General features: G+C 67.3%; 48 protein-coding genes and 1 tRNA gene. 26 read left to right on the top strand and 23 right to left on the bottom strand.

Going from position 1 to position 43,275, the window contains the following annotated elements; genetic code table 11:
* The first annotated feature begins 243 nt into the window (after nt 1-243).
* Entirely contained in the window at nt 244-1,236 is a 993-nt protein-coding gene (locus tag VI056_11440; protein HEY6203643.1) for a LuxR C-terminal-related transcriptional regulator, read from the top strand.
* Nucleotides 1,237-1,442: 206 nt separating this feature from the next.
* Here the strand turns inward: VI056_11440 and VI056_11435 are convergent, their stop codons facing one another.
* From VI056_11435 to VI056_11425, 3 genes are read right to left on the bottom strand one after another with little or no spacing between them, the layout of a single operon-like run.
* A complete protein-coding gene (locus VI056_11435; protein ID HEY6203642.1) occupies nt 1,443-1,772 on the bottom strand; it encodes a cyclic-di-AMP receptor in 330 nt (109 codons plus the stop codon).
* Between the two features lie 29 nt (nt 1,773-1,801).
* A complete protein-coding gene (gene tmk / locus VI056_11430) occupies nt 1,802-2,440 on the bottom strand; it encodes a dTMP kinase (GenBank protein ID HEY6203641.1) in 639 nt (212 codons plus the stop codon).
* Nucleotides 2,437-3,954, bottom strand: a complete 1,518-nt coding sequence (locus tag VI056_11425) for a R3H domain-containing nucleic acid-binding protein (protein HEY6203640.1) — start codon at nt 3,952-3,954, stop codon at nt 2,437-2,439. Before VI056_11425 ends, tmk begins: the two co-directional genes overlap by 4 nt.
* Before the next feature lie 107 nt (nt 3,955-4,061).
* On the opposite strand from VI056_11425, the gene VI056_11420 reads away from it, so the two are divergent.
* Nucleotides 4,062-4,235, top strand: coding sequence for a hypothetical protein (locus tag VI056_11420; protein HEY6203639.1), 174 nt, complete (start codon nt 4,062-4,064; stop codon nt 4,233-4,235).
* Nucleotides 4,236-4,242: 7 nt separating this feature from the next.
* Here VI056_11420 and VI056_11415 read toward each other — a convergent pair whose 3' ends face one another.
* Genes VI056_11415 through pdxS form a run of 3 tightly spaced genes read right to left on the bottom strand, consistent with a single transcriptional unit; the run spans nt 4,243 to nt 6,815 of the window.
* Nucleotides 4,243-5,199 (bottom strand): hypothetical protein, encoded by a 957-nt coding sequence (locus VI056_11415; protein HEY6203638.1) that lies wholly within the window; start codon nt 5,197-5,199, stop codon nt 4,243-4,245.
* 36 nt (nt 5,200-5,235) lie between these two features.
* Complete coding sequence (pdxT, locus tag VI056_11410; GenBank protein ID HEY6203637.1) at nt 5,236-5,865, bottom strand: pyridoxal 5'-phosphate synthase glutaminase subunit PdxT; 630 nt, start codon at nt 5,863-5,865, stop codon at nt 5,236-5,238.
* A 35-nt stretch (nt 5,866-5,900) separates the two neighbouring features.
* On the bottom strand, nt 5,901-6,815 hold the full coding sequence (gene pdxS / locus VI056_11405) for a pyridoxal 5'-phosphate synthase lyase subunit PdxS (GenBank protein ID HEY6203636.1): 915 nt from the start codon (nt 6,813-6,815) through the stop codon (nt 5,901-5,903).
* A 39-nt stretch (nt 6,816-6,854) separates the two neighbouring features.
* Here pdxS and VI056_11400 point away from each other — a divergent pair, with 39 nt between their 5' ends.
* From VI056_11400 to ricT, 5 genes are read left to right on the top strand one after another with little or no spacing between them, the layout of a single operon-like run.
* Nucleotides 6,855-7,388, top strand: coding sequence for an HNH endonuclease (locus VI056_11400; protein ID HEY6203635.1), 534 nt, complete (start codon nt 6,855-6,857; stop codon nt 7,386-7,388).
* 40 nt (nt 7,389-7,428) lie between these two features.
* A complete protein-coding gene (locus tag VI056_11395) occupies nt 7,429-8,571 on the top strand; it encodes a glycosyltransferase family 4 protein (protein HEY6203634.1) in 1,143 nt (380 codons plus the stop codon).
* Between the two features lie 10 nt (nt 8,572-8,581).
* The gene (locus VI056_11390) at nt 8,582-9,721 is read left to right on the top strand and encodes a glycosyltransferase family 4 protein (GenBank protein ID HEY6203633.1); all 1,140 of its coding nucleotides are present in this window, start codon (nt 8,582-8,584) and stop codon (nt 9,719-9,721) included.
* Between the two features lie 21 nt (nt 9,722-9,742).
* Nucleotides 9,743-10,777, top strand: a complete 1,035-nt coding sequence (locus tag VI056_11385) for a DNA polymerase III subunit (GenBank protein HEY6203632.1) — start codon at nt 9,743-9,745, stop codon at nt 10,775-10,777.
* Nucleotides 10,777-11,784 carry a regulatory iron-sulfur-containing complex subunit RicT gene (ricT, locus tag VI056_11380; protein ID HEY6203631.1) on the top strand — a complete coding sequence of 336 codons (1,008 nt, stop codon included), beginning with the start codon at nt 10,777-10,779 and terminating at the stop codon, nt 11,782-11,784. Before VI056_11385 ends, ricT begins: the two co-directional genes overlap by 1 nt.
* Before the next feature lie 92 nt (nt 11,785-11,876).
* Here ricT and VI056_11375 read toward each other — a convergent pair whose 3' ends face one another.
* Genes VI056_11375 through VI056_11360 form a run of 4 tightly spaced genes read right to left on the bottom strand, consistent with a single transcriptional unit; the run spans nt 11,877 to nt 16,204 of the window.
* Nucleotides 11,877-12,338, bottom strand: a complete 462-nt coding sequence (locus tag VI056_11375) for a DinB family protein (GenBank protein ID HEY6203630.1) — start codon at nt 12,336-12,338, stop codon at nt 11,877-11,879.
* The gene (locus tag VI056_11370) at nt 12,335-13,315 is read right to left on the bottom strand and encodes a polyprenyl synthetase family protein (protein HEY6203629.1); all 981 of its coding nucleotides are present in this window, start codon (nt 13,313-13,315) and stop codon (nt 12,335-12,337) included. Before VI056_11370 ends, VI056_11375 begins: the two co-directional genes overlap by 4 nt.
* 51 nt (nt 13,316-13,366) lie before the next feature.
* On the bottom strand, nt 13,367-15,724 hold the full coding sequence (locus tag VI056_11365) for a transglycosylase domain-containing protein (GenBank protein ID HEY6203628.1): 2,358 nt from the start codon (nt 15,722-15,724) through the stop codon (nt 13,367-13,369).
* A gap of 45 nt (nt 15,725-15,769) precedes the next feature.
* Complete coding sequence (locus VI056_11360) at nt 15,770-16,204, bottom strand: hypothetical protein (GenBank protein ID HEY6203627.1); 435 nt, start codon at nt 16,202-16,204, stop codon at nt 15,770-15,772.
* Between the two features lie 95 nt (nt 16,205-16,299).
* Here VI056_11360 and VI056_11355 point away from each other — a divergent pair, with 95 nt between their 5' ends.
* A complete protein-coding gene (locus VI056_11355; GenBank protein HEY6203626.1) occupies nt 16,300-17,478 on the top strand; it encodes an ATP-binding protein in 1,179 nt (392 codons plus the stop codon).
* A gap of 16 nt (nt 17,479-17,494) precedes the next feature.
* Entirely contained in the window at nt 17,495-17,686 is a 192-nt protein-coding gene (locus VI056_11350; protein ID HEY6203625.1) for a hypothetical protein, read from the top strand.
* 2 nt (nt 17,687-17,688) lie between these two features.
* On the opposite strand, the gene VI056_11345 is transcribed toward VI056_11350, so the two are convergent.
* Together VI056_11345 and VI056_11340 are read right to left on the bottom strand one after the other, a co-directional pair.
* Nucleotides 17,689-17,952, bottom strand: coding sequence for a GlsB/YeaQ/YmgE family stress response membrane protein (locus VI056_11345; GenBank protein HEY6203624.1), 264 nt, complete (start codon nt 17,950-17,952; stop codon nt 17,689-17,691).
* 64 nt (nt 17,953-18,016) lie between these two features.
* A tRNA-Arg gene (locus tag VI056_11340) sits at nt 18,017-18,088 on the bottom strand.
* A gap of 36 nt (nt 18,089-18,124) precedes the next feature.
* Between VI056_11340 and tatC the strand changes: the two genes are divergently transcribed.
* Nucleotides 18,125-18,847: a twin-arginine translocase subunit TatC gene (tatC, locus tag VI056_11335; protein ID HEY6203623.1), complete on the top strand. Its 723-nt coding sequence runs from the start codon at nt 18,125-18,127 to the stop codon at nt 18,845-18,847.
* Here tatC and VI056_11330 read toward each other — a convergent pair.
* Nucleotides 18,753-20,096 (bottom strand): replication-associated recombination protein A, encoded by a 1,344-nt coding sequence (locus tag VI056_11330; protein HEY6203622.1) that lies wholly within the window; start codon nt 20,094-20,096, stop codon nt 18,753-18,755. The two genes, tatC and VI056_11330, sit on opposite strands and share 95 nt — an antisense overlap.
* Nucleotides 20,097-20,145: 49 nt before the next feature.
* Here VI056_11330 and VI056_11325 point away from each other — a divergent pair, with 49 nt between their 5' ends.
* From VI056_11325 to VI056_11260, 14 genes are all read left to right on the top strand, one after another.
* Nucleotides 20,146-20,412 carry a metal-sensing transcriptional repressor gene (locus VI056_11325; GenBank protein HEY6203621.1) on the top strand — a complete coding sequence of 89 codons (267 nt, stop codon included), beginning with the start codon at nt 20,146-20,148 and terminating at the stop codon, nt 20,410-20,412.
* On the top strand, nt 20,409-20,777 hold the full coding sequence (locus VI056_11320; GenBank protein HEY6203620.1) for a hypothetical protein: 369 nt from the start codon (nt 20,409-20,411) through the stop codon (nt 20,775-20,777). The genes VI056_11325 and VI056_11320 overlap by 4 nt, the downstream gene beginning before the upstream one ends.
* On the top strand, nt 20,761-21,114 hold the full coding sequence (locus VI056_11315; GenBank protein HEY6203619.1) for a hypothetical protein: 354 nt from the start codon (nt 20,761-20,763) through the stop codon (nt 21,112-21,114). Before VI056_11320 ends, VI056_11315 begins: the two co-directional genes overlap by 17 nt.
* A gap of 66 nt (nt 21,115-21,180) precedes the next feature.
* Nucleotides 21,181-21,477: a metalloregulator ArsR/SmtB family transcription factor gene (locus tag VI056_11310; GenBank protein ID HEY6203618.1), complete on the top strand. Its 297-nt coding sequence runs from the start codon at nt 21,181-21,183 to the stop codon at nt 21,475-21,477.
* On the top strand, nt 21,474-22,124 hold the full coding sequence (locus VI056_11305; GenBank protein HEY6203617.1) for a CDP-alcohol phosphatidyltransferase family protein: 651 nt from the start codon (nt 21,474-21,476) through the stop codon (nt 22,122-22,124). Before VI056_11310 ends, VI056_11305 begins: the two co-directional genes overlap by 4 nt.
* Before the next feature lie 8 nt (nt 22,125-22,132).
* Nucleotides 22,133-23,269, top strand: coding sequence for an inositol-3-phosphate synthase (locus VI056_11300; protein HEY6203616.1), 1,137 nt, complete (start codon nt 22,133-22,135; stop codon nt 23,267-23,269).
* Nucleotides 23,269-24,180 carry a lysophospholipid acyltransferase family protein gene (locus tag VI056_11295; GenBank protein ID HEY6203615.1) on the top strand — a complete coding sequence of 304 codons (912 nt, stop codon included), beginning with the start codon at nt 23,269-23,271 and terminating at the stop codon, nt 24,178-24,180. The genes VI056_11300 and VI056_11295 overlap by 1 nt, the downstream gene beginning before the upstream one ends.
* 50 nt (nt 24,181-24,230) lie before the next feature.
* Entirely contained in the window at nt 24,231-25,028 is a 798-nt protein-coding gene (locus VI056_11290) for a lysophospholipid acyltransferase family protein (GenBank protein ID HEY6203614.1), read from the top strand.
* Nucleotides 25,015-25,737, top strand: a complete 723-nt coding sequence (locus VI056_11285) for a PHP-associated domain-containing protein (GenBank protein ID HEY6203613.1) — start codon at nt 25,015-25,017, stop codon at nt 25,735-25,737. Before VI056_11290 ends, VI056_11285 begins: the two co-directional genes overlap by 14 nt.
* Nucleotides 25,734-26,861 carry a glycosyltransferase family 4 protein gene (locus tag VI056_11280; GenBank protein HEY6203612.1) on the top strand — a complete coding sequence of 376 codons (1,128 nt, stop codon included), beginning with the start codon at nt 25,734-25,736 and terminating at the stop codon, nt 26,859-26,861. The genes VI056_11285 and VI056_11280 overlap by 4 nt, the downstream gene beginning before the upstream one ends.
* Before the next feature lie 69 nt (nt 26,862-26,930).
* Nucleotides 26,931-28,583 carry an ABC transporter substrate-binding protein gene (locus VI056_11275; protein HEY6203611.1) on the top strand — a complete coding sequence of 551 codons (1,653 nt, stop codon included), beginning with the start codon at nt 26,931-26,933 and terminating at the stop codon, nt 28,581-28,583.
* Nucleotides 28,584-28,624: 41 nt separating this feature from the next.
* A complete protein-coding gene (locus VI056_11270) occupies nt 28,625-29,572 on the top strand; it encodes an ABC transporter permease (protein ID HEY6203610.1) in 948 nt (315 codons plus the stop codon).
* Nucleotides 29,573-30,517 carry an ABC transporter permease gene (locus tag VI056_11265; GenBank protein HEY6203609.1) on the top strand — a complete coding sequence of 315 codons (945 nt, stop codon included), beginning with the start codon at nt 29,573-29,575 and terminating at the stop codon, nt 30,515-30,517.
* A gap of 2 nt (nt 30,518-30,519) precedes the next feature.
* On the top strand, nt 30,520-31,242 hold the full coding sequence (locus VI056_11260) for an MBL fold metallo-hydrolase (GenBank protein HEY6203608.1): 723 nt from the start codon (nt 30,520-30,522) through the stop codon (nt 31,240-31,242).
* A gap of 33 nt (nt 31,243-31,275) precedes the next feature.
* Here VI056_11260 and VI056_11255 read toward each other — a convergent pair whose 3' ends face one another.
* The 10 genes from VI056_11255 to VI056_11210 all read right to left on the bottom strand — a co-directional run bounded on the left by VI056_11255 (nt 31,276) and on the right by VI056_11210 (nt 41,209).
* Entirely contained in the window at nt 31,276-31,515 is a 240-nt protein-coding gene (locus tag VI056_11255; protein HEY6203607.1) for a hypothetical protein, read from the bottom strand.
* 33 nt (nt 31,516-31,548) lie between these two features.
* Nucleotides 31,549-32,091 (bottom strand): hypothetical protein, encoded by a 543-nt coding sequence (locus tag VI056_11250; protein HEY6203606.1) that lies wholly within the window; start codon nt 32,089-32,091, stop codon nt 31,549-31,551.
* 14 nt (nt 32,092-32,105) lie between these two features.
* Entirely contained in the window at nt 32,106-32,879 is a 774-nt protein-coding gene (locus tag VI056_11245) for an enoyl-CoA hydratase/isomerase family protein (protein ID HEY6203605.1), read from the bottom strand.
* Nucleotides 32,876-34,072: a CoA transferase gene (locus tag VI056_11240; protein ID HEY6203604.1), complete on the bottom strand. Its 1,197-nt coding sequence runs from the start codon at nt 34,070-34,072 to the stop codon at nt 32,876-32,878. Before VI056_11240 ends, VI056_11245 begins: the two co-directional genes overlap by 4 nt.
* Nucleotides 34,073-34,168: 96 nt before the next feature.
* Complete coding sequence (locus VI056_11235) at nt 34,169-35,299, bottom strand: hypothetical protein (protein ID HEY6203603.1); 1,131 nt, start codon at nt 35,297-35,299, stop codon at nt 34,169-34,171.
* A complete protein-coding gene (locus tag VI056_11230) occupies nt 35,296-36,210 on the bottom strand; it encodes a M48 family metallopeptidase (GenBank protein HEY6203602.1) in 915 nt (304 codons plus the stop codon). Before VI056_11230 ends, VI056_11235 begins: the two co-directional genes overlap by 4 nt.
* 5 nt (nt 36,211-36,215) lie before the next feature.
* Nucleotides 36,216-36,779 (bottom strand): LemA family protein, encoded by a 564-nt coding sequence (locus VI056_11225; protein ID HEY6203601.1) that lies wholly within the window; start codon nt 36,777-36,779, stop codon nt 36,216-36,218.
* A gap of 34 nt (nt 36,780-36,813) precedes the next feature.
* Nucleotides 36,814-38,310: a gluconokinase gene (locus VI056_11220; GenBank protein HEY6203600.1), complete on the bottom strand. Its 1,497-nt coding sequence runs from the start codon at nt 38,308-38,310 to the stop codon at nt 36,814-36,816.
* 17 nt (nt 38,311-38,327) lie between these two features.
* Nucleotides 38,328-39,347, bottom strand: coding sequence for a HAMP domain-containing sensor histidine kinase (locus VI056_11215; GenBank protein HEY6203599.1), 1,020 nt, complete (start codon nt 39,345-39,347; stop codon nt 38,328-38,330).
* 2 nt (nt 39,348-39,349) lie between these two features.
* Nucleotides 39,350-41,209, bottom strand: coding sequence for a transketolase (locus VI056_11210; GenBank protein HEY6203598.1), 1,860 nt, complete (start codon nt 41,207-41,209; stop codon nt 39,350-39,352).
* Nucleotides 41,210-41,276: 67 nt separating this feature from the next.
* On the opposite strand from VI056_11210, the gene gnd reads away from it, so the two are divergent.
* Both gnd and zwf read left to right on the top strand, forming a co-directional pair.
* Nucleotides 41,277-42,173 (top strand): decarboxylating 6-phosphogluconate dehydrogenase, encoded by an 897-nt coding sequence (gnd, locus tag VI056_11205; GenBank protein HEY6203597.1) that lies wholly within the window; start codon nt 41,277-41,279, stop codon nt 42,171-42,173.
* A gap of 15 nt (nt 42,174-42,188) precedes the next feature.
* The coding region (zwf, locus tag VI056_11200) for a glucose-6-phosphate dehydrogenase (GenBank protein HEY6203596.1) at nt 42,189-43,275 on the top strand (1,087 nt) is incomplete at its 3' end.

Here is a 43,275-nt window from a genome sequence, read left to right as displayed (position 1 = left end):
CACTGGGCGCAGCGCATCGCGAACTACTACCCAGATCTACTTTTCAAGCGGGACGACATCCCGATCGGTAGGCACCTCCGCTACCGGCGGTTGCACGACACGCTTGAATTGGCCATCGGCGAGGCGCAGGGCGGACGGCTCGAGGTTGCGCACGCGCTCGCGCACGAATCGCAGCGCCTGGGCGACGAGGGGGAGCCGCTACGCGTCGTCGCACACGATCTAGCGAAGCTGGTTCGGCTCGGCATGGGCGAAAAGCATGAGTTCGAGCTCGCGTTTCCTGCGCATGCGTGCCGCCCGACGGGGCCGTCGCCACTGGGCGTCTGGGAGATGCTCTTCTATCTCATGCCGTTCCTCGCGCTGCGAGATGACGACTCACTCGGGTGGGCGGCACACGTCGCAGAGCGCATCGCGGTGCGGCTGGCGGCGCCCCGCGCCGAGCTGCAAGGCATCTCATGGATCGTGGCCAGTGAGCTTCGCGCGGGACGGCGCAGTCGAGATACCGAGCTTGCGGGACTTCTCGCAAAGGCGCGACGCGGCACGCCCGGTCTCCGAGGCCTGCCCGTGTTCCTCTCGGGCTACGCCGAGCGGAACTACGACGCCTTCCGCGAAGCCGAGCACCTTGCTCGGCGCGCAGGCAACGTGTGGCTGCAGATCAGTGCCTTGGTGTGGATGCTCGCGATCGAGCCGCAGGGCTCGACGGCGGGCCGCCTCCATCGGCTCCTCGACATCACCGCATGGCGGCAGCCGATCCTCACTCCGCCAGATGTCGCGGCGGATGCGGCGCTAGCGATGACGGTCACCGGCGAGCGCGGCCGATCGATCCTCGAGCTCGCGCTCACGGCGGGCAGGCCCGCGGTCACGACGGAGGTCGTCATGCGCCACCTGGACGACCCAAACGTGGCGAGCGCCGCGCGCACTGCGGCCGTCGACGTCCTCGGGCTCGTCGGCACGATGCAAGCGCGGGACATCCTCGCGCGGCTCGCGAAGCGCAACGACGACGTGGGCCGCTCCGCCGCGAAACTGTCTTCGCACGCAGGGCCGACCATGACCCTGAGCGAACGCGAGGTCGAGGTGTTGTCGCTGGCGGCGGACGGCCTCACGAATCGCCAGATCGCGGAACGCCTGTACCTCAGCCCGCACACCGTCGCGCGTCATCTCGCGAATGCGCGCGCCAAGCTCGGCGCGTCGAACCGCGCCGAGGCCGCCGTCCGACTGGAGAAATCGCGCGAGCTGTAACGCCGTCCCGTGCTAGCGGCCTAGACCAGGACCGGTCGAACGACCTCGACAGCGCGCCGCCGACCACGAACCAGCACCAGAACGAACGCTTCGGGCATCGTGCGGCAGCCTGCATGCGGCCCGGCCTAGCTCACATCCCCAACAATGACCAACCTCGATTGACTATCGCGTCGGTCGGCATTGACCATCGCGACCGACCTGCGCGACTAGAGGCGTTCGTAGCGGGCCACGTCGAGGACGAAGACGGTCGCTCCCCCGAAGGTGACCTCCACGGGGTAAGGCATGTAGAACTCGCCCGGCTCCATGATCGGCGGCATCGGGCTGATGTGCTGCGACCGGGCGTGGCAGGTCTCCCGGATCGTCGCGATGACGTCCTCGACCTGCGCCTCCTCGACGCCGACGAGGATCGACGCGTTGCTCGTCTTGAGGAAACCGCCCTGCGAATGAAGGCGCGTTACCCGGTACTCCTTGTCGGTCAGGGCATCGACGAGCGCACCGGCGTCCTCAGGGTGAACGATCGCGACCACGAGCTTCATCCCGGCGGGACTATACCCTCGCCCTCCAGCTACGCCGGAGCGCCGAGCAGCGCGTCCACCTCGCGCCGGATGTCGCCAGCCACGGCGGCCTCATCGCGATCGGCCGCAATGACGACGAAGCGTCGCGGCTCGGCTGCGGCGAGGCGGAGATACGCGTCGCGGACGCGGAGGTGGAGCTCGGTCGCGTCGGCCTCGAACCGGTCCCACCGCGCCTCCGCGCGCCAGCCGGAGCGCGCGAGCCCGACCTCGACCGGCACGTCGAGGAGAAAAGTGCGGTCCGGCACCAGCGTACCGACCGCGACCGCCGTCACCTCGCGGATCGCCTGCAGCGAGACTCCCTGGCCGTAGCCCTGATACACGACGGTCGAGTCGAAGAACCGGTCGGCGATGACGATCTTCCCCGCGTCGAGGGCCGGGCGGATGACCTCGCGCACGAGCTGCGCACGCGCGCTGCTGAACAGGAGCGCCTGCGCCTCCGGGCTGAGCGGGATCTCGCGGGCGTGCAGGAGGATGTCGCGGATGCGCTCACCGGCCGCGGTCCCGCCGGGCTCGCGCGTGAGAACGACGTCGCGGCCTCGTTCGGTCAGTGCCTCCGCAAGGCGGCCCGCCTGCAGCGATTTCCCAGAACCCTCGCCACCTTCGAAGGAGAGAAAGAGGCCGCGCTTCACCGATAGATCTGCACGCGGCGCACGGGTTCATGGCCGGTCGATCGCGACGAGAGGCTCGCGCGCTCCGCGAGCTCGTGCTGCAGCCGCCGCACATAGGCGTTCTGTGGCGAGAGCTCTATCTCGTCGCTCTGCCCGCCCGCGACCGCCTCGATCGCCTCGCGAGCCTCCTCGAGCGCCTGGTCCTCCGGACCGCGGCGCAGGTCGATGACGCTCGCGAGGGCGCTCGCGATCTGGCTCGACGAGTTACTGCGCGCGATGTAGATCGGGATGCCGGCGGACTCGGCATTACGGAGACGCGGCGTCTTGCGGCGGTAGTAGTTCTTCAGGGTCAAGACCACGTCGGCATCCTCGGGTTCGCGAACGATGGCGACCGGCATCCCGAGGCCGCGCGCCGCGTCCTCGACGCGCGTCCACGACAGGCCGAAGGGATACACCTTGATCGTCTCGCGCATCCCGTCGTCCAGTGGCAAGCGCGGCGTGCTGCGACGCTCGACCGCGTCCGCCGGAGCGCGCGTGGGTGCCTGCGTCCTGCGCGCGATCTCGCCACCCTCGGTGCGCTCGCGAATCTCCGGCGCGACCGGCATCCCGAGGAGGATCGCGTCGACGGTCTGCGACACGTCGTTGTAGATGGCGACGCGCTGATAGGCCTGGATCTCGACGAGCACCTGGAACGTTGGCGGTGCCTTTCGCTCGAGCACGGATTTCTGCGTTCCGCGGCGCCGCGCTTCCTCGTCCGACAACGTGACTGTTTGGATCCCACCGACGAGGTCCGTGAGCGTCGGGTTGAGCATCAGGTTCTCGAGCGTGTTGCCGTGCGCTGTCGCGATGAGCTGCACGCCGCGCTCGGCGATCGTGCGCGCCGCTGCGGCTTCCTGCTCCGTCCCGATCTCGTCGATGACGACGACCTCGGGCATGTGGTTCTCGACCGCTTCGATCATGACCGCGTGCTGCAGCGACGGTGTCGGTACCTGCATGCGCCTCGCGCGGCCGATGCCCGGGTGCGGGATGTCGCCGTCGCCGGCGATCTCGTTCGACGTATCGACGATGACGACGCGCTTCGCCAGGTCGTCAGCGAGGACGCGCGCGACCTCGCGGAGCATCGTCGTCTTGCCGACGCCGGGCCGGCCGAGAAGAAGGATGCTGCGTCCTGACTCAACGATGTCGCGGATGATCTCGACGGTGCCGTAGACGGCGCGGCCAACTCGGAGCGTCAGGCCGACGACCTTCCCGGCGCGGTTCCGCAGCGCGCTGATGCGGTGCAGGGTCCGCTCGATACCGGCGCGGTTGTCGCCGCCGAACTGCCCGATGTGCGAGATGACATACGCGAGATCCTCGGCGGACACCTCGCGCTGCGACAACATTTCTTCGCGGCCCACGAAGCGCGCTTCAGGGGGACGACCGAGATCCATCACGATCTCGAGGAGACCCTCGAGTCCGTCCAGCGCGCGCACGCGCTGCGCCAGGTCGGGTGCAAGTCCCCGGAGCAGCGCCTCGAGCTCGTCGCTCTGCTGCATTCACTAAAGAGCATATCGATGCCGCCTTGGCATCCGGCCGGTGAGGCAGGTGGGGAGCGGGCGCCTGTAACGCTGGACGTGAGCGATCGCGATGGGGTCCTGCAACTGTGCGAGGCGCTCCGAAAGAAGCGAGCTACGACGCCGAACACATGCGACCGATGCGTCGTGCCGACGGCGACAGCCTGACGCCACGTCCCGCCGACATTCCGATCATCCTTCGGATCCTTCCCACCGGCGAGCGGATGGAATTCAACTTGCCGCGGGCGCCTGTGATCACCTAGCTCGGTACTAGCGCACCACCGCCGGCGCAAGCGCCGGCTCTTCGACGCGGACGGCGAGCTCTTTCACGAAGAGCATCGCCGTCGCCGCGTCGCGGAAGCCCTCGGATAAGAGCGCGCGCGCCACGTGCTCCTCGTACGAACGCACCGGTGATGTGACCGGCCTGCCCGGTGGCAGCGTCCGCACCGCGGCGCGAACGAGATCGCGCGCCATGTCGACGTCGCCCGCGTCGGTGCGCACCTTGAGCACGTTGGGATGGCGCTCCATTCCGGCGAACGCGAGCGCGACGGCGTACGGCTTCGATTGCTCGTGGTCGATGAGCGCCATGCGAAGGCTCATCGCCAGCGGATTGCCTCCGATGAGATGCGGCGGGTCGTACGCGCCGCCGCGCCGGCCGACGTCGAAGTCACGCATCGAGAGCTGCTCGGCGCGCTGCACGGCGTGCGGCGTCGTCATGGCGTAGAAGCGGAACAGGTCGTGGGCGTCGACGGACGTCGCCGGTCGGGCGCGCATGCGCTGCGAGGGCGCCAGCAGCGCCGCGCGCGCGGCCGCGTACCAGGTTTCGCGTGTGTACGAGTAAAAGCCGGCCTGGAAGAACGTCTCGCGCGGACGCGCTTCGTCGGGCACGGCCGCGAAGAGACGCTGCATCCCCGAGCGCGCGGCCGAAGCGCTGATCCCCGACAGGAGGCGGAACGCGCTATCGGTTCCGCCGGGCTCCGGGAGCGCCGCTAGCACGAGAACGACCCATTCCGGTCGCTGACCGTCGTATACGAGCGCGGTGCTCCGCAACTGGCCACGGTATTCCTCCAGGTAGATGCGGAGGCGCCCGCCCAGACCGAACAGTCCACCCATCAGACCGCGCCACCCACCGACCGCGCCGCCAGCGAGCGGTACCGGCAGCGCCGACGCGACGATACCCTCGCGAGTCCGCAGCGCGGACTCCAGCAGCGCCGAGATACGACGCATGTCGAATGGCGTTGCCGCGCGCGCGGGCACCCGGCTTCAGCGCTTCCCGAGCGACAGGAAGAGACGGTGGAAGCGCTCATCGTGCGTGAGCTCAGGGTGGAAAGACGTCGCGAGCACATTGCCGTCGCGTGCCGCGACCACGGTGCCGTCTTCAAGCCGGGCGAGCACCTCGACGCCTGAACCGATGCGCGTGATCTTCGGCGCACGGATGAAGACGGCGTGGAACGGACCGCCCGACATGCCCTTCACGTCGAGATCCGCTTCGAACGAGTCGATCTGCCGACCGAACGCGTTGCGCTCGACCGTGATGTCCATGAGCTCCGCGAGCGGATGCGGATGACCCGGCACATCCTTCGCGAGGAAGATCGCGCCGGCGCAGGTGCCCCAGACAGGCATGCCGTCCTTCGCGCGCTCGCGAAGTTTCGGGATGATCCCGTACTTATCGGCGAGCTTGCCGATCGTCGTGCTCTCGCCGCCGGGGATGATGAGGGCCTCGATGTCGTCGAGCTGTTCCGGCCTGCGCACGTCGACGCCCTCGGCGCCGATGCCTCGCAAGGTGCTGAGGTGCTCGCTGAAGTCGCCCTGGAGGCCGAGGACGCCGACGCGAGCCACGGCGAGGGCGGAGCCCTTACTGACTAGCGAGGCGGAGTGCGGGAGCTTGCTCACGCACGGAGACGAGCGAAGTCAGAACGCCGAAGGCGTTACCAGCCGCGGACGGCAAGGCGTTCGCCGGCGGGGATGGTCTCGAGGGTGATGCCGCGCATCGGCTCGCCGAGACCGCGCGAGACATCGGCGATGAGCTTCGCGTCGGTGAAGTGGGTCGTCGCCTCGACGATCGCCTTCGCGAAGCGCGCGGGCTCTCCCGACTTGTAGATCCCCGAGCCGACGAAGTTTCCTTCCGCCCCGAGTTGCATTGTCAGCGCGGCGTCGGCAGGCGTGGAGATACCGCCGGCACAGAAGAGGACGACCGGAAGACGCTGATTCGTCGCGACGTCGCGCACCAGTTCGACCGGGACGCGGTATTCCTCGGCCTTCGCGTCCAGCCCCGTGTCCTTGAGCTCGGCGAGCGCGCGGATCGCGGAGGTGATCGCGCGCAGGTGCGTGACGGCCTCGACGATGTTGCCGGTGCCGGCCTCGCCTTTGCTGCGGATCATCGCAGCGCCCTCGTGGATGCGACGAAGCGCCTCACCAAGGTCTCGCGCGCCGCACACGAACGGCACCTTGAAGTCGTGCTTCTGAACGTGGAATTGGACGTCCGCGGGCGTGAGGACCTCGCTCTCGTCGATGTAGTCGACGCCGAGCGCCTGGAGCACCTGCGCCTCGGCGAAGTGTCCGATGCGACACTTCGCCATGACCGGAATGGTCACGGCGCCCATGATCTCGATGATCTTCTGCGGGTCGCTCATCCGTGCGACACCGCCCGCTGCGCGGATGTCGGCCGGCACGCGTTCCAGGGCCATGACCGCGACGGCACCGGCGTCTTCCGCGATCCGCGCCTGATCGGCAGTGACCACATCCATGATCACGCCGCCCTTCAGCATCCGAGCGAGCCCGCTTTTCAGCGTCCAGGTACCGGTGGAACCGTTCGCGCCGTTGGTGTTCTGCGGAGAGGCCATGTGTACGCAATCGTAACGCCCTGCCCGTAGAATCGGAACATGGCGGTCGTCGACGCGAACGTACTGGTGCTCAACCTCGACTTTCAGCCGCTGAACGTGTGCAACGTGCGGCGTGCCGTCGTCCTGCTCTCGAAACAGAAGGCCACGGTCATCGAGCAGAACGGTCACATCGTGACGAGCGAGCGCCTCAGCTTCCAATCGCCCTCGGTGATCCGCCTCGTCTATCACATCAAGCGGCCGCGTCCGGTCGTGAAGCTCACGCGCAAGGAGATCCTCCAGCGCGACGACCACACCTGCCAGTACTGCGGCAAGCGAGGGAACGACCTCACGCTGGATCACGTGATGCCGCGTCATCGTGGCGGGCAGCACACCTGGGACAACGTCGTTGCCGCGTGCCGCGGCTGCAACCACCGCAAGGGCGGGCGCACGCTGTCGGAGTCGCATATGACGCTCCTCCGCCAGCCGAAGCGGCCACCGGCCACGCCGACCTACCTGTACTCGTCGTATGTTCGTGCGGGCGAGCGCGCATGGGCGAAGTTCATCGGTATGGACGAGACCGCGGCCGCATCCTGACCGGCGGGGCGGCAGCGACTTTGCACGGGAGCGTCTTCGCATGAAGGTCCTCTTCACGAAACGCACGTACGCACCGATGGGTGGATCGGAAAGCCTCACCTACCAGTGGGCCACGCGTCTTGCCGCGCGCGGTCACGACGTTCGCGTTGTCTGCGGTCAAGCGTTCGACGACCGGCCTCGCTTCGAGGACCGCGGTGTCGATGTCATCCAGGTGAAACCGCGCGGTGGCTTCCTCGGGCACGTCGCCGACGCGTCCACACTCGTGGACCTCATGCGCATCGAGGAGCTCGAGCGCTACGCCGAGGATCGCGACCTCGTCCACAACGTCAGCCGCGAGTACCTTGACAGCTCGCTCAATGTCGCGGACGAGCTCGACCTTCCGATCGTCCTGACCCCGCTGGCGCATCCCGGCCAGTTCCATGGCGGCGACACGCCCGCTGACTTCCTGCGCTATCGGCGTGCATCGGTCATCACGACGATGACCGAATGGGAGCGCGCCTGGTTCGGTGGGCTGGGTGTCGATCCGTATCGCGTGATCACGACGGGCACGGGCGCGAACGCGCTGCGTTCTCACGATGGCGTCGGATTCCGCGCGCGTCATCGGATCCCAGCGGACGCGCCCGTGATCCTCTACATCGGGCGACGCGAGCGCTACAAGGGATACATCCACCTGCTCGACGCTGCGGAGCTCGTGTGGCAGCGCCACAACGAAGCGCGGTTCGTCTTCATCGGCGTGCCCGGCTTTTACGGCGCGATGGTCGACGAGTTCGCGCGCTATACCGATGACCGGATCATCGAGATCGAGCGCGCCGGCGCGGCGGAGAAGTCGGCCGCGCTCGACGCGTGCGACCTGTACGCGATGCCATCGGTCCACGAGACGTTCGGCATCGGCTATCTCGAGGCGTGGCTGCACGAGAAACCGGTCATCGGTGGCGACATCCCGCCGCTCCGCGAGGTGATCGCGGACGGCGTCGACGGTCTGCTCGTCGCGCAGAAGGTCGCCGACATCGCGAGCGCGGTGACGCGTCTGCTCGATGATCCGGCGCTGCGCGCTGCGATGGGCCGCGCAGGCAACGCGAAGCTGCACGAGCGGTGGGATTGGGATCGCGTCATGGACCGTGTCGAAGACGCGCATCGCCGCGCCGTCGGTGCTCATCTGCCGGCAGACGAGGCGCTCGCCTAGCCTTCCACGCGTGCGCATCGTCATCGCGAAGAAGCTCCTCTCGACGATCGGTGGATCCGAGGCCCTCGCGCGTTCCCTTGATCGCGAGCTGCGAGCGCTCGGCCACGACGTGACCCTCGTCGGTCTGCGGCCGGCCTGGACGCGACCCGGCGTGCCGCGCGAAACGCTCGCGGCGCCGCCCGGACCGGTGACGATCCACTCGAATGGAGCGCACTTCGTGTTCCTCCCGGCGCGCGGCGGTCGCGTTGGAGCGGCCATCGACGGACTGTTCCCCACCGCGCTGGTCGATGCGGAGGATCTGCGTCGCGTCGTGGCCGGAGCGGACTTGGTGCATTCGATCGCGCGCGAGTGGGCGGGGCCCCTCGAGCGCGCGGCACGGGCCGTCGGCGCCGCGTTCGTTGAGACGCCGCTCGTCCACCCTGGGCAGCCGTTCTCCGGCGCCGGCCGCGGCGACATAGCGCGTTACCGCCGTGATGACGCCGTCATCGCGCTGACGGAGTGGGAAGCCGGCTGGTACCGCGAGCGCGGTGTCGGCCAGGTGCACGTCACAGGCGTCGGGCCGAACCTGCACGCACTGCCCGAGACGAGGCGCGAAGATGCGACGATCCTCTTCGTTGGGCGACGCGAGCGCTACAAGGGTTATCACGCGCTGCGCGCGGCGGCGCCGCTTGTATGGGCGGAGCGACCGGACGCGCGCTTCGTCACGATCGGACAGGCGGCGTGGAACGCGTTCCTGGACCGAGGCCTTCATGACGCGCGCTGGATCGATCGCGGGATCGCGACCGAGGGCGAGAAGGCAGAGGCGTTCGCGCGCGCAACGATCTTCGCGATGCCATCGGACCACGAGACGTTCGGCCAGAGCTACCTCGAGGCCTGGAGCGCCGGCCTCCCGGTGATCGCGGGCGACATCGCGCCGCTGCGCGAGGTCGTCCGCGAAGGAGTCGACGGTCTGCATCTGAAGAACGAGCCGCGCGCGATCGCCGACGCGATCCTCGCGCTGCTCCGCGATCCCGAGCGAGCTCGCGAGATGGGAACGGCGGGACGAGAACGCGTATCTCGCGAATTCTCATGGCCGGCGGTCGCGCGGCGGACGGAGGTCGCGTACGCGGCGGCGGTGGAGGTGCGCGACGGGCGGCGCGCGCGGACGTAACCCATACAATCCTGGCGTCCCGTGCGAGATGTGATCGGGCAGCGTCGCCTGCTCGCCAGGCTTGGCGAGCGAGCGGTCCGCGGCGACGTGGCCCATGGATACGAGCTCAGCGGTCCGCGGTCGATCGGGAAGCACACGCTGGCACTGCGGTTGGCGCAAACATTGAACTGCGCGACGCAGCCGGCGGTGCCGGGCGGATGCGGTGTTTGCGTCGCCTGCCGGAAGATCGAGCGCGGTCTGCATCCGGACGTCCGCGAGGTCACACGACTCGTGGATCAAGCGAAGCGCGACGACCGCAAGAACATAACGATCGAGCAGATCCGCGAGATGCAGCAGGACCTGGCGCTGCGTCCGCTCGAGGGGCGAAAACGCTTCGTGATCATCGACGACGCCGCCGACCTGTCCGAGCACGCCGAGGTCGCGCTCCTCAAGACCCTCGAAGAGCCGCCGCCACACGCCGTGCTTCTGCTGATCACCCCGACACCTTCCCGGCTCCTCGAGACGATCCGGTCGCGCCTGCAGCCGCTGCCGTTCCGTTCGGTCGCTCGTCTGGACATCGAACGCGCGTTGGTCGCGCGGTTCGGCCAGGACGCGGCCCGCTTCGCCGCACCGGCGGCCGGGAAGCCCGGCATCGCCTTCGCACTCGCGACGGACGAGAGCGCGCGCGCGGCGCGCACACAGTCCGAGGCCGAGTTCTACCGTCTTGTTGGAAGCAGGCTGACCGAGCGCTTCGCATGGGCCGCGGCACTCGCGGACGAGCGCGATTCCCAGAAGCGCGGCGAGCTCATCGAAACGCGTCTTGTGAACTGGAGCGAGCTCGTCCGAGATGCCGCCGTCGCCGCGACCGGCGTGGCCGATCGCGCGATGCGGCCAGATCGCGCTGACGAGAGCCGCCGTCTCGCGGCGAAGGTCACGACACGCGACCTCGTGGACCTCGCGCAGCGGATGGAGCGATGGCGCCGCGACGTCGTCGAGACGACGGTCAGCGCGCGCATGCTGCTCGAGCTCTTCGCGCTGCGACTCCCGTACGACGAGACTTTCGCGGAGGCTGCCTGATGCGTACCGTCGTCGGCGCTCGATTCATGAAGGCCGGACGCATGTACTTCTTCGACCCCGGACCGGTGGTCGACTACCGCGTCAACGACTGGATCATCGTGCGCACCGAGCTCGGCGTTGACGCCGCCCGCGTCCAGATCCTGCCGACCGACTCGCCCCTCGTGCAGATCGACCCGCCACTCGGCACCGTTGTGCGCAAAGCGACGGTCGGCGACGTGCTCGAGATCAACAAGCGCGAGCGCATGGATGCCGACGCGGCGCTCGTCGCGGCCGAGATGGCCCGCGCGAGATCGCTCCCGATGAAGATCCTCGGGACGGACTGGCAGTTCGACGGATCGGCGCTGACGATCTTCTACTCGATCGACCCGTCGGGGCGCGGGCCCGCCGACGGCGACCTCGCGGAGCTGAGTGACGCCTTCGCGGCGCACTTCGGAACTCGCGTCGAGCTGCGTCGCCTCGGCGCACGCGACGAGACGAAGGTGATGACAGGTGTCGGCACGTGTGGCCGCGAGCTCTGCTGCTCGAGCTGGCTCGACAAGTTCTCCAACATCTCGATCCGGATGGCGAAGGAGCAGGACCTTCCGCTCAATCAGTCGAAGCTCACAGGCGTGTGCGGCCGTCTCAAGTGCTGCCTCATCTACGAGCTCGAGACCTATCAAGAGGTGAAGGGCAAGCTCCCGAAGCTCGGCGAGACCTTCCACATTCCCACCTGTGTCAGCGGTTCGTGCGGCACGTCGGGGTGCGCGACGACACAGGGCGTCAACGTCGTCAAGGAGTCCATCGTGGTCGGACTCATGGACGGCGGCCGCGCGGAGTACACCGCCACGGAGCTCGGCGTGACGTTCGATCCGGTCACCGCGCACACGCGCGGCGTTGGGTCGTACGGCGGCGACGAAGTCCTGCGACAAGAGCGGCCTACGCCAGTCCAAGACGGCGGAGCAAAGCGAAAGCGCCGCCGCCGCGGACGGCGGGGCGGACGCGACCGCGGGAGTCCGCCAGCGAGCTAGCGGCGGCGCGGTCGGGGGCTAGGGCCGTGGGTGACGCGGCGAGCGAGAACCTCGAGCCGCGGCAGGACCCGCGGCGCGGGCGCTTCCGACCTCTAGCCGCGCTCCTTGACGAGATCGCGCGTCAATTCCGCTTGTCCGGCGTGCTCGGCGGCGTGCGCCACCGCGTGCACGAGCACTCCGTGAATCGTGCGCAGGCGCGACGGCTTCGGGACCTCGTCATCGAGGCGTCCGGGTGGCAAATTGTCGATCGTCTCGACGATCTTCCGACGCACGGTGTCCCAGTGCGCGCGGATCGGCGAAAGGTCTCCTCGCGCCGCGAACTCCTCCTCACGCGTCCCGCTCACCTCACCACCGCCGACGGTGCGGACCACGTGGCGTTCGGCGGCTCCAACGGTGTGCGCGGCGAGCACGAGCAGGCTGTTGGCTCCCTTCGTCTTCGGTGTCCATGACAGCTGCGTCGCGTCCAGACCCTCTGCCGCGCCGAGCACGCGCTCGACCTCTTCGAATAGGCGGTCGCGCATCTCCGCGAGCGCGGGTTTCGGTACTGGACTCACCGCACGCGGCTGACGACGAAGTCGGCGACCGTTCGCAGCGCTTCACGCTCGCCACGCGCCGGCAGACCGTCGAGCGCGCGGAGCGCGGCGTCGTGGAACGCGAGGGCACGCGCACGCGCGCGCTCAGGCCCGCTGCTGGCGCGGATGATCCGCAGGAGCTCGACCACTTCGCCGCGTGACTTGCCGGGCGCGACAATGCGACGCGCGAGCTCGCCGTCCTCGCCACCGGACTCCGCAGCCGCATAGATCATCGGCAGCGTCGCCATGCCCTCCTCGAGATCGCGCCCAACGGCTTTGCCGAATTCAGCCTCGTCACCGACGAGATCGAGGATGTCGTCGGTCATCTGGAAGGCGAGCCCGAGATTCGTGCCGAACGCGCCGAGCGCCGCCACATGCTCTGGATCCGCCTCGGTCAGCAGCGCGGCACCCTGGCAGCACGCGGCGTACAGCGACGCGGTCTTGAGCTCGATGCGCTCGAGGTACTGCGCCTCGGTCGGCATCGTCGGAGGCGACGTGACCTCGTTCAGCTCGCCGTCGCATAGCGCGAACACCGTCTGCGCGACGATCGCTATCACCTCGGGCTTCGGCAGGACGGCCGCGAGCGCGTACGCCTTCGCGAAAAGGTAGTCGCCGACGATGAGCGCGACATCGCCGTCCCACATCGCGTTCACGGTCGGGATATTTCTGCGGACATCGGCGCGATCGACGATGTCGTCATGGACAAGCGACGCGGTGTGCACGAGCTCGAGCGACTCGGCGAGGTTGAGCACCGTCTCACGATCGTCGCGCGTCCCGAAGCGCGCCGACAGGAACACCAGCGTCGGTCGGAGAAGCTTTCCCGGTGTCTGGAAGACGTGCTCGACCGCGGCCTGGAACGTCGGATGTCCGCCCCGACCCACAGCCAGAAGCCGGCGCTCGAGTTCCTGGAGCTCACCTTCAACAGGCGCATAGAAGGCCGCGCTCGACACCGCTCCCATGAGTTGAGTCTATGTGCGAGACGACACGATGACCCGCGGCGCGCAGGTCGACTACGGCCGCTTGGTGGGTCTAGGTTGCGGTGTCGGGATCGGCGTGCGGCCGACAGGTGGCGGCGTGAAGTTCGGGTTCGACGGCCCACCGGATGGACTCGCCGACGGTTTCGCCGCGAACCCACAGATCGTCCAGCTGAAGCGGCCGTAGCTGTACGAACCCGAGACAGCGCCCGAGGCCCACGAGTTGTAGTACGGCTGCCAATCGGCGAACGGCGCGACGAGGCGGATGCCGCACGAGGTGTAGAAATCAGCGTCGTTCGTCTTAGGCTCGGTGCCCTCGACGTAATGCTCGGTGAAGCGGTAGCTGGCGGGACAGTTCGGTCCTGGCAGAACGCCGGAGCCGTTGCCACCCATAAGCGATGGGTTCACGCATACGACACGGTCGACGATGCCCGCGGGCTTGTCGTACCAGGTGGCCGGCAGACCGCCGACGACCGTTTTCATGTAGTCGCGCCAAAGAATGCCCGGGCCGAGCGCGGACGAGATCCCACGCATCTCGGAGTTGTCCGAGTTACCCATCCAGATCGCCGTGAGCCGCTGCGGCACCCATCCGATGGCGAGGACGTCCTGGAGGTTGTCCGTCGTTCCGGTCTTCAGCGCGGCGGTGCGCCCGATGTTCGTCCACGGCCCGAAGACGAACGAGCCCTGCGGGTTGGTGTTGTCCTTCAGGATGTCGGCCAGGATCCACGCCTGTCGCGGATCGATGACCTGCTTTCCCTCGGCCTTCGACCAGTCCCGTACGACCTTGCCACTTGGATCGAGGATCTTGTAGATCATCGTCGGCTCCACGCGCACGCCCATGTTCGCGACGACCTGGTAGGCGCTGGCCATGTCGATGAGGCGCATCTCGCCGGCGCCGATGCCGAACGAAAGTCCGAGCTGCGTGCGGTCCCAGTCGCGATCGATGCCGAGCTGATGGACCGTGTCGATGATCGCATCGACACCGACCGTCCGCGTGACCTGGAGCGCGGGTAGGTTGAGCGACTCGCGGAGCGCCTGACGCATCGTCGTCGGGCCGTGCTGCTCCTTCGTCGCATCCTGGGGCTTGTACACGGACCCGCTGCCGTCGCCCATCTGCCACCCGATGTCATAGAGCCGCGTCGATGCGGTCATGCCTGCTTTGAGCATGCCAGTGAGATACGTGAACAGCTTGAACGTCGAACCGGGCTGCCGGTACGCGATGCCGGCGTGGTCGTAGTCACCCTGCATCTTCGGTGTGTTGCCGTAGTAGTCGTAGCTCCCGACGTAGGCGAGGACCTCGCCGGTCGTCGGATCCATCGTGATGAGCGCGGCGTTGTTCACGTTGAAGCCCTTGAGGGAGTCGACGTGATCGCGGACTTCCTTCTCGGCGAGCTGCTGCATGTTCCAGTCGAGCGTCGTGAAGACGGTATAGCCGCCGCGATACGCGGCCTTCTCGCCCAGCTCGCGGATGATCTGCTCCCGGACCCGGAATGTGAAGTGCGCCGCGTAGAGCGATGTCGTCGCCGCCTTCACGACGATCGGCTCGGCCTTTGCCGCGTCGGCCTCGCTGAGGGTGATGTAGTTGCTATCGACCATCGCGTCGAGCACCTGCCCGCGCCGTGCCTTCGCGGCGTCCGGGTTCTGAACCGGGTCGTAGTCCGACGGACGCTGCGCGAGTCCGGCGAGCATCGCCATCTGACCGATCGTGAGCTTCATGAGGTCAGGCTGATCGAAGTAGGTCTTCGACGCCGCCTCGACCCCATACGCCTGATTGCCGTAATAGATCTGGTTCAGGTACATCTCGAGGATCTGCTTCTTGCTGAAGGTGCGCGTGGCCTCGATCGCGAGGATCGCCTCTTTGATCTTGCGGGTGAAGGTCGGCTCGTCGCTCAGCAGCCGCGTCTTGATGAGCTGCTGCGTGATCGTCGAGCCACCTTGAGAGATCGTCCCGCTCGACGCGTTCGCGTTCAGCGCGCGGACGATCCCACCGATGTCGACGCCGGGATTCGTCCAGAACGACTTGTCCTCGATGGCGATCGTCGCTTCCTGCATCTTCTGCGGGACGGCGTCGAGGCTGACCAGCTCGCGACGCTCATCCTCGAGCGTGTAGAGAAGATGCTCTCCCGAGCGGTCGTAGATCTTCGTTGTGAGGGGGACGGGGACATTGACGAGGTCCTGAGCGGACGGGAGATCAGCCGAGAAATAGCCGAAGACCGCGGCCGCCGCGACGCCCCCCATTGCGAGCATCGCCAGGAAGAAAGCGCCGATGCCGCCGGCGAGCGGTCCCAGGCGCTGCCCGCCGCCCGGGCGGCGCGACAGGCGCCCGCCCTTCCTCAGTGGGAAGCGGTACGAGCGGTAAGAGCGTCCCAGGGTGGACCGGCCGGTTACTGCCATGCGCAAGTTGTAACGAATGCACGGTTCGTGCCATTAGCAGGGCGCTCACCGCCTGCTCGGCAGCACCCCACGCAAACGCTTCAGCAGCGCTGCCAGTGGCGACATTTGCGGCGCCGCAAGCGCTTCCCGAAGCCGACGCTGGGCTGCGCGAGCATCGCCCTCCCACGTCTCGATGAGCATGCGATCGTCGTCACGGAGGGTGTTCGCGGGACCGCGCCGTTCCATCGCCGACTCGGCGTCGGGGACGCGGGCATAGAGATCATTCAGCATCCCGTACGCGGTCTTCAGGCCGACCTCGATCGTCGCGCGGTGTCGGATGAATTCGCCGTTCTCCAGCACCACCGCCTGGTGGGTCTGATCGAACATCGACGTCAGCTCGAGATTCGCGGCGAGCTCGCGATCGATGTCGGCAGCGGCGCGTTCCAGCCGCCGTCGTTCCTCGGGGTCCGGCTGACGCAAGAGCCGGCGGAAGAAGCCCACACGTCGATGCTCCCACAGTCGCGTTGACGCATCGCGTGCTTCCTATTGATACATCCGATGTATATTCACGGTAGGTGCCAGGACCGTTCGGGCGCGTGAGCGCTCCCCCGCCCCACTTCCCGGTCGGCGGGCCGGTGCCCGCATCCGACCTCGTCGGGCGCGAGACATACATCCGTCGTCTCGGCGAGCGCCTCGGTGATGGCAATCACGTCCTCGTGGCAGGGCCGCGGCGCATCGGCAAGACCTCGATCATCCTCGAGGTCCTTCGGCGACTGAAGCGCCGAGGCGCGCTCACCGCGTACGTCGATTGCCTGGGAGCGACGGATATCCGGGGCCTCGGCGAGCGGCTGATCGATGCGGTGCTCGAGAACGTCTCGGGCGTCGAGCGGAGCTTCGAGCAGGCCAAGGCGGTCGCGGCGGGGATGCGCCCGTCGGTCAAGGTGAGGTACGAGCACATCGAGCTGGCGTTGCAGCTCGCGCGCGAAAAGAACGCACAGCGCTTCTTCGAGGGAGCGCTCGACCTGCCGCGAGCGCTCGCGACGCGGACCGGCAAGCGCGTGGTCGTCGCGTTCGATGAGTTCCAGGCCGCCGGGCGGCTCGGCCCGCGCGTGTTCGATGTCATGCGGACGCATTTCCAGGCCCAGAAGGGCGTCGCCTACGCGTTCCTCGGCTCGGAGGAAGGGATCCTCGAACAGCTCTTCAGCGAGAAGGGCCGGGCGTTCTACCGGTTCGCGGTCCCGATCGATCTCGCCGAGGCCGGCGGGCATCGCTTTGGCATCGCGCCAGACGACTGGCTGACATACCTGCGCGAGAAGTTCGCCGAGAAGAAGATCGCCATCGACGACACGAGCGTCGATCGCCTGCTCGACGCCACCGGAGGACATCCGCAGGATACGATGCAGGTCTGCGCCGCGCTCTATTACCTGATGCGTGACGCTGCGCAGCGCGTCGTCACGGCGGACCTTCTCGCGATCGCGTACGAACAGGCACTTCGCGAGCTAGAACGGCCATTTGCGCTGCACTGGTCGGAGCTGGGACAGCAGAAGTACCTTCAGCTGGTCGCGACGCGCGTCGCGCAGGGCGCGGTGCTGTTCGGGTCGGATACGACGCCCCCGGTGCCGCGCCCCGAAGTCCTACGCGCGCTCGAATCGCTGCGGGCTCGTGGACTCGTGACACGCCTCGGCCGCGGGCGCTACGAATTCGTCGAGCCGATGTTCGGCGAATACGTGCGACGGGTGGCGGGAACCGAAGCCGCTATCGTTCCCAAGCGTTGAGAGCACCGAAACGTTGATGGCAACTCTTGAGCTACGGAAAGGCGCGCAGGTGCTCTACAGATCTCCCGTCGCGGACATGTGGCAAGAGGGCGAGCTGGTCCGTGGTTCGACAACGGGTGAGGAGTGGCTGGTCAGGAACCGCTTCGGCCAGTACTGGGTGCCCGTGACCCAGCTGCGACCCGCATCGGGGCCGCAGCCGGGTCACTAGGTCTAGACCGTTGTCGTCGCGCGACTGCCGACCGCTCGCCAGATCAACAGCACGATGATCGAGCCGATGATCGAACCGATGAGACCGGCAGCTGAGACCTCGAGGGTCCCGCCGAACAGCAGCGCTGCCAGCGTTCCACCGACGAGAGACCCGACGATGCCCAGGACCATCGTCCCGAGCCAGCCCATTGGGTCCGGACCGGGCACGAGCGCGCGAGCGATGAAGCCCGCGACGAGCCCGATCAGAAGGAATGCAATTAGGCCCATGTGAACACCTCCGCAGAAATATCAGAACCAGTGGGTGCAGAAGGCGTGCCGCGGGCGATTTCTGTACCCCCGAGGCGGATCGAACGCCTGTCTACGGCTTCGGAGGCCGCCGCTCTATCCACTGAGCTACGGGGGCGAACAGGTCAAGTGTACCTACGCTAGCGTGACGCGGATGTCCGAACGCGACAAGGAGCTGTCCCTCGTCCAGCATCTGAAAGAGTTCCGCGACCGCCTGATGGTCGCGTCCATCGCGGTCGTGGCGACGACGGCGATCTCGTTCCTCTTCGCGACCGACATCATCAGGATCCTGCTGGTCCCGGCGGGGGTCGATCATCTCATTGCCCTGAGCCCGACGGAGAACTTCACGACGTACATGCGGGTCGCGCTGTTCAGCGGCATCGCGCTCGCGATGCCCGTGATCCTGTTCGAGATCTACGCGTACATCGACCCGGCGCTGCACCCCAACGAGCGGCGCTTCGCCCTCACGGCCGGTCCGTTCGTGCTCCTGCTATTCGTCGCGGGAATGCTCTTCTGTTACTACGGCCTCTTGCCGAGCTCGCTGAAGTTCCTCGTGAATTTCGGCAGCCCGGTGATCGAGAACCAGCTGCGCGCGTCTGAGTACCTCTCCTTCGTGACCACGTTCATCCTCGGGATGGGCATCGTCTTCGAGGTGCCGGTGCTCATCTACGCGCTCGTGCGCGTTCATGTCCTCAACCGCGCGTGGCTAGCGAAGCAGCGTCGCTACGTCATCGTGATCGTCCTGATCATCGGCGCGATCATCACGCCGACCCCCGATCCTTTCAATCAGCTCCTGGTCGCGGTCCCGATGTACCTGCTGTTCGAGCTGGGTCTCTTCCTCGCACGCTTCGGCGGAGGTCCTCGAGCCGCGCCTTGAGCTTGGCCTCGGCTCCGAGCTCGGTCGGCACGTAGTAGCGACGGCCTTCGAGTGACTCGGGCAGATAGCTCGTGTCCGGTGCGACGTGGTCCTCGTAGTCGTGCGCGTACTTGTAGTCCTTCCCGTACCCCAGCTTCGACATGAGTGGCGTAGGCGCGTTGCGCAGGTGCAGCGGCACGGGATCGGCGCGGGTCTCGGCGAGGTCCTTCTGCAGCTCCCCGAGCCCGCGCTTCAGCGAATCCGACTTCGGCGCGAGCGCGAGGTAGACCGTCGCCTCCGCCAACGGGAACCATCCTTCGGGGAACCCGATGAGATGCGTCGCCTGCTGAGCCGCCGACGCGATGACCAGCGCCTGCGGATCAGCTAGCCCGATGTCCTCGCCGGCGAGGATCACGATCCGGCGAGCGATGAACATCGGATCCTCACCTGCGTCGATCATCCGCATGAGCCAGTAGAGCGCAGCGTCGGGATCCGAGCCGCGCACGCTCTTGATGAACGCGCTGATGGTGTCGTAGTGCATGTCGCCGGCGCGGTCGTAGAGCAGACTGCGCCGCTGCATCGCCTCGCGGACGTCGGCCAGATCGATCGCGCGCTTTCCGTCCGGGCCAGGTTTGATCGCGTCGAACGCGAGCTCGAGCGCATTCAGCGCCACCCGCGCGTCGCCGTTCGAGACCGCGATAAGGGCGTTCTCCGCATCCGGCGTCAGCACTACCTTTCCAGCAAGTCCGCGCTCGTCCTGCATCGCGCGCCGAACGATGGTCCGCACGTCCTCTTCGGAGAGCGGCTGCAGGACGTAGACGCGCGAGCGCGACAGGAGCGCGGAATTGACCTCGAACGACGGGTTCTCGGTCGTGGCACCAAGGAAGGTGACGTCACCATTCTCGACGTACGGCAGAACGACATCCTGCTGCGCCTTGTTGAACCGATGGATCTCGTCGATGAACAGCACGGTGCCCTGGTTGGTCAGCTGTCGTAGCTTGCGCGATTCCTCGATGATCTTGCGCAACTCAACGACGCCGCTGGACACAGCGGAGATCGCCACGAATCGGGCCTTGGCCTTTTGCGCGGCGATCGCGGCGAGCGTCGTCTTTCCGGTGCCGGGCGGGCCCCACAGGATCATCGAAGGGATCTGCCCGGCATCGATAGCGCGGCGCAGCATGCGGCCGTCGCCCACAAGGTGCGGCTGTCCGACGAACTCGCCGAGGTCGCGCGGCCGCATGCGCGCGGCGAGCGGTTGCGCGGAGGCCATCAGCGGATTCTGACACCGGACCCCCTCCACCCGGGGGTACGATGCGGCCGTGAATGAAGAGAGCCGCAAGGACGTCAGCGCGAGACTTCGCTCGAGCACCGGCCACCACAAGGCGGTGGAGCGAATCGTCGAAGAGGACAAGTACCGCGTCGACGTCCTCAAGCAGACGATGGCGATCGAGAAGGCACTGGAACGTGTCGACGCGCTCGTGCTCGAGCGGCACCCGGAGACGTGCGTCGCCGACGCGTTCCGTCAGGGAGGCTCGGAGACGACCAACAAAGAGCTCGCGGAGATCTTCAGCACCGCTCGCAAGTGACGCTGCTGTACGCGATCGGTGCCGGCGCGCTGACGAATGTCGCCGTCTCGATCATCGGCCGTCTCCTCCGTCTCGTGAACGTGCGGTTCGATCCCAGCGGCGAGTCCCTCGTGGTGGGCGTGGCCGCCGCGGTCATCGTCGCCGCTGTTGGGCTCGGAGCGCGCCGCGAGCTCGTCAGGCTCGCGCTGCTCGGCCTCGCCGCTCACGCGGCGCTCGTGATCAACCGGTTCCTCGGGGTGGCATTCACCGGACGCACTCCCACTGACGGCACCACTGACGCGTTCCTTTTCACGCCGCTCGCGCTCGGGCTGCTCGTTGGCGGACTGGCCGGCGCCCTTCCTGGCCCAGGTGCTCGGCGACACTGAGCTGGGCACCGCTCTGCTCTCACTGCCCCTCATCCTCGCCGGGCCGCTGGCCGGCGGAGCGCACGCTGCGCGGGCCGGAGCCGACTACCGCTCCATCGCCTTCCTCGGTACCTACATGACCTTTCCCATCATCATCGCGCTCGTGGCTGGGACCGTCGGCGGCGTCGGTGCGCTCAACGACCCGCGCTTCGACAGCGTGGCCGGGCACGTACGCGGCACGATCGTCCTGTCGTGGTTCCTCGTGCTCATGCGCCTCGCAGGATGGCCGCTTGGAGCGGCATTCGCCCAGGGGTTCCTCACGACAGAGCCCTCCGCGCGCGCGGAGCATGCCCCCTAGGCGACACTTCAACTTTTGTTTAAGATGCGTAGCGGGCGGTCATCGTGGCGTCCATGAAGGGGAGCGATGCTCAGTCAGTCGTACCTTCGCGAGCTCAAGGCATTCCATCGCGCGCTCGGTGATGTCACGCGCCTGCGGGTCGTGCAGATCCTTGCGACCGAAGGTGAGTTCCCGGTCTCCGAGCTCGTACGCCGTCTGCGGATCAGCGCGCCGCTCATGTCGTGGCACCTCCGGCGCCTCACGCGAGCCGGCATCGTGCGGACCGAGCGCGTTGGTCGGGAGGTGCGCTGCTCCTTCGATCGACAGCACTTCACGCAAATGCAGGAGCGCAGCTTCCGCGCGCTCATGAACCGAGTGTCGTGAGCATCGTCCCGGATCGTCTCGCGAAGACGACGCGTGGCGGCATCGCGCCCGTCGCGCGCTGGTTGCATGCGCTCGGGGTCAGCGCCAACGCGGTCACGGTGCTGGGCTTCCTCATCACGGTCGCTGGCGCCGCGCTGCTGTCGACCGGCCAGCCCTGGCCCGCGCTCGGGGTCTTGCTCGTCGGGACGCTCAGCGACACGCTCGACGGTCAGATCGCGCGCGCGGCCGGCGGTGGCACCCCCTTCGGCGCGTTCCTTGACTCGACGCTCGACCGTCTCTCCGACGCGGCGCTCGCGATCGCTGCGGTCCAGCTTGGGGCCTCGATGTTCGAACCGTTAGATCCCTTCTTCGTGTCGCTCGGCACGGCGGACATCCTGTTCTGGGGCGGCCTCCTGCTGCTCGTCGCGTCCTTCGTGGTGAGCTACATCCGCGCCAAGGCCGAGTCGCTCGGCGTACGGGCGAGCGTAGGCCTCGCGCCGCGTGAGGCGCGTATCGCGATCTATCTCTTCGGCGTGGCGGCCTGGGCCGCCACCGGCAACCCTCAGCTCTTCGCAGCGGCCGTTCTGGTCGCCGCGTTCCTCGCGACCGTCACCGTCATCCAGCGCATCGCCCATATGGCGACAGTGCTCGATGAAAAGAAAGGTTGAAATAACAGATGCCTGCAAAGAAACGAACGACCGGCGGCCGCACCGGTGGTCGCAAGATCCGCGTCGCGATCATCGGAGTCGGCAACTGCGCGAGCTCGCTCGTGCAGGGCGTCCACTACTACCGCAACGCCAAGTCCGGAGACCCGATCCCCGGGATCATGCACGTCGAACTCGCCGGCTATCACATCCGAGACGTCGAGTTCGTCGCCGCATTCGACGTCGACAAGAACAAGGTCGGCAAAGACCTCGCCGATGCGATCTACGCGAAGCCGAACAACACGTATCGGTTCGCGGACGTCCCCAAGACGGGTGTGAAGGTCAGCCGGGGCATGACGCACGACGGCATCGGCAAGTACCTGGCGAAAGTGGTCATCAAGGCGCCCGGCGAGACGGCGGACATCGTGAAGATCCTGCGGGACACGAAGACTGACGTGGTCGTCTCCTACCTTCCCGTCGGCAGCGAGGAGGCCACGAAGTGGTACGTGGAGCAGGTCCTCGAGGCGGGCTGCGCGTACATCAACTGCATCCCGGTCTTCATCGCCCGCGAGCCGTACTGGCAGAAACGCTTCGCAGCCAAGGGGCTACCGATCATCGGCGACGACATCAAGTCGCAGGTCGGCGCGACCATCACGCACCGCGTGCTCACTCGACTCTTCATGGACCGCGGGGTGCGTCTCGATCGAACGTACCAGCTGAACTTCGGCGGGAACACCGACTTCCTGAACATGCTCGAGCGCGAGCGTCTCGAATCGAAAAAGATCAGCAAGACGAACGCGGTGACAAGCATGCTCGACTACCCTCTGGACCCAGATGATGTCCACGTTGGTCCGTCCGACTACGTGCCATGGCTGCTCGACCGGAAGTGGTGCTACATCCGCATGGAAGGCACGACCTTCGGCGACGTGCCACTCAACGTCGAGGTCAAGCTCGAGGTGTGGGACTCGCCGAACAGCGCGGGCGTCGTGATCGACGCGATCCGCTGCTGCAAGCTCGCGCTCGACCGCGGCCTCGGCGGCACGATCGTGGCGCCGTCGGCGTACTTCATGAAGTCGCCGCCGCGTCAGATCCACGACGACAAGGCGCGCGAGGGTGTCGAGTCGTACATCAAGGGCACCGACCAGACGACGCTGTCGGGAAAGGCCTAGTGCGGCTGCGCGTTCCCTTCGATGGCCTCTACTGGTCCTGGCGCGTCGCTGCCACCCTGGTGCAGCACCTTCCGGCTCGACTCGTGTACTCGGGCGCCGTGGTCGGCGGCGAGTTCGCCTACCTCCTCTGGCGCCGCAGACGCGAGATCACCAAGAGCAACTTCGCCGTCGTCCTGGGGCGACCGGCCGGGGACCGCGAGGTGGCCCAGGTATCCCGACGCGCGTTCCGCAACTTCGGCAAGTACCTCACCGAGATCATGCGGTTCCCATCGATGGGTCACGCCGAGCTGCACGAGCTCGTGAAGATCGATCCGACGTCGCAGGCTCATCTGCAAGCAGCTCGCGACCACGGGCGCGGGATCATCTTCGTCTCGGCCCACTTCGGCAACTTCGAGATCGGTGGCGCGCGCATCGCACAGGAGATCCCGCTCACCGTCGTCGCTGACGAGCTGGAGAACACGCGGCTCATGGACTTCCTCGTGACGAACCGCGAGCACAAGAACGTCGTCATCCTTCCACCCGAGGGTGCGACGCGCCGCGTGCTCGCCGCGCTGCGCCGGAACGAGATGGTCGGTTTCATGATGGATCTCGGACCGCGCGCCCATGAGCTCGACAACGTCGAGGCGACGTTCTTCGGGGTGCGCACCGCGTTCCCGACCATCGCCGCCGCGCTCGCCCGCGTATCCGGGGCGCCGATCATCGTCGCGGCGGTGACGCGTGGCCGCGACAATTCATTCAAAGGTGTGGCCGTGCCACCGATCTTCGTCGCGCGGACGAAACAAGCCGCGAGCGACCTCGAACGCGCGACGCAGGCGATCGTGCACGCGCTCGAGGGGCTCATGCGACCCGAGCCCGACCAGTGGTACATCTTCCGCCCGATGTGGCCGGCGCAACTGGACGCCGCGACGTAGCGATGCTGACGGGAGCGCTCTCCCGCGCGGCGGAGCGCACCCTGCCCCTCATGCCGAGGGGGGTCGTCGGCCCGTTCGCCGAGGTCATCGGCACGCTTGCCTTTCTCGCGGCGCCCGGCGCGAGGCGCGCGGTCCGCGGCAACCTCGCCGTCATCTCACCGGGACGGAGCGGCAACGGCGCTGTGCGTCGCGTGTTCGTCGAGCAGGCGCGCAACTATGTCGAGATCTTCTCGATCCCGAGTACGGATCCGAAGAAGCTCCTTGCCGAGGTGCGGGCCGATGGTTGGGAACATGTGTCCCACGCGTACGAACAGGGAAAAGGCGTGATCCTGGCCAGCGCTCACCTGGGGCCGGTATCTTTCGTGGGACAGATCGTGCTCGCGCACGGATACCCGGTCGCGCTGCCCGTAGAGGTCGCGACGTCTGAATTCCAGCGCTCAGTGAACCGAGCGCGCGGCGGCGCCGGCCTGCAGCTCATCAATACGGACTCGGCGCTGGGCATCTTCCGCTTCCTCCGCGAGGGCAAAGTGCTGGGCATCCTCGCGGACCGCGCGGTCACCGGCGTTGGCGAGCGGGTCGAGTTCTTCGGACGGCCGGCGCTCTTGCCGTCCGCGGCGGTCGTGCTGTCGATGCGCACCGGCGCGCCGCTCGTGCCGTCGTTCGCCGGGCGCGGCGACGGCGTGCTCACAGCGCGGTTCGAGCCACCGCTCGAGATCCCGAATACGGGAGACCGCTCCGCCGACGTTCGCGAGGGCGTGCAGCGATTCGCGCGCGTGCTCGAGCGCTACGTTCGGAGCGCTCCAGAGCAGTGGACCGTGTTCGAGGACTTCTGGCGTGGGACGCGCTGACCTCCAGCTGCACTCCGACCTTGGTGATGGACTCGCATCGCCGGAGGCGATCCTCGACGCGGCGGAGCGCGCGGGCCTCGACATCATCGCGCTCACCGACCACGACGACATCCGCGGCGCCTTCCTGCTGCGCGACATCGCGGCACGCCGGTCGAGCCCGGTGGAGATCGTCCCGGGCGTCGAGGTCACGACGCGCTCGGGTCACCTGCTCGCGCTCTGGATCGAAGAGGAGATCCAGATGTTCGCCTCGGTCGCCGACACGGTGTCGCGCATCCATCACGCCGGTGGCGTGGCGATCGTGCCGCACCCGCTCTCCTACCTCACGTTCTCGGTCGGTGAGGGGGCACTCCGCGCGCTGGCCGCCGCGGCCGATCCGCTCGTGCATATCGACGGGATCGAGACGCGCAATCCGTCCTACGCGGGCCGGGTCCGAGCCGCGCGCTCGGTCTGGCTCAACGAGAAGGTGCTGCACGTCGCCGAGACCGGTTCGAGCGACGCCCACCACGCGAACCTGGTCGGTACGACCTGGACCGAGTTCGCTGGAACAGACAGTGCCGCCCTGCGGCGGGCCATCGCCGATCGCGCGACGCGGCCGGACGGACGACACTGGACGCTCGGCGAGCATCTGGACGGGGTCGCCTTGCAGCAGTGGCGTTCGATGGTGCGCGATCCAGTGAAGCGCGCGAGGAGACGGATCCGGAAAAAATGAAGATCGGGATCGTGTCCCCGTATGCGTATCCGCGGCCCGGTGGCGCGAACGCGCACATCCGCGAGACCTACGAGCGCCTCCGCGACATGGGACATGAGGTGCGCATCATCACCGCGCCGTGGGGCGACGACCCGCCCGCGCGCGACGTGATCCAGGTGGGTCAGGCGATCGCAGTCCCTTTCAACGGAAGCATCGGTCGCGTGACGCTTTCACTGCGCCTCGAGTGGCTCGTATCGCGCATGCTGGAACGCGAGAAGTTCGACATCATCCATCACCACGAGCCGTTCGTGCCGTTCCTCTCGTTCCAGATCCTCGATTCCGCGAAGTGCCCCCACGTCGCGACATTCCACGCCTTCGGCGGGTTCTCCGTGTCGTACTGGGCCGGCCGCATCGCGCTCGACCGCTACATGAACAAGCTCGACGAGAAGATCTGCGTGTCGAGCGCCGCTCGGCATTTCATCTCGGCGTACTTCCCGGGCAACTACCGGATCATCCCGAACGGCGTCGACGTCGACTTCTACGCGAATGCGCGGCCGTTCCCAGAGTTCAGGGACGGCAAGGCGAACATCCTCTTCGTCGGAAGGCTCGAGCCGCGCAAGGGCGCGATGTATCTGTTGCAGGCGTATGCGAAGCTCAAACCCAGGTATCCGGACACGCGACTGATCATCTGTAACTGGGGGCCGCAGCTCGGGAAGCTACGACGATTCGTGCACGACAACCATCTGCAGGACGTGCTGTTCGCCGGCCGCGTCGACGACATCGACAAGGCGCGCTTCTACAAGACCGCCGACATCTTCTGCGCTCCGTCGACCGGACAGGAGTCGTTCGGCATCGTGCTGCTCGAGGCGATGGCCGCAGGCCTGCCGGTCGTGGCGAGCGACATCCACGGCTACAAGCGTGTCGTACAGCGGAATGTTTCCGGGCTCTTGGTCGAACCAAAGGATCCCGAGGCCATCGCGGCGGCGCTGGAGCGCCTCATCTGCGACCCTGCTCTGCGCGTACGACTTGGAGAGGCGGGCGCGAGGCGCGCGCCCGAATTCGACTGGTCGCATGTCACCGCTCAGCTCGTCGGCGTCTACGAAGAGGTGATCCAGGGGCGCCAGGCGGCGGTACGAGTCTCGTAGTCCGTGTCGCTTCGCGGTACCGTCTTTCCGCCACGCACAGTACATTTCCGCGCCAAGGGGGTGGAAGCCGTGCTTCGTTCGCGAATCGCGCCCGTTATCGCTCTCGCTCTGGTTCTCGCCGCCTGCACCCAGGCGGCCAAACCGCCGACGACAACGGTCGCGCCTTCTGTCGCAGGAGGCGAGAAACCGGTATCCGGGGGCACGCTCACGTTCATCGTGAACGCGGAGCCGCCGTCGTTCGACGGACATCGCGAGACGACATTCGCGCTGCTACATCCGATCGCGCCGCACTACAGCCTGTTATACAAATTCGACCCGAACGACCTCACCAAGGTGATCCCGGACGTCGCCGCCGAACAGCCCGCGGTCTCCGCCGACAAGATGACGGTCACTGTGAAGCTGCGCCAGGACGTCAAGTTCCACGACGGGACCGGAATGACGTCCGAGGACATCAAGGCGACCTACGACAAGATCATCTTCCCGCCGACCGGCGTGCTCTCGCCCCGCGCGGGCGCGTACGCGGTCGTATCCGCGGTGAACGCGACGGACAAATACACCGTCGACTTCAAGCTGAAGTACCCGTCGGCCTCGTTCCTGACCAACCTCGCATCGCCGTGGAACTTCATCTACAGCGCGGCGAAGCTCAAGGCCGACATCCACTTCTACGAGAAGAACATCATGGGTACCGGTCCCTTCCTCTACGACGGCAACACCAAGGGCCAGGACTGGAAAGGCAAGAAGAACCCCGACTACTTCGGCAAGGACAAGGACGGCACCAAGCTTCCGTACCTTGACGCCTACAAGGCGCTCATCATCACCGACGCCAACGCCGGCGTGACCGCGATCCGCAGCAAGCAGGCGATGATCGAGTTCCGCGGGTTCACGCCCTCACAGCGCGACGACCTGTCGCGCTCGCTGCCGAATGACCTCGCGATCCAAGAAGCGCCGTGGATCTGCGTGAACTACGTCGTGCCGAATACGACGAAGAAGCCGTTCGACGACCCGCGCGTGCGCCGCGCGCTGACCCTCGCGGTTGACCGCTGGGGAGGCGGCGAGGCGCTCTCGAAGACGACGATCGTGAAGGACGTCGGCGGGCTCATGCGCCCGAAGGGTCCGTTCGCCGAGAGCGACACCGACCTGGTGAAGATCGCCGGCTTCGGCAAGGACGCCAAGGCGAACAAGGACGCGGCGAAGAAGCTGCTGGCCGACGCCGGAGTGCCGAATCTTTCGTTCAAGTTCCTCAACCGCAACATCCAGACGCCGTACGAGCCCGTCGCCGTCTACCTCATCGATCAATGGAAGCAGGTCGGCATCACGGCGACACACGACGTCAAGGAGACGTCCGCATATCAAGCGGATCTCCGCGCAGGCACGTTCGAGGTCGCGCTCGACTTCAACTGCGACTTCCTCGACGAGCCGGACCTTCAGCTCGCCAAGTTCTGGTCCGCAAGCAAGGCCGGTAAGGGACTCAACTTCGCGTACTACGACGACACCAAGCTCGACGGGATGATCGACGCGCAGAGCCGCGAGACCGACCCGGCCAAGCGCGTCAAGCTCGTCGGCGACATCGAGCGCTACGCGATGGACGAGATGGCCTATCAGTACCCGGTGCTTTGGTGGTACCGGATCATTCCGTACTTGAGCGTCGTTCGCGGCTGGAAGATCGGCTCGAACCACTACACGAACCAGGACCTGACAACAGTCTGGGTGGCGAAGAAGTAGCGGATTAGCGCACTAGCGGGGGCCGCCCGACACTAGCGCGAATGCGGCGCTACATCGTCGGGCGGCTCCTGCTGATGATCCCTACCCTCATCGGGGTCGCGATCCTCACCTTCGTGATCATGCGCGCCGTGCCCGGCGATATCGTCGCGCTCCGCTATGCCGGGTCGAGCGTCCCGCAGGACATCATCGATCAAGAACGCCACATCCTCGGCCTCGACAAGCCGATGTGGGCGCAGTTCGTCGATTGGATGACCTCCATCTCGCACCTTGACCTGGGGCAGTCGCTGTGGACCGGGCATTCGGTCGTCGATGAGGTGCAGGTCCGCATGCCGCTCTCGATCGAGCTCGCCATCCTGGCGACGCTCTTTGCCGTCGCGCTCGCGATCCCCCTCGGCGTCGTCGCCGCGGTGAAGCAGGACACCTGGGTCGACTACGCGATCCGCGTGTTCAGCATCGGCGGTCTCGCGATGCCCAGCTTCTGGATCGGGATCATGATGGTCCTCGTCACGCTGACGCTGTGGGGCTGGGCGCCTCCGGTGGTCTTCACACCACTCTTCGAAGATCCGGTCGCGAACCTCGCCGGGCTCATCCTGCCCGCGATCGCGGTGGGTTACCGCTACTCAGCCGTCTCCATGCGCATGACGCGCTCGACGGTCCTGGAAGTCCTGCGCGAAGACTACGTCCGCACCGCGCGCGCCAAGGGACTGCGCGAGACGCTCGTCGTGGTCCGGCACGCGCTCCGCAACGCGCTGCTGCCGGTCGTGACGGTCGTGAGCCTCGAGTTCGCGTTCCTCATCGGCGGCCTCGTCGTGACAGAGCAGGTCTTCAACCTGAACGGGATCGGCAAGCTCCTCGTCGACGCTGTCGCGCACCGCGACTACCCGCTGATCCAGGCGCTCGTCCTGCTGCTGGCAGCGGTCTTCGTGATCGTGAACTTCGTCGTGGACATGATCTACGTCGTGCTCGACCCGCGGATCCGATACGCGTAGATGATCGAGACCGAGCCCGGCAACGTCTCGGGCACGACGTCGTCCGCCGAGGAGATCGCGAAGCGCCGCTATTTCGAGTCCACGGGCCGGCGGCGGTTCGTCCGCTTCTGGGCCGACTTCATCCGTCGACGGCCGCTGGGAACCGCGGGGGCCGCCCTCATCATCATCATGCTCCTCGCTGCCGCGTTCGCCGACGTGGTCGCCCCGTACGAGCCGACCGCGATCAACTTCCCCGATCTGCTCAAGCCGCCCTCGCCTGAGCATCTCCTCGGCGCCGACAACTTCGGCCGCGACGTCTTCTCGCGGGTCATCTTCGGCTCGCGGACGGCGCTCCTGGTCGGATTCAGCGCGTCGCTCGTCGGGTGCACGCTCGGCCTCGTGCTCGGGGTCGCGAGCGCCTACCTCGGTGGACGCACCGACCAGATCATCCAGCGGCTCATGGACGTCCTCCTGTCGTTCCCCCTGATCGTGATCGCGATCGCGGTGGTCGCGGCGCTCGGGACGGGCGAGGACAAGATCGCCAACGTCATCGCCGCCATCACCGTGCCGATCGTCCCGCGAGTGGCGCGCGTGGTGCGCTCGAGCGCCCTCAGCATCGTGCAGATGCCGTACATCGAGGCGACGCGCTCGGTCGGAGCGGGCGCGATCCGCATCATGTTCCGGCACATCGCGCCGAACGTCTTCGCCCCATATCTCATCATGCTCACCGCCTTCCTGGGCCAGGCCATCCTCCTCGAGGCATCGCTGTCGTTCCTCGGCCTGGGCGTGTTCGAGCCCACGGCATCCTGGGGACTGATGCTCCGCGGCGCGGGCATGCAGTTCCTCGAACAGGCACCGTGGCTCGCGATCGCGCCTGGGGTCGCGATCAGCATGGCGGTCTTCGGCTTCAATCTGTTCGGTGACTCGCTTCGGGATGCGCTGGACCCGCGCCTACGCACGGGGTAGCGATGCTGCGCGCGCGCGACGTGATCCGTCTGCACATGGGGCACTACACCGTGCCGCTCGACTTCCCGCGCGCGCCCCACCTGCAGGGTGCCGCGATCGTCGTGGACGCGTTCCTCGTCCGCCACCCTTCGGGCCCGATCCTGCTCGACACCGGACTCGTGGCGGGCCATGCGAAGGCCGAGGAGCTCTTCCATCCCGTCATCCGGCCATTCGATGACGTGCTGCATGAGGCGTCGCTGCGGCCCGAGGACACGCGCGCCGTCGCCAACTGTCACCTGCACATCGACCATTCGGGCAACAACTTCCGCTTCCCTCGCGTGCCCATCTTCGTGCAACGGGTCGAGCGCGACACCGCAAGCACGACCCTCGACTACTCGCTGCCCGAGAGGACGATCGCCTTTCCCGACGCGCGCCTTGAGGTGCTCGACGGTGAGGAAGCCGAGGTCGCGCCCGGTGTTCACATCATTCCGACGCCCGGTCACACCGCTGGTCATCAGTCGTTCGTCATCGAGACCCAGGAAGGCCGCATCGTCATCGCGGGCCAGGCGTTCTCCGACGCCGCGGAGTACGCGCGTGCCCTGTACGCGTGGATGCTGGACCGCGCCGGATCACCTCATCCGGAGTACGCGCCGTGGGTGGCGCGTCTACAGGAGCTCGATCCGTGGCGCGTGACGTTCGCGCACGACCTCGCGATCTGGCAGCGCGACGCTGACCCACACTCCTAGGCGGGCGCGCGCGGTCGTGGCTGCGGCTTTGGGCTAGGCCTTGCGGCTGATGCCGCGGATCTGCGTGACCGCGAGATACGCGAACACGGCAGCCATGGCGATGCCGACGATGAGCGCCGCGCTCCCGACGGAGAGCACATCACCGTTGTCAGTGCCAAGCTTGATGCCGGCGACCCCTGCGGTCGCGATCGAAGTCGAGTAGTACGCGAGCGCGAGCCCCATGACGGTCAGACCAATGAACGCGAAGGCTTTGGACCACGTAGCGTTATTCATATGGTGGCATTCAATTTCGGGCGCTCCTCTGCGTCAAGTCCCAAAAACCAGCCGCAACGGGATTGACCCCTTCGCGTCACGTTCCAGCGCGACGTGCGTTAATGCGCCCGCCCCCGGGGGGTGGCCCTCTTGCTGCTGTTTCGCGCGTTCGATCGCAGCCTCGAGCTCTTTCGGACGCTGAGATCCGATCATGACGTGCGAGCCGTCATTCGCCTCCACCAGCACACCCTCATCGCCGCTCACACTCCACGCCCGACCATGAAAGCCGAGCCGCACCCCGTAGCCGCCGTAGTCGAGAAGAGGGCTGTACTTCGTCGCCTCCCCCTTCCGTACATCCGACAGCGGGATCCGCCGCTTCGGCCAGAGGAAGTGGAAGGCGACCGTGATCGCCTCGCGGTCGACGGTCGTTTCCAGGCTCGCAGCAAGAAGGAGCGCGGCGACGAGACCGAGCGCGCCCAAGGTGACGACCGCGGTCCGCAACGTGCCTGCGCCCGAGCTCAGCAGCGACACGAGCACGATGACCGCAACGACGCTCAAGATGACGGCGATGAGCCGCTGCTGCCGCAGTGGCTGCACCTCATGGAAGTAACTCACTCGCCCGTCCAGACCGGCTTTCGCTTCTCAATGAACGCTTGGACGCCCTCGCGGAAGTCGCGGCTCATATAGCAGAGCAGGATGAGATCGGCGCTCTCTTCCGGAAGCATGCGGTCGCGGATCCGACGTAGCGCCTCTTTCGACGCCTGAAGCGTGAGTGGCGCATGCGAAGCGATCGTCCGCGCGAGCTCGTCCACCCGTGACACGAGGGCGTCCTCATCCTTCGTGACCTCGTGGTAGAGACCGATGTGGAGGGCCTCCTCCGCATCGAGGAGGCGCGCCGTGAACACGATCTCCTTCACCCGCGCGACGCCGACGAGCGACGACAGCCGCACGAGGTTGGCCATGGAGAAGCAGTTGCCGAGCGTGCGCGCGACCGGCACGCCGAAGCGTGCGGACGGCGCGGCGATGCGCAGATCGCACGCCGCCGCGATCGCCGCGCCACCACCGACGACGGGGCCGCGAAGCGCGGCGATGGTCGGAACGCGCACGTGCTCCAGCGCGCTCATCCAAGCGTCCATCCGCGCTTCGTACTCGAGAGCGTCGCTCTCCCGCGCGAATCCGCTGAACTGCGAAATGTCGGTGCCGGAGACGAACGCGCCGCCCGCACCGGTCAGCACGAGCGCGCGCACGGCACGATCGGCGTCGACCTCGCGAGCGACCTCGGCCATGCGCTCGTACATCGCGAACGTCATCGCGTTGCGCGCCTCGGGCCGGTTGAAGGTGAGCCACACGACGTCGCCGCGGCGCTCGACGAGCACGTCGCTCATGCCGCCGCCACGGTGCCACGCGCGACGAACGCGCGCACCTCATCCTCGGAATGACCGATCTCGCGCAGCACCTCAGCCGAGTGTTGGCCCAGGATTGGGCCCGCGCGCTCGATGCGCGCCGGCGAAGAGCGCAGACGCAGCGGCGTCCCGAGCGCGCGCACCGTACCGAGTTTCGCGTGAGGCAGATCGACGAAGAAGCCGCGCTCCCTCAGGTGCGGGTCGGTGAAGACCTGGCTGTAGTCCTGGATCTCGCCACACGGAACGCCCGCCGCTCGCAGCACCGAAAGCCAATGCGCTGCCGGGCGCGTGGCGGTGACCTCTTCGATGAGCGGGATGAGCTCTGCCTTGTTGCGGCGGCGGAGCGTCCCGTCCGCGAAGCGCGGGTCTCGCTCGATTCGCTCGAGCCCGAGCGCCGCACAGAACCCATGCCAGTTCGGCGCGGTGGTCGCCCCGAGCACGAAGTGCCTGTCGGCCGCACGCACCGCCTGGTACGGGCCGATGAGCTTGTGCGCGGAGCCCGCGGCGCGAGGGATCTCGCCGGTCGTGAAGAACTGTCCGGCCTCCCAGACCGCGAGCGACACCGACGATTCGTACATCGAGATGTCGACGAGCTGCCCGCGGCCGTCGCGCTGACGGACGCTGAGCGCAGCGAGGATGGCGATGGTCGCGTAGAGGCCAGCGACGAGGTCGGAGATCGACACGCCGACCTTGACCGGCGCGCCGCCCTCCTCGCCGGTGACGCTCATGAGGCCGCTCATCGCCTGGATGATGATGTCGAGTGCCGGACGATCGGCGTATGGCCCATCGAGACCCCAGCCGGTCACCGCCGCGTACACGAGACGAGGGTTTGCGTCGAGGAGGCCCTGTGGCTCGAGGCCGAGGTCGCGCATCGTGCCCGGCCGCAGGTTCTCGACGATGACGTCGGCGCGCTCCGCAAGGCGGCGGAAGATGCCGGCGCCCGCCTCCTGCTTCAGGTCGAGGGCGACGCTCCGCTTGCCGCGGTTGAGCCGCACGAAGTTGCCGCTCTCACCGTCCACGATCGGCTCGAGCCGACGCGACAGGTCGCCGCCGCGCGGATCTTCGATCTTGATGACGTCGGCTCCGAGATCCGCGAGTTGCATGCCACAGAACGGACCCGCCATGTAGTTACCGACCTCGAGAACACGGATCCCATCCAGCGGAGGCTGAGGCATCCGCGAAGTTTAGGAGCGGCGCGGAGTGAGGAGCGACAGACGGACCATGTGGCGAGACCGCGAGCACACCCGCGAACGAGAGTCGGGCAACGATCGTCAGCACTCTCCCCAGCGCTCGGCGACCTTGCCGCCGCGGATGCGCCAGACTCCCGACACCCCACCGCGGCCGCCGATGATCCAAACGTCTTGGCCGCTTACGAACACGTTGCGCAGATCACACGTCGTCCCGAGATCGAACTTGGTCGGCGGCCTGATGCCTGGCACTGTGTGATCGCCTCCGGCCGCGTCAAGGATGAGCACGGTCCCGGCATCGCCCACGATCCATTCGGCGCTGCCAAGTCGCCCGATCGAGCGCAGGTTCGCAGTCACTCCGGTCTCCACCTGCTTCCACGAACCGTCGAAGACGAGAAGGGTCCCTTCGTCGCCGGCAGCGATCGCGCTCTGCGGGCTCGTTGCGGACACTGCTCGCAGCTCGACCGTGGCCCCCGTCGGTATCGAGCGCCAGCCCGCCGCTTCCAAGCGATAACTGATGCCCTGCGAGCCCACCGCCCACGCAGACTGCAGCTCGAAGACGACGAGCGCGTTCAGGTCCTCTTCGAGGCCGCGTGCGTACGGCTGCCAGGCCCCGCCCGACAGCAACAGCACCGTTCCGTGCGTGCCCGCGACCATCGCCCCTTCGGGCATCGCGGCAACGCCCCGCAGATCCTCGAGCGTCACGTCGAACGATTGGATCTGGCGCGCGCGGTCGTCGAGGATGAGCACCGCACCGACCGGACCGACCGCGTACAACGTCCCCGCGTCGCACGACGTCTGGGTGAGCGAGCGCAGCGTGCCGTCCACTTGGACCCAGTCCTTTCCGTTGTAGCGAACGAGCCCGCCGCCGTTCGAGACGACCCAGAGTCCCTGCTCCGTCGCGCAGCCACTCGAGAGCGTCTGCCGAAACACGGCCGGGTCGGTCGTCGGCTGAGGTGTCGGCGTCGGAGCCGGCGACGGAGTTGGCGTGGGACGGGGCGAGGGACTCGGTCGCGCGATGGTGCCGACCGCGAGGCCTCCGCCGATCGCCGCGACAACGAGCAGAACGGCGATGATCCCAGCGGAGCTGAGCGGGAGCGCAGTGCTGCTCGTGCGCGGCCCGTCGGGAGCGCGCGGCCCATCGGGTGCCTGCGGGCCGATGAACTCCGGCGGCTTCGGCGAGTCGCCGTCGCCAGGCGGCGTCGTCGCCGTCACATCGCCTCGAGACGGCGGATGCGCTCCGCGATCGGCGGGTGCGTATCGAAGAGCCCATCCATCGCGCGCGGCGCGTCCTTCAGGGGGTTCGCGAAGTAGAGGGATGCGGTCGCCTTGTTGGCCACCTCGAGCGCCTCTTTGTCCGCGGCGATCTTGCGCAGCGCGCTCGCGAGGCCCGGCGGAAACCGCGTGAGCAGCGCGCCTGACGCGTCGGCTAGGTATTCGCGCTGCCTGGAGACGGCGAGCTGGATCAAGGTCGCGATGATCGGCGTGAGGATCGCGAGCGCGATCGCGATGATCAGGATGATCCCGCCGCCGCCACGGTCGCGACCGCGGCGTCCGCCACCCCACGCGAAGGATCGGAACATCCAGTCCGAAAGGAGCGCGATGGTCCCCACGAGGACGGTCACAAGGAGCATCACGCGAATGTCGTGATTGCCGACGTGCGAGAGCTCATGTGCGATCACGCCTTCCAGCTCAGTGCGGTCAAGCTTGTCGATCAACCCGCGCGTCACCGCGATGGAGGCGTGCTTGGGGTCGCGGCCCGTGGCGAACGCGTTCGGCGCCGTGTCATCGATCACATAGATACGCGGTGGAGGGATGCCGAGTCCGATCGAAAGGGTCTCGACAACGTTCCGCAGCTGCGGCTCCTCCCCGGGCGCCAGCTCACGTGCCTGACTCTGTGCGAGGACGAGCTTGTCGCCGGCGAAGTACGACGCCGTGGCGGAAACGCCGGAGAGACCGAGCGCCGCGGGGATCATCGCGACGCCGCCTCCCGGCGTGAACACCTCACCGACGACGTAGCCGAGGGCGATGAGGATGCCTGTGAACACCGTGATGAGCGCGACGGTGCGCCAGCGGTTCGCGGCGGCGGCGTCGTAGATGTTGAGCCGGGACTGCGGAGCGGCCACTCCGGCTAGCTGAACGACACCTTCGGGACTTCACGCTGGGCCGGGTCGGCCATCTCGAAATACTGCTCGGCGGTGAAGCCGAACATCCCAGCGAGGATGTTGGTCGGCACGGATTGGATCGCGGTGTTGTAGTCGCGGACATTCCCGTTGTAGAACCGGCGCGCGAACGCGATCTTGTCCTCGGTGTCCCTCAGGTTCTCCGAGAGATCCTTGAACTCCTGCACCGCTTGGAGTTGCGGGTATGCCTCAGCGACCGCGCGCAGATTCACCAGAGCGGCGCCGAGAGCGGTCTCCGCCTGTGCTCGCTGCTCGGGCGATCCGGACTGCGCCGCTGTGATCGCGGCGGCACGCGCCTGCGTTACGGAATCGAATGTCTGTCGCTCGTGCGCGGCGTATCCCTTCACGGTCTCGATCAAGTTGGGGATCAGGTCCCAGCGCCGCTTCAGCTGGACGTCGATGTCGGCCCACGCTTCGCGCACGCGCTGGCGCATCGTGACCAGACGGTTGTAGAGGCTGATGACGAATACGACGATGACCGCGACGATGATGAGCGGGATCAGGATCTCCAAAGTGTTCTCCCCTTCTGAGCTACGGCACTGTCAATCATGACATCAGCGGGCCGAGTGCCTCCTCCAACTGCCGCTGACGCTCCGTTCCGGCGCGAAGTCGAGCGTGCGCAGCAGGCCTCGGGCGGAACGTTCGTCCGAGCGGCGAGCGCACAGCGGCGAGGTCGGGCACCGCGCCGATCCGCTCGAGCGCGGCGATCACGGCGCCGCGCGCCGAACCCTCTCCGGCCCCGCTCATGAGCAACGGGCGATCGATGGCGTCGGCGAAGAGCTGCATGAGCCATGGGAACGCGAGCAGCGTGCCGCCCGTCGCGATGACTCGTTCGATGCCCGGCAGCGCGCGGCTCGTGACGTCCCACAGCCGCGCCACGCGATACGCGACGCCCTCGACCATCGCGCGCACGACGTCGTCCGCGGTCGTTCCGAGACCGATGCCGGCCACCGCGGCGCGCGCCGCGTCATTCCACGTCGGGCTGCGATCGCCGGCCAGCAGCGGAAGCGCGATGAGCGGTCCGTCCGCTGACGCGCGCCGCAGGGCGCGAGGGACATCGACGCCCGGGAACACATCGGCGATCCAGCGAAGCACGTTGCCGCCGTTCGACAGCGCGCCGCCGGCAACGACTCGCGAAGCGTCGAGGTGGTACGTCCATCCGCCTGGGATCGTCGGCGGATCGTCGGTCGCGTAGACCACGCGCATCGCGCCGGACGTCCCCAGGAAGAGCGACGCGGTGTCGCGACCGACCGCTCCCGCTCCCACGTTCGAGCACGCCCCGTCGCCGACTGCGGGCACCCACTTCGCGTTCGCCAGAGCGGGCCACCGTCGTGCGAAGGCAGGGAGCATCGCCGTAAGGGGTGCGTCGTCGATCGGCGACAGCGTCTCCTCGCCGACGACGAGGTGCGAAAGCAGCGGCCGATCCCAGCCGCGCGAGCGCTGGTCGTAGAGCCCGGTAGCGGAGGCCATTCCGTGTCCGGCTCGTCGCGCACCGAGGACCCGCAGATACAGGTACTCGCCGAGCGACATCCACCATTTCGTGCGTGCGTACGCATCTCCGTCGTTCTCACGAAGCCAACGTAGCTTCGCTGGCAGATACGACGCGTGGAGGACGCAACCGGTGCGCGCATGCGTCGCGACCGGATCGACTTCGCGGCGCAGCATCGCGGCCGCGCTCCGTGCACGCGTGTCTGCCCAGGTGAGCACTCGTGTTGTCGGACGGCCATCCGCGCCAACACCGACGAGGCTGTGCCAGAACGTCGATGTGGCAACGGCCGCGATCTCGCCGGCGCGGCGACCGGCGCCCGACAGGACGGTGTCGATCGCGCGGAACGCTGCGCCCACGCGCTCCTCCGCATCCACCGTGGCCTCGCCATCGGCCGAGGTCCGCACCGGCCGGTCGGCGTGCGCGATGAACGGAGCGATCGGCCGTCCACGCACGTCGAAGAGGAAGACACGCAGCCCCGACGTGCCGATATCGAGCGCGAGCACGAGCGGCGCGCGCGCTTCGCGCAGCGGGATCGCGAGCGGCTCGCGCAGCACGGCGCGAGTATGCGCGACTAAGCGGTCGCCGGACGGATGATCGGCGGGCGTGTGGTCCGCGGAAGACGGAGTCGGACGAGCGAGCCGAGCGTCGACGGACTCTCGATGTCGAGCGATCCACCGTTCGCCTCCATGAGGAGCCGCGCGAGCTCGAGGCCGAGAAAGCGGTCGGCCACCGCGACCGCGCGCGGGTCGTCAGCGCGTTCGGGATCCTCGAAGAGAGCCCGATCGTCGACGCGCAGCGGCACGCGCGAACGGTCACTGACATCGACCCATGCGGACTGCGCATCGACCCGAACGGCCACGTTCACGTACTCGGTCGAGTGCTGCAGCGCGCTCCGGATCACGCTCTCGATCGCCTGCCGCAGGCGATCGACGTCGGCATCGACGATGGGCGCCTCCGCGCCGAGGGTGATGATCACGCGTTGCTTGTCCACGATGGCGCGCACGGCATCGCGAACGATGTCATTGAGATCGGACTGTCTTCGAGTCAGCAGCAGCCGTTCGCTCTGCAGTCTCCCGAGCGATACGAAGTCGCGCGCGAGGAACTGCAGCTCCTGCGCGCGTCGCTGCAGCTCCTGCACCGTGTTGTGCTCCTCGGACTGGGCCGGCGTGTTGCGGTCGAGCTTCTTCGCGAGCTCGGCGATCGCCTCGATCGGCCGCGGCAGCTCGTAGTCGAGAACGCGGAGGAAGTCCTGGCGCTGGCGGTCGATCCTGGCAAGACGCGCGGTATTCGTACGCTGCCGATCGAGCAGCAGCGCGATGGCGATGAAGATGACCAAGCGCGTGAATGCGTTCCATGTCGAGGCCGGGAGCGATACGGCGTCGCGGTTCATCGTGTCCGCGAAGAGCCAGGCGAGGGCCCCCGAGACCGCGACGACCACACCCGGACCGCGGCCTAGGTACCAGGCCGTCACGACGACCGGGATGAGGTAGAAGAGCGAGAAGCCGATGTCGGGGCCGGTGAGGAGATCGACGAGGCACACCGAAGCGATCGCGACGAGGGACAGCGCCGTCAGCGATATCTTGCGGGCCACGATCAGTCGAGCAGAGCGCGCACCGCCGCGGCGATGTCGCGTGCGGCGATCCCGGCGGCCTCGAGGAGCTCGGCAGGCTTTCCCGACGTTGGCATGTCGCGCACCGCGAGATGCCGCAGGACGATGTCCTTCACCCCGAGTGAGACGAGGCCCGATACGGCGGCGTCGCCGAGGCCGCCCTCCGGCCAGTGGTCCTCGACGATGAGAAGCCTTCCACCAGTCTCGCGCACCGCCCTCGCGATGCCACCCGCGTCGAGCGGCTTCACCGAGTACGCGTCGATGACCCGGATCTTGATGCCACCCTTGGCCAGCTCGTCCGCGGCCTTCAGGCTCTCGTGCACGGTGATGCCGGCGGCGACGACCGTGACGCGATCGTCCGCATCGCCGCCGCGCACGACGCGGCTTCCGCCGATCGGGAACTCCTCCTCGGGTCGATACAGGACCGGAGTGTTCGCGCGCGTCGTCCGGATATACGAGATGCCCCGCAGGTCCGCCATCGCCGCGACGAGCTTCGCGGTCTGATTGCCATCGCAGGGATACAGCACGGTGCTGCCGTGCACCGCGCGCATCATCGCGAGATCCTCGAGCGCCATCTGCGAGGGACCGTCCTCGCCGATCGACACGCCGGCGTGTGAGCCTGAGAGACGGATGGCCGCGCGCGAGATCGCCGCCATGCGGATGAAGTCATACGCACGCGTGAGGAACGCCGCGAACGTCGACGCGAACGGCACGAAACCCACGACCTGCATCCCCACGGCGACCGCGACCATGCGTTGCTCCGCGATGTACATCTCGAAGAACCGATCGGGAGCGGTCTTCTTGAAATCCTCCGCGTGCGTCGAGTTGCTCACCTCGGCGTCCAGCGCGACGACGTCCGCGCGCGCAGCGCCGAGCGCAGCGATCGCCTCGCCGTACGCCTTGCGCGTCGCGATGGGGTCGGTGTAGCGCTTCAGGTCCGGCGCCTTTGGCGGGGGAACCGGCGCGGGTCGCCAGGCCGGTGGGCTCGGTACCGCGAACACGCGCGACGGCTCGTCGCCGATCTCCGCGAGGGCCTGTTTCGCCTGCTGCGCGTCGAGAGCCTTGCCGTGCCAGCCGGGTTTGTCCTCGAGGAACGAGACGCCTTTGCCCTTCACCGTGCGGGCGACGATCGCCGTCGGACGCGCCGACACGCGGGCGCGACCGAGCGCGTCGTCGACCTGCGCGAGATCGTGGCCGTCGATCACGATCGCGTTCCAGCCGAACGCCCGGACGCGCGTGGCGTACGCCTCCGTATTCCACTCGAGCTCGGTCGGGCCACGCTGCCCGAGGCGATTGATATCGAGGATCGCGGTGACGTTCTCGAGGCCCTCATGACCGGCGAGATCGAATGCCTCCCAGATCGAGCCCTCGGCCGACTCGCTGTCGCCCACGACGACCCAGACGTGGAACGGCGCCTTGAGGAGACGCTTGCCGGCGAGCGCGACGCCGACGCCGATCGGCAGACCCTGCCCGAGGGAGCCGGTCGCGACGTCGACCCAGGGAAGGATCGGCGTGGGATGGCCCTCGAGGCGCGAGCCGAACTTCCGGAACGTCATCAGCTCCGCATCATCGATCGCGCCGGCGGCGCGGAACATCGCGTAGACCAGCGGCGACGCGTGTCCCTTGGAAAAGATGAGGTGATCGTTCGCGAGCGTGTCCGGCCGCTCGAAGTCGTAGCGAAGATGGCCGGCGAGCAACACCGCCACAAGGTCAGCCGCGGATAGCGATGATGTCGGGTGGCCCGACCCGGCGGCCGTCGAACAGCGGATGCTGTCGGCGCGCAGTTGACGAGCCAGCGAACGGTACAGATCGAGGCGCGTTGCGGCCTCGCTCACGGTGGTCACGACCCACACGGTACCGCAGGAACACCCTCCGGACCGAATATCCTCGGTCGCACCACGGGGGTGACGCATGGAGATCGGGCTCTACGGCCTGGGCCGCATGGGCGGCAACATGGTCACGCGGCTCGTCCGCGGCGGGCACCGCGTTGTCGCGGGAAATCGCAGCCCGGGCCCGGTCGATGAAGCGAAGGCCGAGGGCGCAGCGGGCGCCTACTCGATCGAGGAGATGGCGAAGCAGCTGAAGCCGCCACGCGTCCTCTGGTCGATGGTGCCCTCGGGCGACGTCACCGACCACACACTCGACGAGTTCGCGAAATACGCAACGAAGGGCGACGTCCTGGTCGACGGCGGCAACTCGTACTTCCGTGACTCGATGCGCCGCGCGGAGAAGTACAAGGCGCTCGGCCTTGACTATCTCGACATCGGAGTCTCCGGAGGCATCTGGGGGCTCGAGGTCGGCTACTGCATGATGGTCGGCGGGGAAGCGCGCGCGGTTGCCATCGTGAAGCCTGCGCTCGACACGCTCGCGCCGCCGAACGGGTGGGCGCATTTCGGGAAGAGCGGCGCGGGCCACTTCATCAAGATGGTCCACAACGGGATCGAGTACGGGATGATGCAGGCCTACGGCGAGGGCTTCGAGCTGATCCATGCGAGCGAATTCCAGATCGACATGAAGCGCGTCGCGAGCGTGTGGATGCAGGGCAGCGTGGTTCGGTCGTGGCTCCTCGAACTCGCGGAGCGCGCGTTCGAACAGGAGGGCCCCGATCTGGCAAACATCAAAGGGTGGGTCGCAGATTCAGGCGAAGGGCGCTGGACGATCCAGGAAGCGATCGCCCACGACGTGCCGGCAACGGTGCTTGCACACTCGCTCTTCGCGCGATTCACCTCACGACAAGAGGACTCGTACGCGATGAAGGTTGCGGCCGCGTTGCGCAATCAATTCGGCGGTCACGCGGTCAAGAAGTGAGAAGACCTGCTCGGCGTGCCGGCTAAGGAAGTGACTGTGACCCTCGCCAACCCGCTCCGCGAGGGATTGCGGCTTGCCCGCACGCCCGAGCCAGCGTGTCTTGTCATATTCGGCGCGTCGGGCGATCTGACTGCGCGCAAGCTCATGCCCGCTTTGTACAACCTCGCCCTTCAACATCTGCTGCCCGCCAGCTTCGCTGTCATCGGATCCGCGCGCCGCCAGATGACAGCGGACGCGTTCCGAGCGGAGCTCCACGCTGCGGTCGCGGAGTTCAGCCGCACGCGGCCGATCAACGAAGAGGTTTGGGCGACGTTCGCCCGCTCCATCGACTATGTCGCGACGCCCGATGACCGCAGCTACGGCGAGCTGCGAGACGTGCTCGCGCGCATCGACAGTCAGATCGGCGCGAACGGGAACCGCCTCTTCTACCTCGCGACACCGCCGGCGGCGTACGAGCCGATCATCCGCGCGATCGGCGCGCATCGCCTGCGAGGCGAGGGCGGATGGTCGCGCGTGGTGGTGGAGAAGCCCTACGGTCACGATCTGAAGAGCGCGATGGAGCTCACGAGCGTCGTCCAGGAGGTCTTCCGCGAGGACGAGGTCTTCCGCATCGATCACTACCTGGGCAAGGAGACCGTGCAGAACATCCTGGCGTTCCGGTTCGCGAACGGCCTGTTCGAGCCGATCTGGAACCGCCGCTACATCGACCACGTGCAGATCACCGCCGCGGAATCGATCGGGATCGAGGGACGCGGCGCGTTCTACGAGCAGACCGGCGCGATCCGCGACCTGGTCTCGACGCACATGTTCCAGATGATGACGTTCCTGGCGATGGAGCCGCCGGTCTCGTTCGAGCCGAACCGGTTGCGAGACGAGACCGTGAAGGTGCTCAGGTCGGCGCAGCTCTGCCACCCGTCCCGGTTGGTGCGTGGCCAGTACGAGCGCTACCGGTCCGAGCCCGGCGTCGCCGACGACTCCAACGTCGAGACGTTCGCGGCGATGCAGATCGAGATCGACAACTGGCGCTGGGCCGACGTGCCGTTCTTCCTGCGGACGGGCAAGTGCATGGCGGCCAAGTCGACCGAGATCACGCTGAAGTTCC

This window comes from Candidatus Limnocylindria bacterium, from assembly GCA_036523395.1.
GTDB lineage: Bacteria > Chloroflexota > Limnocylindria > P2-11E > P2-11E > CF-39.
This window is presented reverse-complemented; position numbering and strand designations above follow the sequence as displayed.

Bases quoted from the DNA above. Each gene is read 5' to 3' on its own strand.
- VI056_11440 (HEY6203643.1), top strand. From the start codon at position 244: ATGGGCGAAAAGCATGAGTTCGAGCTCGCGTTTCCTGCGCATGCGTGC.
- VI056_11265 (HEY6203609.1), top strand. From the start codon at position 29,573: ATGATCGAGACCGAGCCCGGCAACGTCTCGGGCACGACGTCGTCCGCC.
- gnd (HEY6203597.1), top strand. From the start codon at position 41,277: ATGGAGATCGGGCTCTACGGCCTGGGCCGCATGGGCGGCAACATGGTC.
- ricT (HEY6203631.1), top strand. From the start codon at position 10,777: ATGCGTACCGTCGTCGGCGCTCGATTCATGAAGGCCGGACGCATGTAC.
- VI056_11370 (HEY6203629.1), bottom strand. From the start codon at position 13,315: ATGGGAGCGGTGTCGAGCGCGGCCTTCTATGCGCCTGTTGAAGGTGAG.
- VI056_11255 (HEY6203607.1), bottom strand. From the start codon at position 31,515: ATGAATAACGCTACGTGGTCCAAAGCCTTCGCGTTCATTGGTCTGACC.
- tatC (HEY6203623.1), top strand. From the start codon at position 18,125: ATGTCCGAACGCGACAAGGAGCTGTCCCTCGTCCAGCATCTGAAAGAG.
- VI056_11435 (HEY6203642.1), bottom strand. From the start codon at position 1,772: ATGAAGCTCGTGGTCGCGATCGTTCACCCTGAGGACGCCGGTGCGCTC.
- VI056_11245 (HEY6203605.1), bottom strand. From the start codon at position 32,879: ATGAGCGACGTGCTCGTCGAGCGCCGCGGCGACGTCGTGTGGCTCACC.
- VI056_11270 (HEY6203610.1), top strand. From the start codon at position 28,625: ATGCGGCGCTACATCGTCGGGCGGCTCCTGCTGATGATCCCTACCCTC.
- pdxS (HEY6203636.1), bottom strand. From the start codon at position 6,815: ATGGCCTCTCCGCAGAACACCAACGGCGCGAACGGTTCCACCGGTACC.
- VI056_11365 (HEY6203628.1), bottom strand. From the start codon at position 15,724: ATGGCAGTAACCGGCCGGTCCACCCTGGGACGCTCTTACCGCTCGTAC.
- VI056_11290 (HEY6203614.1), top strand. From the start codon at position 24,231: ATGCCGAGGGGGGTCGTCGGCCCGTTCGCCGAGGTCATCGGCACGCTT.
- VI056_11280 (HEY6203612.1), top strand. From the start codon at position 25,734: ATGAAGATCGGGATCGTGTCCCCGTATGCGTATCCGCGGCCCGGTGGC.
- VI056_11260 (HEY6203608.1), top strand. From the start codon at position 30,520: ATGCTGCGCGCGCGCGACGTGATCCGTCTGCACATGGGGCACTACACC.
- VI056_11330 (HEY6203622.1), bottom strand. From the start codon at position 20,096: ATGGCCTCCGCGCAACCGCTCGCCGCGCGCATGCGGCCGCGCGACCTC.
- VI056_11415 (HEY6203638.1), bottom strand. From the start codon at position 5,199: ATGCGTCGTATCTCGGCGCTGCTGGAGTCCGCGCTGCGGACTCGCGAG.
- VI056_11425 (HEY6203640.1), bottom strand. From the start codon at position 3,954: ATGCAGCAGAGCGACGAGCTCGAGGCGCTGCTCCGGGGACTTGCACCC.
- VI056_11395 (HEY6203634.1), top strand. From the start codon at position 7,429: ATGAAGGTCCTCTTCACGAAACGCACGTACGCACCGATGGGTGGATCG.
- VI056_11400 (HEY6203635.1), top strand. From the start codon at position 6,855: ATGGCGGTCGTCGACGCGAACGTACTGGTGCTCAACCTCGACTTTCAG.
- VI056_11310 (HEY6203618.1), top strand. From the start codon at position 21,181: ATGCTCAGTCAGTCGTACCTTCGCGAGCTCAAGGCATTCCATCGCGCG.
- VI056_11240 (HEY6203604.1), bottom strand. From the start codon at position 34,072: ATGCCTCAGCCTCCGCTGGATGGGATCCGTGTTCTCGAGGTCGGTAAC.
- VI056_11350 (HEY6203625.1), top strand. From the start codon at position 17,495: ATGGCAACTCTTGAGCTACGGAAAGGCGCGCAGGTGCTCTACAGATCT.
- VI056_11345 (HEY6203624.1), bottom strand. From the start codon at position 17,952: ATGGGCCTAATTGCATTCCTTCTGATCGGGCTCGTCGCGGGCTTCATC.
- VI056_11300 (HEY6203616.1), top strand. From the start codon at position 22,133: ATGCCTGCAAAGAAACGAACGACCGGCGGCCGCACCGGTGGTCGCAAG.